General features: G+C 66.1%; 53 protein-coding genes and 3 tRNA genes. 16 read left to right on the forward strand and 40 right to left on the reverse strand.

Annotation, left to right across the window (positions count from 1 at the left end):
- Positions 1–50: 50 nt before the first annotated feature.
- Entirely contained in the window at positions 51–926 is an 876-nt protein-coding gene (rpsB, locus tag AC1DES_RS07700; RefSeq protein ID WP_476895112.1) for a 30S ribosomal protein S2, read from the reverse strand.
- A gap of 486 nt (positions 927–1412) precedes the next feature.
- Here rpsB and AC1DES_RS07705 point away from each other — a divergent pair, with 486 nt between their 5' ends.
- Positions 1413–1982, forward strand: a complete 570-nt coding sequence (locus AC1DES_RS07705; RefSeq protein ID WP_476895113.1) for a M23 family metallopeptidase — start codon at positions 1413–1415, stop codon at positions 1980–1982.
- A 54-nt stretch (positions 1983–2036) separates the two neighbouring features.
- On the opposite strand, the gene AC1DES_RS07710 is transcribed toward AC1DES_RS07705, so the two are convergent.
- The 3 genes from AC1DES_RS07710 to AC1DES_RS07720 form a co-directional block, all read right to left on the reverse strand.
- A complete protein-coding gene (locus AC1DES_RS07710; protein WP_476895114.1) occupies positions 2037–3227 on the reverse strand; it encodes an acyl-CoA dehydrogenase family protein in 1191 nt (396 codons plus the stop codon).
- A 530-nt stretch (positions 3228–3757) separates the two neighbouring features.
- Positions 3758–7075: a phage tail tape measure protein gene (locus AC1DES_RS07715; protein WP_476895115.1), complete on the reverse strand. Its 3318-nt coding sequence runs from the start codon at positions 7073–7075 to the stop codon at positions 3758–3760.
- Entirely contained in the window at positions 7072–7449 is a 378-nt protein-coding gene (locus tag AC1DES_RS07720) for an HK97-gp10 family putative phage morphogenesis protein (RefSeq protein WP_476895116.1), read from the reverse strand. The genes AC1DES_RS07715 and AC1DES_RS07720 overlap by 4 nt, the downstream gene beginning before the upstream one ends.
- Before the next feature lie 99 nt (positions 7450–7548).
- Between AC1DES_RS07720 and AC1DES_RS07725 the strand changes: the two genes are divergently transcribed.
- Positions 7549–7932, forward strand: coding sequence for a hypothetical protein (locus AC1DES_RS07725; protein ID WP_476895117.1), 384 nt, complete (start codon positions 7549–7551; stop codon positions 7930–7932).
- Between the two features lie 471 nt (positions 7933–8403).
- Here the strand turns inward: AC1DES_RS07725 and AC1DES_RS07730 are convergent, their stop codons facing one another.
- The 14 genes from AC1DES_RS07730 to AC1DES_RS07795 all read right to left on the reverse strand — a co-directional run bounded on the left by AC1DES_RS07730 (position 8404) and on the right by AC1DES_RS07795 (position 17076).
- Positions 8404–10773 carry a hyaluronate lyase N-terminal domain-containing protein gene (locus AC1DES_RS07730; RefSeq protein WP_476895118.1) on the reverse strand — a complete coding sequence of 790 codons (2370 nt, stop codon included), beginning with the start codon at positions 10771–10773 and terminating at the stop codon, positions 8404–8406.
- Positions 10773–11117: a hypothetical protein gene (locus AC1DES_RS07735; protein WP_476895119.1), complete on the reverse strand. Its 345-nt coding sequence runs from the start codon at positions 11115–11117 to the stop codon at positions 10773–10775. Before AC1DES_RS07735 ends, AC1DES_RS07730 begins: the two co-directional genes overlap by 1 nt.
- A gap of 3 nt (positions 11118–11120) precedes the next feature.
- Positions 11121–11789 (reverse strand): hypothetical protein, encoded by a 669-nt coding sequence (locus AC1DES_RS07740; RefSeq protein WP_476895120.1) that lies wholly within the window; start codon positions 11787–11789, stop codon positions 11121–11123.
- A 30-nt stretch (positions 11790–11819) separates the two neighbouring features.
- Entirely contained in the window at positions 11820–12413 is a 594-nt protein-coding gene (locus AC1DES_RS07745) for a hypothetical protein (protein ID WP_476895121.1), read from the reverse strand.
- Positions 12414–12742: 329 nt separating this feature from the next.
- Positions 12743–13192, reverse strand: coding sequence for a hypothetical protein (locus tag AC1DES_RS07750; RefSeq protein ID WP_476895122.1), 450 nt, complete (start codon positions 13190–13192; stop codon positions 12743–12745).
- 1 nt (position 13193) lies between these two features.
- Positions 13194–13646 carry a hypothetical protein gene (locus AC1DES_RS07755; RefSeq protein WP_476895123.1) on the reverse strand — a complete coding sequence of 151 codons (453 nt, stop codon included), beginning with the start codon at positions 13644–13646 and terminating at the stop codon, positions 13194–13196.
- A 127-nt stretch (positions 13647–13773) separates the two neighbouring features.
- Positions 13774–13953 (reverse strand): hypothetical protein, encoded by a 180-nt coding sequence (locus tag AC1DES_RS07760; RefSeq protein ID WP_476895124.1) that lies wholly within the window; start codon positions 13951–13953, stop codon positions 13774–13776.
- Entirely contained in the window at positions 13953–14306 is a 354-nt protein-coding gene (locus AC1DES_RS07765; RefSeq protein WP_476895125.1) for a hypothetical protein, read from the reverse strand. Before AC1DES_RS07765 ends, AC1DES_RS07760 begins: the two co-directional genes overlap by 1 nt.
- The gene (locus AC1DES_RS07770; protein WP_476895126.1) at positions 14303–14434 is read right to left on the reverse strand and encodes a hypothetical protein; all 132 of its coding nucleotides are present in this window, start codon (positions 14432–14434) and stop codon (positions 14303–14305) included. Before AC1DES_RS07770 ends, AC1DES_RS07765 begins: the two co-directional genes overlap by 4 nt.
- Positions 14431–15528 carry a hypothetical protein gene (locus tag AC1DES_RS07775; protein ID WP_476895127.1) on the reverse strand — a complete coding sequence of 366 codons (1098 nt, stop codon included), beginning with the start codon at positions 15526–15528 and terminating at the stop codon, positions 14431–14433. Before AC1DES_RS07775 ends, AC1DES_RS07770 begins: the two co-directional genes overlap by 4 nt.
- An 18-nt stretch (positions 15529–15546) precedes the next feature.
- A complete protein-coding gene (locus AC1DES_RS07780; protein WP_476895128.1) occupies positions 15547–15744 on the reverse strand; it encodes a hypothetical protein in 198 nt (65 codons plus the stop codon).
- Positions 15734–16492, reverse strand: coding sequence for a phage antirepressor (locus AC1DES_RS07785; RefSeq protein ID WP_476895129.1), 759 nt, complete (start codon positions 16490–16492; stop codon positions 15734–15736). The genes AC1DES_RS07780 and AC1DES_RS07785 overlap by 11 nt, the downstream gene beginning before the upstream one ends.
- Positions 16489–16755 carry a hypothetical protein gene (locus AC1DES_RS07790; protein WP_476895130.1) on the reverse strand — a complete coding sequence of 89 codons (267 nt, stop codon included), beginning with the start codon at positions 16753–16755 and terminating at the stop codon, positions 16489–16491. The genes AC1DES_RS07785 and AC1DES_RS07790 overlap by 4 nt, the downstream gene beginning before the upstream one ends.
- 99 nt (positions 16756–16854) lie before the next feature.
- Positions 16855–17076 (reverse strand): helix-turn-helix domain-containing protein, encoded by a 222-nt coding sequence (locus AC1DES_RS07795; protein WP_476895131.1) that lies wholly within the window; start codon positions 17074–17076, stop codon positions 16855–16857.
- A gap of 140 nt (positions 17077–17216) precedes the next feature.
- On the opposite strand from AC1DES_RS07795, the gene AC1DES_RS07800 reads away from it, so the two are divergent.
- Entirely contained in the window at positions 17217–17702 is a 486-nt protein-coding gene (locus AC1DES_RS07800; protein WP_476895132.1) for a helix-turn-helix transcriptional regulator, read from the forward strand.
- Entirely contained in the window at positions 17695–18894 is a 1200-nt protein-coding gene (locus tag AC1DES_RS07805; RefSeq protein WP_476895133.1) for a tyrosine-type recombinase/integrase, read from the forward strand. Before AC1DES_RS07800 ends, AC1DES_RS07805 begins: the two co-directional genes overlap by 8 nt.
- 110 nt (positions 18895–19004) lie before the next feature.
- Here AC1DES_RS07805 and AC1DES_RS07810 read toward each other — a convergent pair.
- From AC1DES_RS07810 to AC1DES_RS07830, 5 genes are all read right to left on the reverse strand, one after another.
- Positions 19005–19078: transfer RNA gene (locus AC1DES_RS07810), tRNA-Ile, on the reverse strand.
- A 112-nt stretch (positions 19079–19190) separates the two neighbouring features.
- Positions 19191–20381 (reverse strand): glycosyltransferase, encoded by a 1191-nt coding sequence (locus AC1DES_RS07815; protein ID WP_476895182.1) that lies wholly within the window; start codon positions 20379–20381, stop codon positions 19191–19193.
- Positions 20382–20492: 111 nt separating this feature from the next.
- The gene (locus AC1DES_RS07820) at positions 20493–21395 is read right to left on the reverse strand and encodes a DMT family transporter (protein WP_476895134.1); all 903 of its coding nucleotides are present in this window, start codon (positions 21393–21395) and stop codon (positions 20493–20495) included.
- The gene (locus AC1DES_RS07825; RefSeq protein WP_476895135.1) at positions 21395–22018 is read right to left on the reverse strand and encodes a CDP-alcohol phosphatidyltransferase family protein; all 624 of its coding nucleotides are present in this window, start codon (positions 22016–22018) and stop codon (positions 21395–21397) included. The genes AC1DES_RS07820 and AC1DES_RS07825 overlap by 1 nt, the downstream gene beginning before the upstream one ends.
- A 55-nt stretch (positions 22019–22073) precedes the next feature.
- Positions 22074–22955, reverse strand: coding sequence for a phage holin family protein (locus AC1DES_RS07830; protein ID WP_476895136.1), 882 nt, complete (start codon positions 22953–22955; stop codon positions 22074–22076).
- Between the two features lie 184 nt (positions 22956–23139).
- Here AC1DES_RS07830 and AC1DES_RS07835 point away from each other — a divergent pair, with 184 nt between their 5' ends.
- Both AC1DES_RS07835 and AC1DES_RS07840 read left to right on the forward strand, forming a co-directional pair.
- Entirely contained in the window at positions 23140–24363 is a 1224-nt protein-coding gene (locus tag AC1DES_RS07835; protein ID WP_476895137.1) for a multidrug effflux MFS transporter, read from the forward strand.
- 482 nt (positions 24364–24845) lie between these two features.
- Complete coding sequence (locus tag AC1DES_RS07840; protein WP_476895138.1) at positions 24846–25253, forward strand: hypothetical protein; 408 nt, start codon at positions 24846–24848, stop codon at positions 25251–25253.
- Positions 25254–25356: 103 nt separating this feature from the next.
- Here AC1DES_RS07840 and AC1DES_RS07845 read toward each other — a convergent pair.
- The 6 genes from AC1DES_RS07845 to AC1DES_RS07870 all read right to left on the reverse strand — a co-directional run bounded on the left by AC1DES_RS07845 (position 25357) and on the right by AC1DES_RS07870 (position 30555).
- Positions 25357–25429, reverse strand: a tRNA-Asn gene (locus AC1DES_RS07845).
- Between the two features lie 136 nt (positions 25430–25565).
- Positions 25566–25638: transfer RNA gene (locus AC1DES_RS07850), tRNA-Asn, on the reverse strand.
- 53 nt (positions 25639–25691) lie between these two features.
- A complete protein-coding gene (gene dnaG, locus AC1DES_RS07855; protein WP_476895139.1) occupies positions 25692–27641 on the reverse strand; it encodes a DNA primase in 1950 nt (649 codons plus the stop codon).
- A gap of 64 nt (positions 27642–27705) precedes the next feature.
- On the reverse strand, positions 27706–28995 hold the full coding sequence (locus AC1DES_RS07860; protein ID WP_476895140.1) for a deoxyguanosinetriphosphate triphosphohydrolase: 1290 nt from the start codon (positions 28993–28995) through the stop codon (positions 27706–27708).
- Positions 28988–30166 carry a tRNA dihydrouridine synthase DusB gene (gene dusB, locus AC1DES_RS07865; protein ID WP_476895141.1) on the reverse strand — a complete coding sequence of 393 codons (1179 nt, stop codon included), beginning with the start codon at positions 30164–30166 and terminating at the stop codon, positions 28988–28990. The genes AC1DES_RS07860 and dusB overlap by 8 nt, the downstream gene beginning before the upstream one ends.
- 65 nt (positions 30167–30231) lie before the next feature.
- Entirely contained in the window at positions 30232–30555 is a 324-nt protein-coding gene (locus AC1DES_RS07870; protein WP_476895142.1) for an FAD-binding protein, read from the reverse strand.
- Positions 30556–30936: 381 nt separating this feature from the next.
- Between AC1DES_RS07870 and AC1DES_RS07875 the strand changes: the two genes are divergently transcribed.
- The 3 genes from AC1DES_RS07875 to AC1DES_RS07885 all read left to right on the forward strand — a co-directional run bounded on the left by AC1DES_RS07875 (position 30937) and on the right by AC1DES_RS07885 (position 33416).
- Entirely contained in the window at positions 30937–31704 is a 768-nt protein-coding gene (locus tag AC1DES_RS07875; RefSeq protein WP_476895183.1) for an alpha/beta hydrolase, read from the forward strand.
- Positions 31705–31771: 67 nt separating this feature from the next.
- On the forward strand, positions 31772–32584 hold the full coding sequence (locus tag AC1DES_RS07880; protein ID WP_476895143.1) for a DUF1295 domain-containing protein: 813 nt from the start codon (positions 31772–31774) through the stop codon (positions 32582–32584).
- Between the two features lies 1 nt (position 32585).
- Positions 32586–33416, forward strand: a complete 831-nt coding sequence (locus AC1DES_RS07885; protein ID WP_476895144.1) for a lysophospholipid acyltransferase family protein — start codon at positions 32586–32588, stop codon at positions 33414–33416.
- A gap of 144 nt (positions 33417–33560) precedes the next feature.
- Here AC1DES_RS07885 and AC1DES_RS07890 read toward each other — a convergent pair whose 3' ends face one another.
- The 3 genes from AC1DES_RS07890 to AC1DES_RS07900 form a co-directional block, all read right to left on the reverse strand.
- Complete coding sequence (locus AC1DES_RS07890; protein ID WP_476895145.1) at positions 33561–34562, reverse strand: GNAT family N-acetyltransferase; 1002 nt, start codon at positions 34560–34562, stop codon at positions 33561–33563.
- A gap of 2 nt (positions 34563–34564) precedes the next feature.
- Positions 34565–35950: a glycine--tRNA ligase gene (locus tag AC1DES_RS07895; protein WP_476895146.1), complete on the reverse strand. Its 1386-nt coding sequence runs from the start codon at positions 35948–35950 to the stop codon at positions 34565–34567.
- Positions 35951–36072: 122 nt separating this feature from the next.
- Entirely contained in the window at positions 36073–37056 is a 984-nt protein-coding gene (locus tag AC1DES_RS07900) for a DMT family transporter (protein WP_476895147.1), read from the reverse strand.
- Between the two features lie 33 nt (positions 37057–37089).
- Between AC1DES_RS07900 and AC1DES_RS07905 the strand changes: the two genes are divergently transcribed.
- Positions 37090–37326, forward strand: a complete 237-nt coding sequence (locus tag AC1DES_RS07905) for an RNA-binding S4 domain-containing protein (protein WP_476895148.1) — start codon at positions 37090–37092, stop codon at positions 37324–37326.
- Between the two features lie 36 nt (positions 37327–37362).
- Here AC1DES_RS07905 and AC1DES_RS07910 read toward each other — a convergent pair whose 3' ends face one another.
- Complete coding sequence (locus AC1DES_RS07910) at positions 37363–38019, reverse strand: alpha/beta hydrolase (RefSeq protein ID WP_476895149.1); 657 nt, start codon at positions 38017–38019, stop codon at positions 37363–37365.
- Positions 38020–38089: 70 nt separating this feature from the next.
- Here AC1DES_RS07910 and AC1DES_RS07915 point away from each other — a divergent pair, with 70 nt between their 5' ends.
- Positions 38090–38965: an SGNH/GDSL hydrolase family protein gene (locus AC1DES_RS07915; RefSeq protein WP_476895150.1), complete on the forward strand. Its 876-nt coding sequence runs from the start codon at positions 38090–38092 to the stop codon at positions 38963–38965.
- A gap of 49 nt (positions 38966–39014) precedes the next feature.
- Positions 39015–39470: an SHOCT domain-containing protein gene (locus tag AC1DES_RS07920; RefSeq protein ID WP_476895151.1), complete on the forward strand. Its 456-nt coding sequence runs from the start codon at positions 39015–39017 to the stop codon at positions 39468–39470.
- A gap of 104 nt (positions 39471–39574) precedes the next feature.
- On the opposite strand, the gene AC1DES_RS07925 is transcribed toward AC1DES_RS07920, so the two are convergent.
- Together AC1DES_RS07925 and mmsB are read right to left on the reverse strand one after the other, a co-directional pair.
- Complete coding sequence (locus AC1DES_RS07925) at positions 39575–41059, reverse strand: CoA-acylating methylmalonate-semialdehyde dehydrogenase (RefSeq protein WP_476895152.1); 1485 nt, start codon at positions 41057–41059, stop codon at positions 39575–39577.
- Positions 41060–41090: 31 nt separating this feature from the next.
- Positions 41091–41993 carry a 3-hydroxyisobutyrate dehydrogenase gene (gene mmsB / locus AC1DES_RS07930; RefSeq protein WP_476895153.1) on the reverse strand — a complete coding sequence of 301 codons (903 nt, stop codon included), beginning with the start codon at positions 41991–41993 and terminating at the stop codon, positions 41091–41093.
- A gap of 178 nt (positions 41994–42171) precedes the next feature.
- Here mmsB and AC1DES_RS07935 point away from each other — a divergent pair, with 178 nt between their 5' ends.
- On the forward strand, positions 42172–43071 hold the full coding sequence (locus AC1DES_RS07935) for a LysR family transcriptional regulator (RefSeq protein ID WP_476895184.1): 900 nt from the start codon (positions 42172–42174) through the stop codon (positions 43069–43071).
- 74 nt (positions 43072–43145) lie between these two features.
- Here AC1DES_RS07935 and AC1DES_RS07940 read toward each other — a convergent pair whose 3' ends face one another.
- From AC1DES_RS07940 to AC1DES_RS07950, 3 genes are all read right to left on the reverse strand, one after another.
- A complete protein-coding gene (locus tag AC1DES_RS07940) occupies positions 43146–44528 on the reverse strand; it encodes an MFS transporter (protein WP_476895154.1) in 1383 nt (460 codons plus the stop codon).
- 210 nt (positions 44529–44738) lie between these two features.
- Entirely contained in the window at positions 44739–45701 is a 963-nt protein-coding gene (locus AC1DES_RS07945) for an IS481 family transposase (protein WP_476895155.1), read from the reverse strand.
- A gap of 192 nt (positions 45702–45893) precedes the next feature.
- A complete protein-coding gene (locus AC1DES_RS07950) occupies positions 45894–47264 on the reverse strand; it encodes an MFS transporter (protein WP_476895156.1) in 1371 nt (456 codons plus the stop codon).
- Between the two features lie 137 nt (positions 47265–47401).
- Here AC1DES_RS07950 and AC1DES_RS07955 point away from each other — a divergent pair, with 137 nt between their 5' ends.
- Positions 47402–48256 (forward strand): LysR substrate-binding domain-containing protein, encoded by an 855-nt coding sequence (locus AC1DES_RS07955; protein WP_476895157.1) that lies wholly within the window; start codon positions 47402–47404, stop codon positions 48254–48256.
- Between the two features lie 227 nt (positions 48257–48483).
- On the forward strand, positions 48484–48864 hold the full coding sequence (locus tag AC1DES_RS07960) for a hypothetical protein (protein ID WP_476895158.1): 381 nt from the start codon (positions 48484–48486) through the stop codon (positions 48862–48864).
- A gap of 115 nt (positions 48865–48979) precedes the next feature.
- Here AC1DES_RS07960 and AC1DES_RS07965 read toward each other — a convergent pair whose 3' ends face one another.
- Entirely contained in the window at positions 48980–52522 is a 3543-nt protein-coding gene (locus tag AC1DES_RS07965; RefSeq protein ID WP_476895159.1) for a bifunctional proline dehydrogenase/L-glutamate gamma-semialdehyde dehydrogenase, read from the reverse strand.
- A 357-nt stretch (positions 52523–52879) separates the two neighbouring features.
- Positions 52880–54343: an amino acid permease gene (locus tag AC1DES_RS07970; RefSeq protein ID WP_476895185.1), complete on the reverse strand. Its 1464-nt coding sequence runs from the start codon at positions 54341–54343 to the stop codon at positions 52880–52882.
- Between the two features lie 142 nt (positions 54344–54485).
- Here AC1DES_RS07970 and AC1DES_RS07975 point away from each other — a divergent pair, with 142 nt between their 5' ends.
- The gene (locus AC1DES_RS07975) at positions 54486–55409 is read left to right on the forward strand and encodes a LysR family transcriptional regulator (protein WP_476895160.1); all 924 of its coding nucleotides are present in this window, start codon (positions 54486–54488) and stop codon (positions 55407–55409) included.
- The last annotated feature ends 157 nt before the right edge of the window (positions 55410–55566 follow it).

Raw genomic sequence — 55566 nt, forward strand, 5'->3', positions numbered from 1 at the left:
CCCCCTACGCTGCGGGCAGCATGTGGGGAGATCCAGATTTATTTGTCTGACTACTTGGCTTCGTCGGCGGCCGGAGCAGCTTCAGCGGCGGGAGCCTCTTCAGCAGCCGGAGCAGCCTCAGCGGCGGGAGCCTCTTCAGCGGCCGGAGCAGCCTCGGTCTTGCTGCCTTCGAGGAGCTCGCGCTCCCACTCGGCCAGCGGCTCTTCCGGAGCTTCCGTGGTGCCGGTAGCGCGCTGGTTGCGGGCGATGAGGCCTTCGGCAACGGCGTCGGCAACAACGCGGGTCAGCAGGTTGACGGAGCGGATGGCGTCGTCGTTGCCCGGGATCGGGAAGTCAACTTCGTCGGGATCGCAGTTGGTGTCCAGGATGGCCACAACCGGGATGTTCAGCTTCTTGGCCTCGTCGACAGCAAGGTGTTCCTTCTTGGTGTCAACGATCCACAGCGCGGACGGCGCCTTGGTCAGGTTGCGGATACCACCGAGGTTGGTTTCCAGCTTGGTGAGTTCGCGGCGAAGGAGCAGCAGTTCCTTCTTCGTGTAAGCGGAACCGGCGACGTCGTCGAAGTCGATCTCTTCCAGTTCCTTCATGCGCTGGATGCGCTTGGAGACGGTCTGGAAGTTGGTCAGCATACCGCCGAGCCAACGCTGGTTGACGTACGGCTGGCCGACGCGGGTAGCCTGCTCGGCGATGGATTCCTGCGCCTGCTTCTTGGTGCCGACGAAGAGGACGGTGCCGCCGTGTGCAACGGTGGCCTTGACGAACTCGTAGGCGCGGTCGATGTAGGACAGCGACTGCTGCAGGTCAATGATGTAGATGCCGTTGCGCTCCGTGAAGATGAATCGCTTCATCTTCGGGTTCCAACGGCGGGTCTGGTGTCCAAAGTGGACGCCGCTGTCAAGCAGCTGGCGCATAGTTACGACGGGCATGCCGGCGCTCCTTCCGGCAGGTCATTCATGAGAGAGCCCTGAGGCTGTCTTACCCTGCCAATAGTTGACGGTTTGTTAGCTCACACCCAGGCGGGTGCTGCTCCTGGCATCCACTGCACATCCCATCCGTGCCATAAAGGACGGACCGCAGGACGCGCAGTCCTCCGCCGTTGAAGAGTTGAAGCTTCGAATGAGGAGGGCTGGATACGCGTAGTCAGCCGCTGGTCCCCCGCACTCCTGAATGAGGCGTGCCGGCTTGAATAAGCATGAGGGCACAGCAAACTGCTCCACCTAGTGTACTACAGGGGTCCTGCCTGGACGGACCGTTTCCGGCGCCGGCGGGGGCCTGTTTGGAGGCCCGTTTGGGGGCCTGTTTGGGTTTACGTCGAGGGGCGCGGCTGGCGGTGCATTCTCCGCCGGCCCGGTTTGTCCACATAGCCGGAGAACGCAGTTCCGCCCGGCCCCGCTCCGCGGCAAACTGGGCGCATGAATACCCCGGCGGTCCTTGTGGCGATGCTTATGGCGCTTGGTCCCGCAACGGCGGGTGCGGGCGCCGTGGCGGCGGCCGGAGCGGAGTCCACCCCGCCAGGCCGCCAACCATCCGCGGCGCCACGGACCGCACCGGCCGGCACCGCCTGGAGGTGGCCGCTGGAGCCCCGACCAGCAGTGCTGCGCCCTTTCGTGCCTCCGGCCAAGCCCTGGCTGAGCGGACACCGCGGCGTGGACCTCGGGGCGGCGTACGACGGCGCGCCGGTGCTCTCGCCGGCGTCCGGCACCGTCACGTTCGTCGGTGTCGTGGTGGGCCGGCCGGTCATCACCATCGACCACGGAGACGGCCTCAGAAGTAGCTTCGAGCCCGTGGAAAGTATCCTGGCGCCCGGGACTGCCGTGGCGAAGGGAGACGTTTTGGGGCACTCCCTGCCCGGCCACTGCGGGACTCTGCCCTGCATCCACTGGGGCGTCCGGCGCGGCGAGGAGTACGTCAATCCGCTGGGCTTCGTGTCAGACCTGCGGCCCTCGATCCTGCTTCCTCCGGTGGATCCCGCCCCGGGATAGAGGGTTTGGGCAGGGGACGAGCCGGATGAAGGACCGCTGCGTCGTTAGGCAGGCCTAGACGATTGCGGAGATACCCGTGATGGCCCGGCCGGTGACGAGCGTGTTGATCTCGTGCGTGCCCTCGTAGGAGTAGATGGCTTCGGCGTCGGCAAATACCTTGGCCATCTCGTAGTCGGTCACAATCCCGTTGCCGCCAAGGATGCTGCGGCCCATCGCGACACTCTCGCGCATGCGCGCCGTTGTGAACGCCTTGGCCAGCGCGGACTGCTCGTCCTTGGCCTCGCCCGCGTCCTCCAGCTGGGAGAGGCGGACCATCATGCCCATGGAGCTGACGGCGTTGCCGAGAATCTGGACCAGCTGGTGCTGGACCAACTGGAAGGAGGCGATGGGGCGTCCGAACTGGCTGCGCTCCACAGCGTAGCGGCGCGCGACGTCGAAAGCTGCCAGCTGCTGACCGACGGCCTGCCAGGCGACCGAGAGACGGGTGACCTTGAGGACCTTATTTGTGTCGCGGAAGCTGTTGGCGTGCGCGAGCTTGAAGAAGTCGGGCACCACGACGTTTTCGAGCGTGATATCGGCATTCTGCACGGTACGGAGGGAGATCTTGTTCTCAATCTTTGTGGCGCCATAACCCTCCGTCTTGGTGTCCACCAGGAAGCCCTTGACCTGGTTGTCGGCAACGTCCCGCGCAAAGATGACTACCCAGTCGGAGAAGGTCGCATTGCCGATCCAGCGCTTGGCACCGTTGAGAATCCAGTTGCCGCCTTCGCGCCGCGCTGTGGTCCGGGTGCCGCCGGCGACGTCGGAGCCGCCAAGGGGTTCGGTGAGGCCGAAGGCGCCGATCTTCTTGAGCGAGTAGATATCCGGCAGCCAGGCGTCCTGCTGTTCCTGTGAGGCGAGGGCCTCGATCGAGCCCGTGAAAAGTCCGTCGTGGACGCCCATGAACGTGGCGATGGACGTGTCTGCCCGGGTGGCTTCGGCGTGCAGGATTCCGGCGAAGAGGTTCGAGTAGCCCTGCCTCTTGACCGGGCTGACCAGATCTATTTCGGCAAGCTTGGGGATCAGCTCCATCGGGAATTCCCCGCGGTTCCAGCAGTCGACGGCGATCGGCTTGACCTCGCGGGCAAGGAACTCCCGCACTTCCGCCAGCCGGTCCTGTTCCTTGCCGCTGAGCAGCTGCTCGAACGCAAAGAAGTCGCCATCGGCGTAGGGGAGATTGTTGATGTCGACTGCAGCTTTGGACATGAGGTTCCTTCACGTGTGATCAGCGGCGACCAAAAGACGCGGACGTTGCGCCGAGCTTATGTTACTCATGAGTAACATATCGCAGGCCAGCCGTGCCCGCAAGTGAATTCCGCGACTGCACGCGCGGGCAAGACCGGGCTGGATGGAGGGGAGGCGGCCGGCCGAGCACGGCGGACACGGGCGTCCGGCCGACCGCAGAAGAGGGCGGACAAGCCTGCGCCAAGAGATCGGGGCTGTGGGAAGGAGCCTGGCAATGAAAAGGAGCCGGGCCGACGTCGAACGCCGGCCCGGCTTCCGTGGCTGCGGATCCGGCCCCGGGGCCTCCGCGAATGTAGGGCTACTCGGACTTGAACCGAGGACCTTAGGATTAGCAGATGCCGTTTTTCGTCAGTATTCGGTGGGTCTCATCAATGCCTAGATTCCGGGGCAGAATGGCTCACTGACCTGATCCCCTATTGCACCAATAGTCACGATTTGTCAGGGTTTCCGGTGGGTAAGCGGTGGGGCAAACCTGCCATACCGACCAGGCATCACCTTCCTGCACGACGGTACTGCGACTGGCTGTCTGCCGCGGCGACGCGCCCATCGGCAACCGACGCTGCACGGGCCAACAGATACTCACCTGTGAAGGGGTTCTGTACGTACACAGCTGGCGCCGGGGCTGCAGCGGCTGCCATGCCTGCCTGTCCGCCGAAACCGCTGAAGGACTGGTTCTGCCCGTACCCGCCCGCCATGGACTTCGACGGGGCCGTGTAGCCCTGGGAGCCGAAGACGTTGTCCAGGTTCAGCCCGTCGTTGATGGCGCGCAGCCACTTGTCGTTCGCCTTGGACTGCGGCTCGTTGATGATCCACTCACCGGACCGGATCGAGTACGGCCGCCCGGACTGGGTCTGGGCCCGGATGTTGTCGATGAACTGGCTGGCCGGGGGTGTGCCGGGCACTTTGCCGCCGCCGGCGAACCCGACGATGCCTCCGGTGTACTCGGTGGTGCCGCCGGAGCCGCCGGGACCGTTCGAGACGTGGTTCGGGCCTTCGATGGAGTTGCTGTACCGGGTCGCCCAAGTCTTCTCGAAGATTTCGACCGTGATGGGCGTGTATTTCGGGATGTTCTGGATGCCCTGCTTTACCGCTTCAGCCTTGGCCATAGTGTCCGCGAAGTTCTGGATCGACGTTTCGATGGGCACGTCCTTGGGGATGCCGAGGACGTTCCGTGCCATGTCATCCGCAGCCTTGCCAGTGATATGGAACTTGCCCTCTGCAGCGATCAGCGCATCGTAGGAGCCCTTCAAGTTGCCCTGGAGGTCCGCCTGGGACGCGCCGTTGGTGGCCATTGCCTTGGCGTTGTTGATGCCGGCCTGGGCCATCCCATCGAGGGCCCGCTGGTTGGCTTTGCCGCCCTCCGTTGTGATGTCCAGTGTCAGCCCGTACTTGGCAATGGACGCGTCCAGTCCCTCGAGGGATTCCTGCCACTTGATGCCCGCCTCGTTCACGGACAGCTGCGCGAGGCCTGATGCGAACATGGCATCGAGCAGCTTGCCGAGAGACAGGACCGTGCCGTCGGCGGCGATACCCATCTTGTCGAGGGCCTTGGCCGCTTCCTCGGTGAGCTTGGCCTGCTGCTCGGTAGCCTTCGCGGCGCCTTCGGAAGCCGTCTGGGCGGCGGCCAGCCGGGTGGGGATCTTGCCCTGTGCCAGGTCCAGCAACTCCTCAGGCTCCAGTGCGATCCCGGCGGCCTGCCCTACCTTCAGGAGGGCGTCACGGTAGCCCGGCATTTTGTCGAGCGCGTCCTGGGCGCCTTTACCGTTATTCTCAAACTCCGTGGTGAGCAGGTTGAAGGACTTCGCCGCCGAAGCGGCACCGCCGTTGGACGTGATGTCCCCGAGGGTTTCTCCGAGACCCTTCAGCCGATCGTCAAGTTGGCCGAGATCGCTCTTCACCCCGAACATGCCAGTGAAGCCGTCGAAGAACTGGTTCACGTCCTTTTCCCAGCTGTGGTTTGTGAGTCGACCGATCGCATCAGCCATGCCGTTCACCTTGTCGACGCTGCTGCTCCCGAACGCGTTGTCGAAGCCTTGAAATACTGAATCGAGATCCGAGGCCTTGGCGGTGTGCCCCGCCGCGGAGACCTTCATGATCGCGTTTGCGTATTCCTCGGCGGTTTTGGTCTTCTTCTCCGTGAAAATGGCACCGATGACGCTGAGCGCTGTCATGGCGATTGCGGCGACACCGGCGGCCTTCCCGACCTTCCCGAGCCCGGAAGCAAGTCCGGAATTGGTGGATTGCAGTGTCCGGAACGCTTCCCGGGCCGCCATAACCTTGGGGAGCATGGTCAAGAACCCGCCGGCCAGCAAGGCGACCCCGCCGACCATGCCGGCCATTCCGACGCCGGTGGAGAGGATCTCCGGCTTGACTGAACCGAGGGCGTTGATCAGGTCCGTTGCGCCCTGGGTGAGCCCGCGCAGCGCGGTAGCGGCCCCGCCGCCGCCTTGGATCAGGACCGTATCGAAGGACCCGCCGAGCTTCTCGATGTCCCCGGCAAGGTTGTCCTGCTTGATGGAGGCCGTCGCGGCGGCGTAGCCGGTGTCGTTGACCGCGTCGGTCCACTTCTGGATCCCGTCCGCGCCCTGATCGTAGAGGACGGTTGCGGCACGGACGGCGTCGGAGCCGAAGATGATCTTCTCACTCGCGGAGCGCTGTTCGTCGGTGAGGCCCTTCATGGAGGTCTGCAGGATTCCGGCGAACTTGGACAGGCCAACGAACTTGCCCTGGCTGTCGTAGGCGGAGATGCCCAGCTTGTCCATTTCGTTCTTCGCGGCCACAGAGTTCGGCGTGAGGGCCTGCAGCATGGTCTTGAAGGACGTGCCCGCATCCGCACCGATGAGCCCTGCGGAGGCGAACGCGGCGAGGCCGCCGGTGGTCTCCTCGATGGAGAGCCCGGTGGAGGCGGCGACGAGGCCGCCCTGCTTCAGGGCCATGCCGAGGTCCTCAACGGAGCCCTGTGCTTTGCCCGCACCGGCGGAGAGCAGGTCAGCGACGTGGGGGATCTGGTCGCCGGAGAGTTTGAACTGGGTCATGGCGGTCGCGGCGAGTTCCGCGGCGTCGGCGACCTCGAGGGACCCGGCAGCGGCCAGGGACAGGGCGCCGGACAGCCCGCCGGCGAGGATGTCCTTGGTCGAGACGCCGGCCTTGGACAGTTCACTGATTGCGTTGGCCGCTTCGGTGGCCGAGTAGGAGGTGTCCGCGCCGGCCTTGATCGCGGCTTCGCGCAGGAGGTCCATGTTCCCGGCGGTCTCGTGGGTGGCGGCCTTGACCTCGGACATGGCCTTGTCGAACTCGGCGTACTTGGCGATCGACAGCCCGACCCCGGCGACGACGGCCGCGCCGAAGCCCAGCAGGGTCGTCCCGGCGGTGGACCACGCTTCACTGTGGTCCCGTGCCGAGGCGGCGAGGCGGCCCATGTTCGTGGTCGCTTCAGCCGAAACGGCGGCGGCGTGGGTCTGCTGGGCGGCGAACTCCCGGGTCGCATCCGATGCGGTCACAAGTCCCAGCTCCGCCGCGTGAGCCTCGGTGACCATGTTCCCGAACTCGTCGGTCAGCTGCCCGGCGGAGTTGTAGGAAAGCCCGAAGCCCTTGGCGGCGTCCTGCGCGGCCTTCCCGGCATCGTTCAGGGCAGCCCGTGCTGCGGCGGCCGAAGCCTGCGTCTGCGTCATCGCCGTGGACGTTGTCTGCCCTGCGGTGCGCGCCGCCTGGCCCAGTGCCGTTGTGGCTGTCTCCGCTTGGGCCATTTGCCTTTGGAAGTCGGCGATTTCCGCCTTGATACGGACGGTGATGTCTCGTGTGAGGCTCATGCCTGCGTGGCCCTTTCAACGATTTGTTCCATGGCCGCAACGAAGGCCGGGCCGTTCCTATCCAGCGCGGGCCCCATGAACGCTTGCGGGGCCTGCGTTGAAGTCCCCAGCTCTACGAACACCCCATAATTTGCCGTCGGCCCGACTTCGGCCTGGAGGGTGCCGGAGGTGCCGACGCGTCGAAGGTCGGAATGCCCGATGCTGGACTTGAGGTTGCCGGTATCTACCGGCACGAAGGCCTTGGCGTCGTGTTCGATGTCGAGCGCGGTCTTACGGATAACGGCTTGGGCGAGATTGCCGATTTCTTTGGCGCCGTTGCCGAAGGTAGTGGCGAGTTCGCGCACTCCCACGATGTCTATGGCTGAGCTGGTCATGGGGCCGTCCTTGGTGTGGAGGTTCTTCATTCCACTTTGCCCGTCCGCTCGAGGATCCGGTTTCCGCGCTTCCGGGGGCGGAAACGGTAGGCTCCGGGGATGGATTGGATTTGGGAAGTCGGAAAGCTGTTGCTTGCCGCGGGACTTGGTTTCGGAGGAGGCCAGGGCGCCGTGCTGCTCGATAGAAGGCGGAAGGCCGCCGATGCTGAGGCGTCCAAAGCCGCAGAATTTGAGGTCCGATGGGAATCCGGTGACATGTGGTCCATCAAGAACGTTGGAAACGCCCCGGCCAGGGACCTCGAGATCGAGCTGGAAGCATTCCAGCTGGCTCAGTCCGCACTCCCGACATCACTCGACGTCGGGGAAACCGAAACGTTCATGGGGATCCGCCGAGGCTCCCCGCAGCTACTTATATCGTGGACGTCGCACCGCGGAGAGCCATGCGGGCCTGTCCGGAGATTTGTCCCGCCGAAGGGAAATTAGCCTCCCGCGGGAGGCTCTGCTAACTGTCCATTCTGAGGTCGGCAGGCGGGCACTCCCCTGATTCGATGGGCCCGGCGTTGCCTGTCAGTAAGCGAGTGGTTAGCCCGGGGAAAACCGGTAGTCACCACTCGTGTGACGCTTCCTCCTAGGTCGTATTCTCGGCCGATGGAACGAACAGGCAATGACAGGCGGCGGTCCAGAGGGCCACAGCCAACTGAACGCGAGATCCAGGAGCTCATAGCCCTGGCGGATGCAGCGGAACGGGCTCCGCAAATCACGATTGTTGAATACGCTTCCGTCTTGGCCACTATTCGGACGTCCCTGCGAAAGCGCTTGGGTGCGCGTTCCGCGATCCTTCACAACGATCCCACCACGACTTAGCCACCGGTTCCCGGCACCGGACGATACGCCCCGCCCTCCGAAGAGGACGGGGCGTTTCAGTTGGGGAACTTAACCGGTCGAAAGAAGCCCTTATCCGTTGGTGAGGATCGGCGCGGAACCGTGAACTGCCGAGACTTCGTACACCTTGGACCCGGAGACCGTGAGGTACGCCGATCCGGTCCCGGTGCGGGCGATGAGCACGGTCACCACTACCGGCTCATTACCTGCCGATGTGTAACCAAAGTTCCATTGCGTACCGGCAGTATCAGCCAGCATCGGTGTCCCGTTGACGGAGAGCATCTGAATCGGGGACTGTGCCCGAAATGATATGGCTCCCGAGGCGCGGATGGTGAATGCGCTGGGGGTTCCGTCCGCGAGTCCGAAAATATCCGCGTATATGTTGTTATTGCTCCACGCCTGGTACGGGCCGTACTGGTCCGATGTGGCGGACGCGTCGATAGCGTCTTGGGCCGATTTTGCCCCGTTCGCAATCGTTGGGTCCCGGAAGTATGCGGTCACGATCCCGTTGGTACCTGCCCCGTAGTTCTGGAGCGTACCGCCTGCCGGCGCGCTGTACCGTCTCGTCATGTGACCCCAGATCGGGCCGCCTGATGTGACGTTGCTGGGTAGCGTGAGTAGAGCTCCACCGGGCGTCGTGGAGAGTGTGAACTGGTTTATCGCGGGGACGGACTGCACATAGAAGAGGGTTGCTCCCGTGAGCGCCGGTGTCGTTGGTACGTTGGAGGGGAAGCTGATTGCATCCCCAACTTTGAGGAAGTGCGCGGCCGCCGTGGTGGTGATAGTGCTGGTAGACGATGCAATCGTGTAGCCGTCAGTCACGCGCCGAGCCGTTTTCGTGAGGACCAGCGGATTGGCAGGGAACAGCGGGCGTCGGCGGATGCGGTCCGAAATCAGCACAGCCACGTCGCTGAATAGCGGCACCGGCACGCCCAGTTTCTTCGCTGCAAGGTTGATGCCTGGGGGGAAGCCGGGCGTGTTCGTCGGGTGGATGAAGCCTGTACCCCCTGTGTCGCTGAACGCACCCGTCGCCTGGTTTGTGATGGTCACGCCGGGGTAGTAGCGGGCGGCGTAGGCGTTGATGTCGCTCATTGCCGTGGCACCATGCCAGTCGATGTGGGTGACGTGGTTGTTCTGGGCGGCGAGCTGCATGTAGTAGGTTCTGATCGCCGCGTACTGTGCATAGTTGGCGGTTTCGGCGGGGTTGGCGTAGTGCCCGGCCATAGCTGACTGCAACACGACGGGGATGCCTCGTGTGCGGCCGTAGGTGACCGCTTGGTCGATGACGGTCTTGAATGGTGCAGGCCACATACCGGAACCTGCGTCATTCACGTCCTGGCCGACGAAGATCAGGTCTAGGTCGTCACGGTCGAAGTGCGAAGCGATGCCATTGTTGCCGCTGATCGGGATGCCGGCGACCTGCGCCCCGGTTGGGGCGACGAGGTTCACCATGTCAACGAGCTTGCTGCCGCCGTAGGTGTAGTTGAAGAACTGCACTCCGGGGCGGGTGGAGTCGCTTATTTCGATTTCCTCGAAGTACGCGTATCCCGAGGCGGGTGCGGCAATTTCAACCTTGTGGTGCCCCGCCGTGACGGTGAACGTCTGGCGCTGCCGGTATGCCTGTGATCCTGCCGCGGGGGTCGTGCCAACCACGACTCCGTCGATACTGATGTTCGCGGCCGCGGCGTCAGCCTCCACCGAGAAGTAGAGCCTTACAGTGTCACCGTAGCCAAAGAATGTCAGCGTCGTGCTGGTGCTCTTGCCGCGTGCGCGGACGTAGGACGGGCCGCCGAACGGCTGCTTCTCCCATCCGTTGAGTGCGGCGGTGAAACTGCCGCCAAGCCCGCCGCCGAGTTGCCGGTACTCTCCGACTTCGCCGTACAGGGTTTTCAAGTGTTCGGGAAGTACCAAGAGTAGGGAGCCGACAAAGCTTGAGATGGACATGCCGTAGGAGCCGATACGGAACTGCCCCGCCGTCGCCTTGTAGAGACGGGCGAGCGGTGAGAGTTTGTGGCTGTCCGCGTCGTAAGTGGTTGAGATGTTCCAGTTGGCAGGGGTGTGAGTAGCGCCGGAGGTGTGTGCTGCGATGGCGGTGACGACATCGCCAGTCGGATTGAGGACAGCCTGCCCTGCCGCGTAGGCCGTGTTCGGCTTCCACTGCGGTACATAAGTGGCATTAAGTGCCGTCGCGGTTTGGCTGCCCGGGGTCGTGACGAGGGTCTTCACGGAGGCGTCATCGGCTACCCCCGCGGCGCCAGCTGCTCCGGCTGGACCCTGCGGCCCGGCCGAGGCGTACGGCAGGGACGCCCACGCGGTCGTCCCGTTGCCGAACTTCTGCTTGCCGGTGTCCGACTCAATGCCCGGCTCGCCCTGGGCGAGCACCGGGTTGAATGATGCCCAATTCGCGGCCGTGCCGCGGCGGAGCTGGATCCTGTTGGCCATTACGGCTTACCTCCATCGATTGTCAGTCCTGTTGTGAATAGAGCGGTCGGTGAGCCGCCGTCAAATGCCATGATTTCTGCGACTGCTAAGCCGAGATTCTCGGGTTCATCCGTCGTCGTTCCTTGATCCCTATGGCATGTGGGTTCGGCGGTGCTGCTGTGAGCTTCCTCATCCACCGAAAACCCACCGGATTCGTGCTCCGATGGCAGCTTCCATGCACGAATTGCGCCTGCGATGAGGGCCCGCTTGAATGGGCTCGCGTGCTCTTCGCCGGCATCAATTTTGCGGAGGTCTTCCTCGAGCGCCACAGCTGCCGCGTGGAAGGCCTCGTCAAGGGAGGTCATGTTCTACGCCTCCTGGAAGGTCAGGCCGGCGTCCCGGGCGGCGTAGATGCTGGCCGGCAAGGCCATCTCGGAGAGGTTCTGGCCGAACGTTGGGAAACCGGTTCCCAGTTCGTTGTTCAGCTCGACGTAGTCGGTGGGGACCTGGCCGGTTGCGCAGAAATAGCGGATGGCAGCGGCGCGCACCTCGTGGGCATGCACCTCCGAATACATTGCCCCGGACCGGGTCGGTTGCCGCATGCTGGAATCCATGCCGGTTACCGAGTTCGTCAGGCTTTCGGGCACGTAGTCGGCGCCATTCAGGTCCTTGAGCTGGCGGAGCAGCGCCTTGACCTTCGTCTCGTGCGCATCCAGGCGGCGGCGCGCTGCCGCCGCCTGCTTGTCTTCGTCCCGAGCTTCCGCTTCGAGGGCATCACGCTGCGCGGTTTTGAGCTTGCGCAGAGCTTCGGCCGTGGCCTGATCGTAGGCGCGGGCCTTGCGCTCCAGCGTCTGGACGCTGAGCGAGATCCGTTCGGCAGCCGCTTCATCGGCGAGGATCATGGCTCCTGACTCGGCGTCCAAGCGGGCGGCTTCGGCACGGGCCGCACTCGCCTTCGCCTGCCACTCCTCAACGACGGCGTGGGCCTTGGTGACGGCCGCTGCGGCCTGGTCGACTGACGTGGTGAAAATGGGCATGCTGGGTTCTCCTTGGAAAGGTGGGGGTCGCTAGTTGATGACGCGGATGCTGTGTGTGGCCACTTCTCGGAGCTCCACACGCATCCGCTGGCCGGAAGATTCACGCTGCTCCTGGGCCGCAGCGGGTCGTCGCTGCGGGGCTGGTTTGACGGCCTTCTGTGCCCGATGCTCGGCTGAGCGGCTGAACTGCTCGGTGAGTTTTGTGGCGAGGCGGGCGATGGTCTCTTGGCGTTCCACTTCGTAGGGGCTGCGTTTGGCCGCCTCGGTGTACGCTTCTTCGGCGATTTGCGCGGCTTCGGCCTCGGCGGCGTAGATGCCCTTGCTGGCGTCTGCACGCATCAATGCCTGGGCCAGTGCCCGGGTGGCTGTCGCTGCGGCTTCCGTGGCAACCCAGATGGACACGGCGTCGAAGTCACGCTTCTGGATGGGCAACTCGCCCTCGGCGACGTGGCGCTTGGGTTCGCGGCCGAAGGCCCGGGCCACCGATTCGCTGGCGAGGCGCTCGAGGTCGCCCTGTCCGGTCTGGGCGCCGCGTTCGCTTTCACCGCGAAAGGCGCGCCGGACGGATTCGCGGGCGGTCTGTTCGGCCTGGCTGAGGCTGCTGGTCGCTTTGTTGCTGGTCATGTTCTATGCCTCCTGGCTGGTGTGGTTCCTGTGGGCCGCCGGCCGGGAAGGGTAGTCGACCGGCGGCCCTGTGAGTGATCTGATGCTGCGCCTCCCCGTTTCGGAGCGGCGCCAATCCGGCTCAGATCACTCGTTTCAGGAGATCCACAGTGGGACATTCCAAGTTTCACAAGGACGGCCGCCTGACGGTTTCCGCGCTTCCGGGGGCGGAAATGCTGGGGATAATGGTGGGTAAACGGTGGATGAGCGAGCGGCAGCAGGCTCCGGAGAGCCCTCGATAGGCCTCCTGTAGCGGATGTGCGCGGCGGCGGCCTGCGAATGTTCTCTTATCAGGCAGCTTGGAAGGCCATCAATCGTCGGATGCCGTAGTCGCCGACGCTGTCCTCCGTGACCATCCACCGGTCATGAACCTTGACGCCCTCAAGCTCCCCGGATCTGAGCATCTGCCTTACTCGACTCTCGGTGCGGCCGATGACAATTGCCACCATGCTCACTGGCCATAGCACCGGGTCCGTTGCTTCCCCCACACGGTCCGCGACGGCCCGCGACGGCAAGCTATCCACCTTCGCCACGGTCTGGTGCTCCTCGCAGCGCTCACGGTAGAGCCGGGCAGCTTCTGCCATCGCGTCCCAGTCGTCCAGGAGTTTCGTCCGCACCGCTGCAGGCAGACCGACTGAGCGCCGCTCGACCTCGGCCCGCTTCAACATCGACGTTAGGATCTGGGCACTGGGTCCGCTGATGTGCGCACCGAGTAGCGGCCGGCGCGGGTTGTAGCTCATATCAGGATCCCCCGCTCATCTCGTCTTCCTTAGAAGCCTTCAAGAGCTCCGCATGGAGAACCGAGTCAGCTTTCTTCCGCTGATCCGGAGACAACTCGAGAGCGTCCAGGGTGGCCTTAACAATGTCGACCAACTGCATAGCCTGAAGCTGGGTGATGCGAACGCGGCGCTCGTCCAAACCGAGCTTGCCTAGGATCTCCAGCGTCTTCACCAACCGGTCATGCCACTGACCCCACAGGGCCACCTCTGAGCGCAGCTGCTCAGTTCCCATCACTGATGTGTAGCTCAGCCTGTCCAAGGCGTTCACACGGGCAGCCAGCGCCCGTTCGGTGGCGGAGAGTCGGGCAGCGAGACCGGCCAAGACAAGCACCGGATCCCCCAACGGCTCCACGTCCTCGACTGCCAGGATGGCCCGGGCATCAGCGGTGACCGACTGGAGGGCCTGCCGTTGCAAGGCCTTCGCCTTCACCGCTGGGGCAGCTCCGCCGTGCACCCGGCAGACCGTCCCTCCAGCAATCGGCGAGCGCCGGCACCGCTCCCCCGTGCCCTTCGCCTTCGCAATGCACTGGCTCTTCATGAGGTCACGCCCCTTCGCCGGGCTTCATGAGGGCAGCTTGGCGGTGGTCGAGGATTGCGCTTGTTGCGAGGCCTCGGTCGACGAGGTCGCGGGCCATGTTTTCGTAGCTGAGGGCTGGGGTCTCGGGTGCTGGCTGCGGCTGCCGTGTTTGGGTGCGGGTGGCGGGGTGGGTGCGGCGGGGCATTAGTCCTCCTTGGGGGTGTTGGCGGTTTCCGGGCCTGATGCGCGGCCGATGGCTTCGCGGTAGTCGAGTCCGGGGCTGAGTTCTTCGACGATGTCGACGGCGGGGTTGAAGATTTCGACGGCGAAGATGGCCAGGGCTGCGGCCAGTGTTCCGATGATGTGTTCGGGATCGACTCCTGTGGCTGCGAGGGTGACTGTGCTGGCCCAGATGGTGGCTTTCATGGTCTCGACGTCGTTGGAGGTGGCGGCGACGGCGGCGGCGAGGAGCCCGGCGTATTCGTAGGACGGGTCGGTTGCGTCTTGGGGTGCGTGGTCTGTGCCGATCGCGGTGAAGTAGTGGGGTGCCATGGTCATTTGGTGGTCTCCTGTTGGTTGGGGCAGTTGATGTGGTGGGTTGTTTCGATGGTCCAGCTGAGTCCGGCCATGTTGGTGAGGATCTCGTTGGGGAGGCAGCATGGCTCTGTTGGCGGTTCGGTGGTCATGCTGTCTGCTCCTCTTCTGGGGCTTCGAGTTCGCCGGGCGGGTTGCACCACTGGTATTGGCGCGGGACGATGGCGCGGGCGTCGTGCTGGGCCTGCAAGCGTTGACCGGCAGCGAGGGTGTTGGCCATCTTCTGCGACGTCGTCAGGCGGCCGTTCTGGTGGAAGTCTTTGGACCATGGCCCAAGGGAGGCAGCAGGGGCTGTTTCGTCGGTCCAGCATTCTTGGTTGAGCCAGGTTGCCGGGGCCTTGGTGAACTTCGGATCTTCGCCCTTGCGGCGCTCCGTGTAGCTCTTTGCGCCTGCGATGAGTTCTTGCGCGGAAGCTTTCTTGCGCGCCCGTGTGTAGGCGTTGACTGCCGCTCCCCTGCCCTCACGCTTGGGATAGATGGCGTACCAGGCGTTGAAGTCTTCGCCGAGCTGCTTGGCAAGGACAGCTTTGGACAACGGCGGAGCTTCCGAAGGGAGATCAATTTCTATCTCTCCCTGCTTCTGTTCTCGCGCTTGCGCGTTAGCTTGGGCGACGGAGAGTGATTGATGTTCTTTGATGTGGTCTTTGTTGTGGTGTTCATGTTGTGTTGGGCGCTCATGGGTGACCGGTTCTTTTGCCCATATGACCGGTAGTTCTTCACTGGTGACCGGTAGTTCTGCTGATATGACCGGTAGTTCCGCTGAAGCAGGTGTCACCGGTGCACGGTTGTTCCCGGAAGCACCGGTCACGGGTGCCACGTAGTTCTGTTCATCCGGATCAAGCATGGGGACACGTTCCAGCAGGTCGGACGGGACGGTCAGCCGGTACTCGCTGGCGAAGGCACCCGCGTGGCCGCGGCCGAAGGATCGGCCCTTGGCCACCATTTCCAGCATCCCCATGTCCTCGAGCTCCGACTGCCCTCGACGCACGGTGCTGATGCTGGCCCCCATGACCGCTGCGAGGCGGCTCTGACCTGGACGCACCCGGCCGCCGTCGGCCGCGGCGTAGCTGGCCATCGTGAACCCGAGAAGCTTCACGCTCGGCGCGCTGACCTGAATCCGGCGCAGGATGCGTTCCCACTCAAAACGCCCGATGGGCTCGCGGGTGAATTCGCGGTCCTGGTCCAAGGGGTGCACTTCCTTTCGTTAGCTCTGGTCGTCAGCGCAGGTGCCATGCGACTTATCAGTTTCGAGGGCAGCCCTGCCGGCCTTCACCGGCGTGATGCCTTGGACCACGTAGGGATTCTTGGCGGCAACCGCGGCGTCATTCAGCGGGCCCTCGTGTCTGGTCCCGTGCCAGTAACCAGATGCCCACGCGGCGGCAAGGTCGGCTTCAGTGATCATCAGTGGGGCCTCCGCTCCGGACCAGGCTGCCAGCGGGCACTGCTGCCTCTTCCGCCGCCTGGGAGAGCTTCCGGCGGAGGAAGTCCAGCCCAGCCGGCCGGACCATCGTCGTTGCCGTAGGGACCGTCTCACCGGCCCGGTTTTTGTAGCTGCCGAGCTTGACCTCGAAGTGATGCATGTAGCGCTGGTACGGGAGGTTGTTGCCCTGCAGGATGCCCAGCCGGCGCAGATCCCGGAAGAGGACGTTCTGCCCGTACCCGAGGGCCTTGGCGGCGGCCTGCATGGAATAGAGGCCGCTGGCGTCCATCAGCGCGTCATAGGCTTCGGCCTTGGGTGCTACGGCTTCGAGCTGCTCGAAGGTATCCGCGAGCTGGCGGAGGGCGTCGGCGAAGCTGGTGGGCAGGGCCGGAGCCTCGGTGGGTGCGGAGTGGAACGATCCTGTTTTGCGGATGGTTGGCAGGACAGTGCCGGTCACCCAGCGTCGGAACGGCTTGGCGCCTTCGGAGTTGCTGCGGAAGATCGAGTCATAGAGGCCGGCTTCGGAGATGACGACGAGGTCCTGATCTCCACCGGGGGTACGCACTTTCGCGTACCCCTTATCGTCAGCGTCCAGGCGCCGCGTCATGTCGGACGCCATGCGGTAGTCGAGGATCCCGGCGACGTCGGCCGCGATGAACCATGGCTCACCGTCCAGTTCGATGGTCCGGACTTCCTGGGCGTCGTAGGTGAACTGCTGGACGGTACTCACAGTTCGATCTTTCCGGCGGCCGCGTGGTGGATGACTCCGACGCCCTTGTAGCGGGGATCCTTGGCTACGGCGATGGCGTGGATGGCCAGGCTGTGGAAGGGCAGGAGCTCCTTGCTGTTCCACAGCTGTTCGGCGACAGCGTCGGGCGCCCACGGGGCGTCTGGGCGGGTGCGGCCGCGGGCCAGGGAGACGATGGCGCCGAGGCGGTGGAAGTCGCGAACGGTGGGGCGGGTGGGGAGGGTGTCTGTTATCGTGGTGCTCATAATCTGTACTTCCTTCGTGGTGTCGGTGGTGTTGATTTCTGGGAGCCAGTTACCGCTGGCTCCCTTTTTTGTTTCTGCCGGCTACTGCTGCCGGCACGGTCAGGCCGCATCCCTTGGGTCTGCCAGTGTGTTCAGCCACTCGGCGATGTCGGTACGTGAGTAGCGGACGTGGCTGCCGATCTTGTGGCCGCGAGGCCCTTTATGCCGAGACCTCCACACATAGATGGTGGCGAGCGGGATGCGCAGTTCCTGTGCCAGCTCAGCGGGGGACAGCCATTCTTGTGCCGAGGCCTGCCGGTCAGCGCTTACTGTCAATTTCACGAATCCTCCTTGTAGTTCCACAGCTTGAATTTGGCTTCCAATCAAGTCATGGCTTTAGCTTGCCCATTTATTCACCGGTTGTCAAGCTCCATCTTTTCCGACATACTGACTAAAGCCACAGACCTACATCAAGGAGAGCAATGGCCAAGCCAATCGAGCAAGTCATCGGAGACAACGTAAAGAGGCTCAGGGAGGGCCTGGGCATCTCCCAAGCAGAGTTGGGCGAAGAGGTCGGCGTGAGGCTTGGAACGAAGTGGATACCTCAAACCGTGTCGGCTGCCGAGCGCGGAAAACGCCAATTCATCGCCGCCGAAATCGTGGTCCTTGCCCACGTTCTGAAATGCCGGATCCAGTACCTTTTCGAGAGCCCCGATTCGGAGCCGATCATGATCAGCGATGCGTTCATTTCCACTCCGGACTTCACAAGCACACTCGACGCCAGCGGGATCAACGACGAGCAGCTGCGCCGGATGTACTCAAAGCTCCGCACCAACCTTCAGGCCATGCCGGCCATTGCGGGTGCTTTGAAAGAGGACCTCAAGAAGATTGAGGACATTGCCGCCAACACCACTCGGCTCCTGCGTTTGGAACAAGGCGCCGATGAGGATGAGTCGGCCGATGCCTAGGCCGCCGCTGCAGATCGGCACCTGGGGGAAGATCAGCCGGGATGAGGTCACCCCCGGGGTTTGGCGTGCGATGGCCCGGTTCCGGGACTTCGACGGCATCACCCGGAAGGTGGAGGCCCGGGCCGTGGCGACGTCCAAAGCTGACAAGGGTGGGAAGGCCGAGCGGCTCCTGATCGCAGCGCTGACGGACCGTGCCATGCCCGCCGGCGAAGACATCACTGGCGACATGCGCATCATAAAGCTGGCCGTCATCTGGTGGGCTGAGTTCGAGGACACCGGCCGGGCGCTGAACACCCGCCGCCGGTATAAGGACATCCTGGACAACTACGTCTCCCCCGGCGTGGGCGGCCTCCGGATCCGGGAAGCCACCGTGTCCACCCTGGACCGCTTCCTGAAGACCATGAGGACCAAGCACGGCAACGCCACGGCCAAGCTCTGCAAGACGGTCCTGTCCGGCATGCTGGGCCTCGCAGCCAGGCACGGCGCCCTCGACGGGAACCCGCTCCGCGACGTCGCCACGATCCCGACCAACCACAAGGAGGTCCGGGCCCTGACCGTGTCCGAGGTCGGCGCGCTGCGTGCAGGGCTCCGGCAGTGGGAGAAGAACAAAAAGCAGGCCGGCCGCTACCCAACTGTGGACATGCTCGACGTCGTCGACATCATGCTCGCTACCGGTGCGCGCATCGGCGAGGCCCTGGCCATCCGATGGAAGGACATCGACCTGAAGTCCGAGCGCCCGACGGTCACCGTCAACGGGACGATCGTCTACATGGGGCAGGGCCATGGGCTGACCATTCAGGACCACCCTAAGAGCGCCCATTCACGGCAAAGGTACTTCCTGCCACCCTTCGCCGTGGAAATGCTCCTGAGGCGGCAGGTAGGCCAGCTGGCGGCCAATCCGTGGGACGTCGTGTTCCCGTCCGCCGTCGGCTCGCTGCGGGATCCGAACAACTTCCGCAAGCAATGGCGCTCAGCGCGGGACGAGCTCGGCTTCCAGTGGGTCACACCACACACGTTCCGGAAGACCGTGGGGACCCTGCTGGAAGCCTCCTCGGGTATGGCCGTCGCCTCCGCCCAGCTCGGCCACTCCAGCGAGAACGTCACCGCGAAGCATTACGTCCAGAGGACCCACGAGGCTCCTGACAACACCGTGCTGCTCGAGGCGTTCGGCGCCAATGTGTCGGAGCCGTGACCGCCGCCCGGAAAGTGATTACGGTGGGTTTCCGGTGGATGCCTACCTGAGAACTTCAAAAGCGAAGAGCCCCTGATCCGCGTTTCCGCAGGTCAGGGGCTCTTTTCGTGTAGGGCTACTCGGACTTGAACCGAGGACCTTAGGATTATGAGTCCCGCGCTCTAACCAGCTGAGCTATAGCCCCCCGCGCCCGGAATCCGGATCGGCCCGCAGGGGCCGGACTGGTTCCGGGCAAAATCACTCTAGCAATAGTAGTCGTCCGCGCCGTGCACACGGCCATGCAGAGCGCGGCGCGGCTAGACGACCAGGTCGTCGTAGCTGGCGCCGCGGTAAATGTCCTCGAACGTCTGGAGGGTGCGTTCGATGCTGTGGTTCTCCACCATGCCCCGGCTGGTCTTCCCCATGGCCGCAAGCTCGTCGGCCGGAAGCGTGAGCACCCGGACCAGCTTGGCTGCCAGGTCGTCACTGTCGTTAGGGGTGAACAGGAAGCCATTCTCGCCGTCGCGCACGAGGTGCGGCAGGGCCATGGCGTCTGCCAGCAGCACGGGCGTGGACGCGGACATCGCCTCCAGTGTCACGAGCGACTGGAGCTCTGCCGTGCCGGGCATGCAGAACACGTCGGCAGCGATGTAGGCCCTACGGAGTTCGGCGTCGCTCGCCAGGCCAAGGAACTTGACCCGGTCCTGCAGCCCGAGCCGGGCAACTTGGGCCTCGAGGGACCGCCGGACTTCCCCGCCACCAACGATCTCCAGGTGAATATCCAGCTCTGCGGGAGTCTTGGCAACGGCGTCGATCAGCACGTCGATGTGCTTTTCCTCGGCGAGCCGGCCCACAAAGAGGACCGTGGGGCTGCCATGCCGCTCCACCGTCTCTCCCGGCTCGGGCTCGTAGGCGGCGGCGTCGATGCCGTTGGAGAGCGGCAGGACCTTGCGCAGGAAGGCGTGGTCGTGCATGGCTTTGGCCGCCAGCGGCGTGGGCGTCGTCACGACGTCGGCCTGGCCCATGACCTTGCCCATGTCCTTCCAGGAAATGCGCCCCACGATGTCCTTGAACCACTGCGGGAAGGGCAGGAACGGGTTCAGGTTCTCCGGCATGAAGTGGTTGGTGGCCACGACCCGGATGCCGCGCTTCACGGCCTCGTACAGCACGTGCTCGCCGATCATGTAGTGGCTCTGAATGTGGACCACGTCAGGCTGGATCTTGTCGAACAGCAGGCTGATTTCCTTTTTGATCTCCCAGGGAAAAGTGATCCGGAAGTATTCGTGGGTCGGCACTGAGTGTGAGCGGATCCGGTGGACGGTGCCTTCGTCGCTGAAGTCGCTGAAGCTGGGGCCCTTGCCCGGGCGGCAGGCGAGGACATGCACGTTGTGTCCGCGGGCAGTCATGCCCTTGGCGAGGCGGTATCCGAACATGGCAGCGCCGTTGACGTTGGGCGGGTACGTTTCCGCGGCAATCAAGATGGTCAGCGGATGCTTGCTATCGGGCATGGTCACGTGGAGGGCTCCTGGTGGTCACGGTGCGGGCAGCTGGGTCTGTGGTGGCCGGCTGGCCGTCGGCGCAGGCGTGCCGGGCCTACTGCTGAGGTCTTAACTGACGCCCTAGGACCTGCCCGCGGCCTTCCGCGCGTCTTTCTTGCGCTTGGTGACCTCGGGGTGGTGCCTGGAGAGGGCGATCACTCCCACGATAGCAAGGGATGCGGCCGTCCCCATGGCAATTGCCATCACGGCGTGCACATCGGGCCGCAGCTCGCCGAGGATCGCAATCCCGATTGCGATGCCCACGATCGGGTCGACGACGGTCAATCCCGCGATTACCAGGTCCGGCGGCCCGTTGGAGTAGGCGTTCTGGACAAACCATGATCCCAGTCCGCCCGCGGCCGCAATCGCGACGACGGAGTACCACTGGACATTCAGCAGGAACAGTCCGTTAGGGTCCAGCAGGTGTTTGCCGATGATGCGGGTCAGAACGGCCACGAAGCCAAAGAGCACGCCGGCGCCGAGGATGAAGATGAAGGCGCTCATGCGGTGTTTGAACAACAGGGCGAGCGTCCCGAAGAGACCCACGGCCAGGGCCAGCAGGAGAACAATGGTCAGCTCGTCCGTGGAACTGACGTGGTGGTTCTCCTGCGTCACGTTGACGGCCAGCACAACAAACAGGGCGGAACCGGTGACGCACGCCGAGATCGCCACCACTGTCGCCCGGTTCATGCTCAGGCCCTGGTCTTTGGTGTTGACCACCGTGGTGATCACGAGGGCGATCGCCCCGATCGGCTGGACCACGGTGAGCGGGGCCGTGACAAGGGCGATCGCATTCATCGCCATGCCGACGCACAGCAGCAGCAGCCCGAAGACCCAGCGGGGTGTCCGAAGCAGGCGCAGGAACCCATGGGTGCTGAGCGCCAGCCCGCCGGTATCGGCCTTGACCGCGCTCCCCTGGCGCTGGGCGCCGAAGGCCAGGAAGAAGGCGCCGGCCACTGCCAGCAGGACCGCGAGCCAGACCATCAGCGCGGGCCGCCGTCGTGCGCTTTGCCCGTCTTGCCCTTGCGGATGATCGCCCAGAAGTAGTTGTAGGCCGCGATCCAGTGCCCCGCCAGTCCCAGGCCCAGGAAGATCCACGCGACGGTGGCGTAAACGTCCGCAGCGGGGACTGGCATTTTGGAAAGCACCAGCAGCGGAGTTCCGACGAGCAGCAGCCCGGTCCGGATCTTCCCGATGCGGCTCACCGGCAGGTCAGGGTGGCTGCCGAAGTAGAACAGGGTCACCGTGAGCAAGACCGCGTCAGGGAGCAGGAGTGCGGCCAGATACCACCATTGGACGATGCCGGCGATGGCAAGCGTGACCGCTACGGCAATCAGGGAAAGCCGGTCGGCAATGGGGTCCATGACCCGGCCAAGGTTGGACATCTGGTTGAAGCGTCGCGCAATGTAGCCGTCCACCCAGTCGGTGCTGGCCATGACGGCCAGCACCAGCGCCCCGAAGCCGTATTGCTGCTGCGCGAGGACAAGCCAGATGAAGAGGGGGACGCCGAGGAACCGCACCACGGTCAGGAGGTTGGGGATCGTGAAGACCGCATCCTGGTGGAATTGGGGTTGCCCCGGCCGGGCTCCAGCGCCGATGAACTTCAACGGTGCCCCCTTTGCGTGGCCGGCAATGAATCTGCGTGGGAGAACAGGGGGCTGCCTAGCCCTTGATCAATTTGCGGAGCAGGAAAACGAGCGCAGCTGCGGACGCGGTGAGGGCGGCCAGCGGCTTCCAGCGCTGGCTAAGCAGGCCGGCTAGGCCCCGATCGTCCGAGGCCCCAGGGGAGGTCCTTGCCGAGCTCCCGGCCGGGGACCGGAAGCCTGCGACCTTGCCGCGGAGCTGCACCTTGCCCGCATTGAGCCGGACCTGGGTGGCGGCCAGAAGAGCCTGGGCCTGAGTCTTGACGTCGAGTTCCTGGCCGAGGTCGTCGCGCACCCCAGTGAGGTGGGTGCGGCGCTGGAGGAGCCGACGCCGGAGTTCGGCTTCGGTGGGCGGCGGGCCGAAGTCTGGCTCGGCGGCTTTCTTGGCGTCCTTTTCGGCCTTCGCCTTGGCGGCTGCTTCAGCCTTGGCGGCCTTCGCTGCCTTGGCCTGCTCGGAGGACGGATCCAGGACTGCCGGATCGAAGCCTGAGCCTTCCTTGGCGATCCCGAGATCGTACTTGAGGCCGCGAAGGGTCCCTTCGGGGACCAGCGGCATGGCCTTTTTGAACTTCCCGACGCCGACCAGAGCCACGATCAGGGCAATCAGCAGGAAGACACCGCAGACCAGGAGGGCTGCGAGCCACGCGGGCATGATCGTGGCCAGCCCCATGATCGCGGCAACGATGAGCCCGATCACCAGGAAGGCAACGAAAGCCAGGGCGACGGCGAGGAAGGCGGCGGCGATGCCGAGCTCGATGCCCTTGCGCTTGATCTCGATCTTGGCCAGGGCAATCTCGTCGTTGAGTTGGCGGGGCGCCAGTTTGAAGATCAGTCTTAGGGTCTTGGGCAGCGCGGAAATGCGCAGCCCTCCGCCTGTCCCGCCGCTGTGACGTCCGCTCATCGGTCCCGCCTAACTGGTGCCATCTGTGGTTCCGCTCGCGCGGGTTTGCCGAATCTGCACAGCTTCGCACAGACCCCGGTGTCAAAACTACCATTCAGCCCCCGGTCAGGGCCTTGACGGCAAGGCGTGGCGCGCCCGTGGAGACGCCGGCCCCGGCCACCTCCGGGCCCTAGGATGGACCTCTGTGACGACACCCACGAATCCCGGCGATGCCCTGAGCCGACGCCGCAAGCTCCTGTACATTCTGATGCTCGGGGCCCTGACCGCTCTCGGACCGTTCACCGTGGACCTGTACCTGCCGGCGTTTCCTGCCCTCGAAGCGAGCCTGGGCGTCTCCCAGGCCGCAGTTCAGCTGACACTTACCGGAACGACGGTCGGGTTCGCCCTGGGCCAGCTGGTGGTGGGACCGCTGAGCGACAAGTTCGGGCGGCGCCTGCCCCTCATTCTGGCGACGGCGGTGCACATCACCGCGTCCCTCGGCGCCGCCCTTTCCACGGACATCGCCGCGCTGGGTTTCTTCAGGATCCTGATGGGCGTCGGGGCCGCGGGAGGCGGGGTCGTGGCCATGGCCATGGTCCGGGACCTGTTCAGCGGCTACGCCATGGTGCGGATGTTTTCACGGATGGCCCTCGTCAACGGCCTGGCCCCGATCCTCGCCCCCGTCATCGGATCGCAGCTGCTGCTGCTGATGCCGTGGCCGGGCATCTTTTTCTTCCTGGCCAGTTACGGGACCCTCGTGATCATCGCGGCGCTGTTCGTGGTGCGTGAGACGCTGCCACCGGAGCTGCGGGGGAAGACCGGGCTCACAGCCCGTCAACGGTACAAAGTGCTTTTCGCGGACCGGATCTTCGTCGGCCTGCTGATGGTGGGCGGCATGAACTTCGCGGGCCTGTTCACGTACCTCTCCGCGTCGCCGTTCCTGTTCCAGGGCATTTACGGCTTCACGCCCCAGCAGTATGGACTGCTCTTCGGCATCAACTCGCTTGGCATCGTCTCCGGAGTGCAGACCAGCTCCCGGCTGATCAAACGCGTCCCGCCGCAGTGGATCCTGGCCTGTTCCACCGCCTGGATGTTCCTGATGGCCGTTCTGATTGTCGTTTTCGATCGTCTGGGCTTCGGACTCTGGGGTGTCATGGTGCCGCTGTGGTTCTACATCCTCGGCGCCGGCTTCACGTTTCCGACCGTCCAGGTGCTGGCCCTGGCCAAGCACGGCGCCCAGGCCGGGACCGCGGCCTCCTTGCTTGGCGCGGCCACGTTCATGATGGCCGGCCTCATCTCTCCGGTGGTCGGCTGGCTCGGCGGACAGTCGGCCACGCCGATGGGCGCCGTCCAGGCTGTGTGCATCTTCCTGGCCGCCGCGGCCCTGTGGCTGGTCGTCAGGCCCCGCACCGTCCCCTCGATCCACTAGGGGACCCGCCGGGCCCGCCGTTTCCCCACGGGACATGCTCATTCTTGGTGCCGCTGCCCCGGAGGACATGCCCATTCCTCGCACCCGGGACTGGGCATCACGGGATCATGTCCACGCGCCAACCCCAGCACCGGACATGTCCCGTGGAGGGCTGCCCGCCTGCCCGCACGGAACACCTGCCCCGGAGGACATGCCCATTCCTCGCACCCAGGACTGGGCATCACAGGATCATGTCCACGCGCCAACCCCAGCACCGGACATGTCCCGTGGAGGGCTGCCCGCCTGCCCGCACGGAACACCTCCCCCTGGGAGGACATGCCCAGTCCTCGCACCCAGGACTGGGCATCACGGGATCATGTCCACGCGCCAACCCCAGCACCGGACATGTCCCGTGGAGGGCTGCCCGTCCCTCTGTGCCTCTGTGCCTGTGCCCGTGCCGGAGTGCCCTATTCGGCGTCCCCGGCGGGCGATAAAGTTGATGTATGCCCGACTGGCAGGATCCTCCGCCCCTACCGGCCACGTGGCAACGGGTCGATGCCGGGATCCTGCCGCTGTGGTGGGATCGGTTGTGCGGCCAGACCAGCACCCAGTCGGCAGCCCTCTTCGCCGCCGGGCTGTTCACGGAGGATCGCCGGCGCCCGATCGCCCAGTGGTACAACCCGGCCTACGATTCCGCCCTCCTGGTCGCCCCCGAGACCTCCCCCGAATGGCCTGTGCAGCGCTTCGGGATCTTCTACGCCCCGCCGGGCTCCGGCTTCACCCAGGTGCATTCGGCCCCGCATGAGTGGCACCCGCGCGAGCCCCGGAAGTCCCCCACCGAGAACGAGGCATTCCAGGCCGCCGTGGCCGAGGCCGAGCGCTTCCTCCAGGTCGAGATGTACTTCGTCTGAGAACAGCACTCCCACGGCACCGCGGCACCCCGGAATCCGGGAACATAAAAGGGCACAAAAAAGGTCCCGCAGCCGGTTGTTCACCGGCCGCGGGACCTGTCCGCTCCTCCTGCTGGACTTGAACCAGCAACCCTTCGATTAACAGTCGAATGCTCTGCCAATTGAGCTAAGGAGGAATGAAGCAGGTACGACATTAGCAAAGGTTTCGCCGCTTTGGAAATCGGACGGGGCCGCCTTGGCACTGACCCCGCAGATACCCCCAGCGGGTATGAAAAAGTCCCCGCTCCGGTGACCCGGAACGGGGACTGCGCGCTCCTCCTGCTGGACTTGAACCAGCAACCCTTCGATTAACAGTCGAATGCTCTGCCAATTGAGCTAAGGAGGAATGAAGCGGCTATAAGCCTAGCAAACACCGGGCCGGGAAACGAAATCGGCGCCTCAGGCGTCGGACCGCAGCGACCGCCGCTGCATCTCAAGCTGCATGAGCTCGCGGTTCAGCCGGTGGAACTCCTCAGGGTCGGCCGAGGCGTCGAGCCTCTGCAGCTGTCCCATTTTGTCCGCCTTGACCCGGGTGATCTGCAGCTCGAACAATCTGGCGAGGATGTCCTTGCAGTACCGCAGCACTCCGTCGGCGGTGCTGGCTGGCAGCGGCACAACGGCGAGCTCAGACACGAGCGGCCGGAGCGGCTCGGGGACCTCCTGCAGCAACTGCTCCACCCAGCGCATCGGATCCCCTGCGAAGCCCAGCCCGGTGGCCCGGATGGCTTCGTGGATGGCACCGTACGCCGGTGTCGAGAAGCGGGCCTCCGTGAAGCGCTGCCAGGTCTCGCCTTCGAGCATCCCGGGTTCCTGCAGCGCCACCACGAGGGCCTGGCGCTCCATGGCCGCCACCGGGTCGCGGGGGTCCGGCCGGTTGAAGGACGGAAGAACGGCCGACGGCGGCAGGGGCGCCACGCCGGGCGCTGACCGCCCCGGTGCGCCTCCGCCGGGACTCTGGCCGTAGCCGGATCCGTGGCCTTGTCCGGGGCCTCCGGACGGCTGCTGGGCGGCGCGCTTGGTGGCCCCGCCGACGGCCCGGCTGACTTCCTCGACAGGCATTCCCAGCCAGCCTGCGAGTTCGCGCGCGTAAGCGGGACGGATGCCGGCGTCGCGGATTTGGGCCACGACCGGCGCGGATTCACGCAGTGCCGCGATGCGGCCCTCGACCGTGTCCAGGTTGTGCCGCTTGAGGGAGGCGCGGATGGCGAATTCGAACAGCGGGCGGCGGGTGCCGATCAGGTCCCGGACGGCGGAGTCTCCCTTGGACTGGCGCAGCTCGCAGGGATCCGCCCCGGTGGGTTCCACGGCGACGTAGGTCTGCGCCACGAACCGCTGGTCCTCTTCAAAGGCGCGAAGTGCCGCCTTCTGGCCGGCGGCGTCGCCGTCGAACGTGAAGATGACTTCCCCGCCGCTGCCGTCGTCGGAGAGGAGCCGGCGCGCGATCTTGATGTGCTCGGTACCGAAGGCAGTGCCGCAGGTGGCCACCGCCGTCGTGATCCCGGCGAGATGGCAGGCCATGACGTCGGTGTATCCCTCCACCACCACAAGCTGGCGCTCCTTGGCGATGTTCCGCTTGGCGAGGTCGATTCCATACAGGACCTGGGACTTCTTGTAGAGCGCGGTCTCGGGGGTGTTGAGGTACTTGGGGCCCTGGTCGTCCTCGTAGAGCTTGCGGGCGCCGAACCCGATCGTGTCCCCGGCGATGTCCCGGATGGGCCAGATCAGCCGGCCGCGGAAACGGTCGTAGATTCTCTGCTGGTTTCCGGGTCCCCCGGCGGAGAACATGCCCGTGAGCTTGAGTTCCGCGTCTGTGTAGCCGCGGCCGCGGAGGTGCTTGAGCAGGGCATCCCAACCCTGCGGGGCGTAGCCGACGCCGAAGAGCTCGGCGGCCGCGCGGTCGAAACCGCGGCCGTGCAGGAAGTTCCGGCCTTCCGTGGCGCCCGGGGTCAGCAGCTGGGCGCGGAAGAACTCGTCGGCCACCTTGTGGGCGTCCAGCAGGCGCTGGCGGCGGCCGATGTCCTCGCGGTTGGGGCCGGAGCCGCCGTCCTCATAGTGGAGCTCAAAGCCGATCCGGTGCGCCAGCTTTTCCACGGCCTCGTGGAAGGAGATGTGGTCCAGTTTTTGGACGAAGGAGATGACGTCGCCGTCCTCGCCGCAACCGAAGCAGTGGTAGCGGCCCGCCTGCGGGCGGACGGTGAAGGAGGGCGAGCGCTCATCGTGGAAGGGGCACAGGCCCTTGAATGACCCCAGCCCGGCGCCCTTGAGGGTCACATAGCCGTCAACGACTTCCTTGATGTCGGTCCGCTGGCGTACTTCGTCGATATCTTCACGTTTGATCAGGCCAGCCACAGTGCCATCCTAGTACCGGGCGCGACGCCGGCGGGGCGGCCATGGCGCCCGTCACCACCGCACGTCACCACAACGACGGCAGGCTGCCGACCAGCCGCTCGTACATGGCCAGCGCTGAGCCGTCCGTCAGCGATGCGACCTGGTCGATCACGACGCGCAACCGCGCGCCGTCGTCCTCGGCATCGCGCCAGTCCGCGGCAAACATCGGCTCGAGATGGCGGTCTTCGGTGGCGCTCAGGGCGGTGACGAGGGCGTGCAGGACCTCGCGCTGGCGTTCGTAGATGGGCTGCCGGTGCTCGGTGGTCATCACGAAGGTGGTGGCCAGGCCCTTCATCACGGCGATTTCCATCACGGTCTCGTCCGGGACGATCAATTCCGCGTTGTAGCGGGTCAGGTTCTCCGGCCCGTAGACGGCGCGGGTGGCTTCCAGTGCGCTCTGGCAGAACCGGCCGATGAGCTGGCTGGTCATGTCCTTCAATGCGGCCATGGATTTGCGGCTGCCGTCGGCCTCCCGCACCCAGACGCTCGTGGCTTCAAGCCGGCCGAGGGCGGCGTCGATCGCGGCGGGGTCGTTGTACGGCAGGTACCACTGCTTGGCGTAGCCCACCACACGGGCGCGGTGGTCCGGGTTGTCCATCCAGCGCAGCTGGAAGTGGCCGGCCACGATCGCGTCCTCGACGTCGTGCACGGAGTAGGAGATATCGTCGGCGAGGTCCATGACCTGGGCTTCGAGGCAGGACCGGCGCCCGGGGGCGTCCTCGCGGATCCAGTCGAAGATGGGCAGGTCGTCCTCGTAGGCGCCGAACTTGCTGGTCCGCTGCCCGTGGATGACGGGGGCGTTCTCGGCCGACCAGGGGTACTTGGCGGCGGCGTCGAGGCTGGCACGGGTCAGGTTGAGCCCCGCGGGCCGGCCGTCCGCCGCCAGGACCTTGGGCTCCAGCCGTGTCAGCAGTCGCAGGGTCTGGGCGTTGCCTTCGAACCCGCCGATGGCGTGCGCGACCTCGTTCAGTGCCGATTCGCCGTTGTGGCCGAACGGCGGGTGGCCGAGGTCATGGCTGAGGCAGGCCGTGTCGACGACGTCGGGATCGCAGCCCAGGGCGCGGCCCAGTTCCCGGCCCACCTGGGCCACTTCGAGGCTGTGGGTCAGCCGGGTGCGGACGAAGTCGTCGGTGTCCGGTGCCACGACCTGGGTCTTGGCACCGAGCCGTCGCAGTGCCGAAGAGTGCAGGACCCGGGCGCGGTCGCGCTCGAAGTCAGAGCGGTAGGTGCTCTTGGGCGGTTCCTCGACCCAGCGGGCGCAGTCGCGCGCCACGTAGCCGTCAAGTACCGGGGCGGTTGTCCTGGTTTCAGCCACCGGAGACGTCCAGTTCCGCGAAGGAGATGTCCCTCGACTGTGCGGCGTCCATGGTCCGGTCCAGCAGCCAGTCCTTGGGCAGGGCCGGCTTCTTGGGCGAGCCGGCCCTGCCGCGGGGGCCCTCGGCGTCGCCCCCGGGGTACGGCGAATCGAGGTCCAGCTGGTCCAGGGTCTCTCGCAGCACCTCAAGGCTCGTCACCAGCGCCAGCCTGGTCCGCAATTCGCTGCCGACCACGTAGCCCTTGAAGTACCAGGCGATGTGCTTGCGGATCTCGCGCAGGGCCTTCCCTTCGTCCCCGAAGGTTTCGACCATCAGTTCGGCGTGGCGGTAGACGCTCGCCGCGACCTGGCGCAGGTCCGGTCTGTGGCGCTGGTCGCTGCCCTCAAAGGCGGCCATGAGGTCGCCGAAGAGCCACGGGCGGCCCTGGCAGCCGCGGCCCACCACGACGCCGTCGACGCCGGTCTCGCGGACCATGCGGATGGCATCCTCGGCGGACCAGATGTCGCCGTTGCCGAGCACCGGGATGTCCGGCAGGGCCTCGCGCAGCCGGGCAATCGCGGACCAGTCGGCCTGCCCGGAGTAGAACTGTGCTGCGGTGCGGCCGTGGAGGGCGACGGCGGCCACGCCGGAATCGCGGGCGATCCGGCCCGCGTCGAGGTAGGTGAGGTGGTCATCGTCGATGCCTTTGCGCATCTTGATGGTCAGCGGAACGTTGCCCTTGGAGGCTTCCTTCACGGCAGTCTGCACGATCGAGGTGAAGAGGTCCGTCTTCCAGGGCAGCGCGGAGCCGCCGCCGCGCCGCGTCACCTTGGGGACCGGGCAGCCGAAGTTGAGGTCGATGTGGTCCGCGCGGTCTTCCTCAACCAGCATGCGGACGGCCTGTCCGACAGTCACCGGGTCCACGCCGTAGAGCTGGACGGAGCGGACCTTCTCGTCGTCGTCGTGCGAAATGATGCGCAGCGATTCGGGCGTGCGCTCCACGAGGGCACGCGACGTGACCATCTCGGCGACATACAGTCCTCCGCCGTACTCACGGCAGAGCCTGCGGAAAGCGGAGTTGGTGATTCCCGCCATGGGAGCCAGGATCACGGGGGTGTCTACCGTGATGGGACCCAGCTTCAGGGGCGGGAGTTCCAGCTTGGGGGCGGGAGGCGTTGCTACGACAGTCACCCGTCCATTGTCTCAAAGCCGGGCAAATCGGGCGGATCCGGACCGGCTATGTGGATATCCGGGCCTCAGTACCGGACGGCAACCCTGGCCGCGGGATCCACCCGCACCCCTGTGGTGCTGGCGAAGTCGATCACGAGCGCGCCATCCCAGGTGCCGAAGCCGGGAGCACTGTGGCCTCCTCCCCGAAGGGCGAGCTCGATGGAGTTGTCCCGGGCGAAGTTGACGCAGGCGATGGCATCGGCCGCCTGGGATACCCGGACCACCGCCGCCGGCCGCTTGTCGATCATGCCGTTGTAGACGGCCCGTGCCGCCCCATAGTCCGCGTCGCCGGGCAAGGCGACCTGGCCGCGCACCTGTTCGCGCAGGGCAGCCAAAGCTGTTCCGTTCATTTTCTGTACCGCCGATTTCGTCGTGAGACCCGAGCCGGACGGTGGCCTGCACTCCCAGCCGGCATGGCGCCCGGAGGATTACCAGCTCAGGCCTACTCCTCGGGTCCCGTTGCGTCGAGAGGCAGCACCCTGCCGGGGAAGGCGCCTCACAGCCGATAACGCCGCAGCAGCAATCGCCAGGGTGGGTGGCTCCGAATGCAGGGTAGGCGCTTCCCGTCGAACCGGGGAATGTCGGGCGCCCGGCGGGGGTTCAATATCCCGCAGTGACCGGTGCATTGACCGATGTATTGACTCATGTACTGACCGACACATTGACGTGCCGGTGCCGCATCTTATGGTTGGTAATTGACGAACAAAAACGGGGAGGACACCAGCGTGGCGATGCGCAAACTCGACGACCGTGGAACCGGGTCTTCAGGCCCGGGGCCCACGGCCAGGGCCGTCCTGACGATTGCCGAAGCGGCCGGAGAGACCCGCGGCATCGCCCTGGTCCTGCACGGCGGACGGGCCGACAGCTACGATCCGGTCCGCGGCCGTCACCTGAGCCCGGCCCGGATGTTGCCCTTCGCCCAGGCCCTGCGGACCCAAGGCGGCCCGCACGGCCTGGCGGTCTGGACCCTCCGGAACCGTTACCGCGGATGGAACGGGGAGGACATGTCCCCCGTGCAGGATGCCCGCTGGGCACTCTCCCACATCAGCCGGGAACATCCGGGGGTTCCGGTGTATCTCCTGGGCCACTCGATGGGCGGGCTCACCGCCCTGTGCGTCGCAGATGACCCCCAGGTGGACTCCGTCGTCGCACTGGCTCCCTGGCTCAGCGCGGCAACGCCGGTGGTGCCCGTGGCCGGCCGCCGCGTCCTGATCGTCCATGGCAGCGAGGACCGCTGGACCAGCCCGGGCAACTCCCTGGCATACGCCCGGCGGGCCTACGGCGTCGCCGGGTCGGTCGACTATGTTGCCCTCAAGGGTGCGGGGCACTTCATGTTCCGCCGGGTGGCTTTGTGGAATTCTCTGGCTACCGGCTTCATCCTGGATGCCTTCGGATCGGACGCCGGAGCCGACCTGCAGACGAGCAACCTCCAGAAAAGCAGAGAGTCGCTCCGCAGGATCCTGCCCGAGACCGGCACCGCCCTGCCGCTGGTGTTGTGATGCCCCGGCGCTGTCACAGGTCCGACCCCTCCGGGCCCTTCCCTCCGTCCCGTGATTGGACTCCCTGATGCCGCAGTTCCCGCTTGATGCATTTCTTTCCAGCCTGCCGTGGGTGGCCGCGGCCCTGGTGGCGCTGCTGGCTGGAACCTTCTGGATCGCCGTGCGCCAGAGCCGCCATTCGGTCATCGACACCGTCTGGGGCCTGGGCTTTGTGGTGGTGGCCGCCGTCTCCTGGCTGCTCTCCGCAGGCCACGGCGACGCCGCCCGCCGCCTGCTGCTCCTGGCGCTCGTCGCGGTGTGGGGCATCAGGCTGGCCGCCCACATCGGCGTCCGGGCCCGCGGCGGCCACGAAGACCCCCGGTACGTGGACATGTTGTCCCCGGCGCCCGGCTCACGGAACGTTTACGCGCTGCGGCGGGTGTACCTCCCCCAGGGCGTCGTCATGTTCTTCGTTTCGCTCACCATCCAGGTGGGCATGTTCAGTACGGGAGGCCTCGGATGGCTGGCGCTGCCCGGAGTCCTCCTCTGGATCCTGGGCTTCGTGTTCGAAACGGTCGGCGACTGGCAGCTGGCACGGTTCAAGGCCGATCCGGCCAAGCGCGGGACCGTCCTGGACACCGGTCTGTGGCGGTATACCCGGCACCCGAACTACTTCGGTGATGCTGCCGTGTGGGCGGGACTCTTCCTCGTGGCCGCCGACTCCTGGCCTGGGGTGCTGACCGTCCTCTCCCCCGCCCTGATGATCTGGACGCTCGCGGGAAAGACCGGCAAGCCCCTGACGGAAAAGGCCATGTCAGCCCGGCCCGGCTACAAGGAATACGTGGAGTCGACCTCGGGGTTCATCCCGCTGCCTCCGCGGCACCGGACCGGCGGGCGCTGACATGCCTTGGCGGCCACAGCCCAGCGACCGCTTTTACCGCTTCATCATCCGCACCGGGCTGGCGCTGCACCGGCTGTTCCGGATCCGCGTCGGCATCACGGGCCAGGAGCACCTTCCGCCGCCCGAACCCCTCAACGGCTCGTCCCGGCGTGTGACGCCCGGCAGCGGGGCCGTCGTCGCCATCACCCACTTCGGCTACCTCGACTTTGCGTTTGCCGAACTGCTGCTGTGGTGGAACAGCCGCGCCCAGATGCGCTACCTGATCACACAGGGCGCGGCCGACCACTGGTTCGCCGGGCCCGCCGTCAGCGCCGCGGGCCACGTGGTGGTGCCCTACGGTTCCGGCAGCGGGGCCTACGATACGGCCGTCGCCAAGCTCCGTGAAGGCGAGTACATCGCGATCCTGCCGGAAGCCGGCGTCAGCCGCAGCTTCCGGGTCCGCGAATGCAAGACCGGTGCCGTGCGCATGGCCGCCGAGGCCGGGGTGCCGATCATCCCGGTCTCCATCTGGGGCGCCCACCGGCTGATGACCCGGCACCACGGATTTTCCCCGCGCCGCGCCTGGCGCGCGCCGGTCCGCATCCATGTGGGCCAGCCGATACCTCCGCACGCCTTGCCCGGCCCCGCCCAGGACGCCCAGCCAGCCACCGACAAACTGCGCGAAGTGCTGCAGGCCGGCATCGATGCCGCCATCGCGGACTTTCCGCTGGCGCCCCCGCCCGGCGCCTGGTGGATGCCGGCTGACCTCGGCGGCGGCGCGCCCACCGAAGAGGAGCGGCAGAGGCTGGACGCGGCGGAAGGACCCCGGCGCGCCGGCGGCCGGCGTCGATAAGCCCGCTTCCCGCCGTCGTCTTGGCTAAGCTCCATCGGACATCGGCAGCGGCGGAGGGTTCGCCGTCGTGATTGCCCTCCTCAGCCCAGTTGACCCGCAGTAGTCCACTACTGCGGGTCAACTGGGCTGAGGGACCTGGTGGGTTCAGGCTTGGGCCGGGTCCGAGACGACCTGGGTTTCCGCGCCAAGGATGCGGGCCCTGCCGCTGTCCAGGAGCGGCTCGATGACGGAGCGCAGGGCCGTCATGGAGTCGTCCAGTTCCAGCAGGACGGGGTGCTGGAAGGCAATCAGGGCCAGGAGGTCGCGGATGGCGGCCTCGGCCTCCTTCGCCCCCAGCTTCGGCTCGTGGCCCAGGAACACATCAGTGGGTTCGGCGGACGCACCCTCCCCTGCCTTGTCCTGGCCGGCACCCTGCGCATAGCTGATCGCGAAGGCCTCCAGCCGGCCCTTCCTGCTGGCCAGGACGCCGTGACCGAAGGCGCTGGCCTTGGGAGCCCGCAACACGATGGCGCCGTGTGCTCCGCTGAGGTCATCCAGGAACAGGCGCTGCACGGTGGCGATGCTGAGTTCCCCGGGGCTGTCCCAGCTGTGTACGGCTGTGTAGTAGCGCCCCACGACGTCGCTCAGTTCGACCGAGCCCGTGGCCAGGTCTTCCACCTGGTCGGAGGCTGCGGACTCCGACCCGTCACCGAAGACGGGCAGCTTGAGCGCCGCCGGCTCCACGACCACGAGGCGGGAGCGCTGGATCGGAGCCAGGCCGGCCGCCTCGGCGAATGCCGCGCCGGGAGTGCCCGGTTCCACTTTGCAGCGGAGCCGGGAGATTCCCGACGGCGACTGTGCGGCCTCGTGCCGGAGCATGGTCAGGAGGGTGGAGCCGACGCCGGCGCGGCGATGGTCCCGGGCGACCTCGATGTAGGCCCAGAGCCGTTCCGGATGCAGCGAAGCCTCGTGGACGACCCCGGCGGCGACCGGGATGCCCACGCCGTCGACGACGTCCTCGGCCACGATGCACCGGCGCCACGGGGCGTTGCCCGAGGGCGCCAGCGTGCCGCGGAACTGGCCGGCCTGCACCGTCTCCGGGCCACCCCAGATTTCCAGCAGCGCGTGGTCGTCGCCCTCACGCCATTCGCGGTATTCGATCGCCATAATCAGGCGCCGATCAGGCGTGCGGCCAGGTAGCCCTCCACCTTGTCCAGGGAGACGCGGTCCTGGCTCATGGTGTCGCGTTCACGGATCGTGACGGCCTGGTCCTCGAGGGTGTCGAAGTCCACGGTGATGCAGAACGGGGTGCCGATCTCGTCCTGGCGGCGGTAGCGGCGGCCGATGGCGCCGGCGTCGTCGAACTCGATGTTCCAGCTCTTGCGCAGCTGGGCGGCGAGGTCCTTGGCCTTCGGGGACAGGTCCTCGTTGCGGCTGAGCGGCAGCACGGCGGCCTTGACCGGCGCCAGGCGCGGATCGAGCTTAAGCACGGTGCGGATGTCGACGCCTCCCTTGGCGTTGGGGGCCTCGTCCTCGGTGTAGGCGTCGATCATGAAGGCCATGAAGGAGCGGGTCAGGCCGGCGGCGGGTTCGATCACGTACGGCGTGTAGCGCTCGTTCGTGGCCTGGTTGAAGTAGCTCAGGTCCGCGCCGGAAGCCTTGGCGTGCGTGGTGAGGTCGAAGTCCGTGCGGTTGGCGATGCCCTCGAGCTCGCCCCACTCGGAGCCCTGGAAGCCGAAACGGTACTCGATGTCCGTGGTGCCCTTGGAGTAGTGGCTGAGCTTTTCCAGCGGGTGCTCGAAGAAGCGCAGGTTCTCCTCACGGATCCCCAAACCCGTGTACCAGGACATGCGTTCCTTCATCCAGTACTGGTGCCACTGCTCGTCCGTGCCGGGCTCGACGAAGAATTCCATCTCCATCTGCTCGAACTCGCGCGTGCGGAAGATGAAGTTGCCCGGCGTGATCTCGTTGCGGAAGGACTTGCCGATCTGGCCGATGCCGAAGGGCGGCTTCTTGCGGGACGTGGTGAGGACGTTGCTGAAGTTGACGAAGATACCCTGGGCCGTTTCCGGGCGCAGATAGTGCAGGCCTTCCTCGCTGGCTACCGGGCCCAGGTACGTCTTGAGCAGGCCCGAGAACTCGTGGGGCTCGGTCCACTGGCCGCGGGTGCCACAGTTGGCGCAGGCAATGTCTTTGAGCCCGTTCTCGGCGGGTCGGCCCTTCTTCTCCTCGTATTCCTCCTCGAGGTGGTCCGCACGGTAGCGCTTGTGGCACGACAGGCACTCCACGAGGGGGTCGGAGAAGACGTCGACGTGGCCGGACGCTTCCCAGACCTGGCGGGGCAGGATGACGGAGGAGTCCAGGCCGACCACGTCCTCACGGCCGCGCACCACGGACTGCCACCACTGGCGCTTGATGTTTTCCTTGAGCTCGGCACCGAGGGGCCCGTAGTCCCAGGCGGAGCGTGAGCCACCATAGATTTCACCGGCCTGGAAAACGAACCCCCGGCGCTTGGCGAGGGAAATGATCTGGTCGAGGACGGATTTTGCTGCCATGGTGACTCCAATTTCTACAGGGCCGCTGGGTGCGGTCCGTGGTTTCAGCCCCGGACTCCCGGCTGGTTGCCGGACGGGGCGCTGCGAAAGGGTGTTATGCGAACTCCCAGCCTACCGGCCTGCTACCTCTTCAGGGCTCCCCTGGGCCAGGGCAGGGTGGCGAGGACAATGGCGAGGAGGGTCAGGAGGGTGCCGAGGACCGTGGGCACAGCCACCACGGTGCCGGGCACAGGGAATGCCAGGTCCAGCCCCAGGGAACCCAGCAGCTGTCCGGCGATCATGCCCAGGCCCGTGACCAGCACCCCCAGGCTGCGGACGAGGAGCGCGCCGACGCCGATGAAGACGGCGCCCATCGGACCACCGAGGTAGTACCACCACTGGTCGGGGAGCGGGTTTCCGGCACCGGCGACGGCCAGCTTGATGAGCCACGCGATCCACAGCAGGACTGTGCCGGCGATGAAATTCACGAGTGTCGCGGCAATGGGGGTGCCGTAGTGGACGGTGGCCGTCCCGTTCATGGCCTGCTGGAAGCTCATCAGGAAGCCGGCCAGCACCGGGAGGAGGACAGCCAGGAGCACCGGCCCGACGCCGGAGTGCCCGCCCATGGCCGCTGAACCAGCAAGGCGCGGGGACACTGCCCAGGCGACGGCCGCAATGGTCAGGACGGAACCGATGACCCGGATGCCGGTGACCGGCTTCTTGCCGCCGGGTCCCATGCCCATCCGGTCCACAAGGAGGCCGCTGAGCGTCTGTCCGGTCACCGCCGCGACGGTGAACAACGCCACGCCCAGCAGTCCCACGGTGAAGGACTGTGCGAAGACGAAGAACGCCCCGATGCAGCCGGCCAGCACGTAATAAGGCGGAAACTGGCGTTCCCGGACGGCCGGCATGATCCGCGCCAGACCGGCCCGGCCCTGCGGCAGGGCCAGGGAAACGGCGATCATCAGGACCAGCCCGGTGGTGAAGCTGACGACGGCGGCGGCGATTCCGTCCGCCAGGGCGGCGCCAAGAGCGCCGTTGATCCTTCCCTGGACTGGGATGAACAGCCCGGCCGCCACCGCCAGGGCAAGGCCGGCGATGAGCGGGAGCCGGGGTGTGTGGGTCATGGCTGTCACCTTACGTCAGGCATCATTGCTTATATGAGCATCCCGGAAATTGAAGACATCCCCATCCGCGACGACATGATCCGGCTCGGCCAGCTGCTGAAGCTGGCGAACCTGGTTGAGGACGGCGTGGAGGCTGCGGAACTGATCAAAAACGGCCTCGTCCAGGTCAACGGCGAGATCGACGACCGGCGCGGGCGCCAGCTCCACCACGGCGATACCGTCACCGTGAACGGGCAGACCGTGCGGATCAGCACGCCCGCCGGTTCCTAGCGGCCCCGGTCGTTCCTGACGGCGCGGCCGCAGCGGCTATTTTCTGCCGTTGAGCACCACGTGGGTGAGGAACTCCGAGACGTGGCCGATTTCCTGCTGGTTGATGCCGTGCCACATGCCGGCGTACAGCACCTTGGTGAGTTTCACGTGCTTGCGCACCCAGCCCATGGTGTACTCGATCTTGTCCGGGGTAATCACCGGATCCTGCTGGTCCCTGCCCCAGAACAGCGGCACGGTTCCGTCCAGTTCGGCGTCGCGGAAGCTCGGATCCGAACCCGCGTCCACAACAAAGCCTGAGAGCCCGACGACGGCGGCGAAGTCCTCCGGGCGCTGCCTCAGCAGTGTCGTGGCCATAGCCATGCCCATGGAGAAGCCCAGCAGCGTCACCGACGGGTGGTTGCCCTTCACGGAGTCGATCCAGTCCTGCGCGTACGCAGCGGCGTCCTTGACGGCGTCGAGCGTGTAGTCGATGGAAGCCGTCAGCGGGAACCACGTGTAGCCCGGGCCGGAGACAATCGGGGCCCGGACCGAGGCGACTGCGAAGTCTTCCGGAAGCATGTCCGCCAGGCTGAGCAGATCCTGCTCGTTGGCCCCGTAGCCGTGGAGCAGGACCAGGAGCGGCTTGCCGGCCCGGGCTTCCTCGGGCTTGGACCACAGGACAACGGGGGCAGGGAAGGCATCGGCGTGAGTCATGGGTCCATTCTTACAGTTACCAATCAGTAACAAATTCCGATGGCGTAGCTTTACACGAACAGTGCAGGATATGAGGGTGAGCGAAACCGAAGCCATGGAGAACGCAGAAGAACGCGTCGTTATCCACCCGTGGACCCGCTACGTGGCCATGGGTGACTCCTTCACGGAAGGGATCGGCGATCCCGAACCGGCAAGCCCGGGCGGCCACCGGGGCTGGGCGGACCGGGTCGCCGAGGAACTGAGCCGCGGCCACAACGACTTCGCCTATGCCAACCTGGCGGTACGGGGCCGGCTCCTGCAGCAGGTCGTTGACCAGCAGATGGCGCACTGCCTCTCGCTCAAGCCGGACCTGATCACGCTCTCGGCCGGCGGCAACGACCTCATCCGTCCCGGCGGCGATCCCGACGTGCTGGCGGAGAAACTGGACGCTTTTGTGCAGATCCTGAGCCTGGCCGGTGCGACGCTGGTCCTGTTCAACGGCCCGGACATCGGCTCCACCGTGCTCGGCCGGATCCGCAGCAAGGTGGCGATTTACAACGAGAACCTGCGCACCATCGCGGCCCGCCACGACGCCGTCATTGCAGATATGTGGTCCCTGCGGCAGCTCACCGATCCGCAGATGTGGGATGTTGACCGTCTGCATTTCTCGCCGCTGGGCCACCACACGATCGCCGCCATGGTGCTGGATTCGCTGAACGTCCAGCACACCTTGGAGCCACTCTCCCCCAAGCCCCTTCCGCAGCGCGGCTGGCGCGAGGCCCGTACCGGCGACCTCGTGTGGGCGAGGGAGTACTTTGTGCCCTGGGTGGTCCGCCGGCTCCGGCACCGTTCCTCCGGGGACGGCATCACGGCTAAGCGCCCGTTGCCGGGTCCGGTGTTCGGTCCCGGCGTCCCGCTGGGTTCCGGCGAGGGGCCGCCGGGCGCCGGGGAACCCGTGCGGTCATGAGCCGGTCCAGGCATAAGCTGGAGGAACACTTTGTGAAAGGGGCGGCACCGTGAGCAGTCTGTTCTTTTGGATCATCGTCCTGACATTCCTGGTTCCGACGGCCCGTCGCCTGTACCGGAGGTCCGTCAACGGCCGCAACCGCCGCCAAGGCCTGCCCGGCGGGTTCCCGGACCAGCCCGGCCAGTACCCCGGCCAGTTTCCTCCCCCGCAGAACAACCAGCCGCGGGACGGTTACTCGCAGCAGGACTACTTTGGCGGCGGCTTCCGGCAGCCGGCACAGCCGACGTGGCAGGAGCCGGCCGCCCAGCCGAGTGCGCAGCAGCCGAACCAGACGACGTGGCAGCAGCCGGCGGCCCAACCCGCCGGACCCGGGGTGCCCCCGCCGCCGCCGGCCCCGCAGGGCTTCCGCGCCCGCCGGCTCGCGGAACTGGACCAGCGCTACAGCAACGGCGAACTCTCCATGGAGGACTACATGGCCCAGCGCGCGGAGATCATGAACGGCTAACCCCACTCCCGGCAACGCGGGGTCACTTGCGGCCCATGATCCGATCGTGGATGGGCCGCAGGTGACCCCGCGTGGCTTTGGCGGAGGGGGTTCAGCGGAGGGGCTTAGTCGACCTGGGGGAAGCCGAGGTCGATTACCGAGGTGGACGGGTCCGGCCAGCGGGTCGTGACGACCTTGCCGCGGGTGTAGAAGCGGATGCTTTCCGGGCCGTACATGTGCGTGTCGCCGAACAGCGAATTCTTCCACCCGCCGAACGAGAACGTTCCCACCGGCACCGGGATGGGCACGTTGACGCCCACCATGCCGGCCTCGACGTCGAACTCGAACTGGCGGGCCGCGCCGCCGTCGCGGGTGAAGATCGCCACGCCGTTGCCGAATTCGTTGTCATTCACGAGCTTGACGGCGTCGGCGTAGGTCTCGACGCGGACCACCGAGAGCACGGGGCCGAAGATCTCGTCGTCGTAGACCTTCATGCCCGGCTTGACGTGGTCGATCAGGCTCACGCCAAGGAAGAAGCCCTTGGAATCGAATTCCTGTTCCCGGCCGTCCACCACCACGGTGGCACCTTCATTCGCGGCGCCGGCGACATAGGAGGCCACCTTGTCGCGGTGCTCGGCCGTGATGAGCGGGCCCATCTGGGAGGCGGGGTCGGTGCCGGGGCCGATCTTCAGCGTGGCCATCCGGCTGGTGATGGCGTCCACGAGCCCGTCCGCGATGCTGCCGACCGCGACGAGGACGCTGACGGCCATGCAGCGCTCCCCGGCGGAGCCGTAGGCGGCGGAGACTGCGGCGTCGGCGGCCATGTTCAGGTCCGCGTCCGGCAGGACCACCATGTGGTTCTTGGCACCGCCGAGGGCCTGCACGCGCTTGCCGTGGTCCGCGGCGCGCTTGTAGATGGACTGGGCAATCGGCGTGGAGCCGACGAAGCTGACGGCCTTGACGGCCGGGTGGTCGAGCAGCACGTCGACGGCTTCCTTGTCGCCGTGGACGACGTTGAGGACGCCGGCGGGCAGTCCGGCCTCGGCGAAGACCTGTGCGATGAAGACCGCGGAGGACGGGTCCTTCTCGCTGGGCTTGAGCAGCACGGTGTTGCCGCAGGCCAGCGCGCTGCCGATCATCCACAGCGGAACCATCGCTGGGAAGTTGAAGGGCGTGATGCAGGCGACGACGCCCACTGGCTGCCGCACCGAGTGGACATCGACGCCGCCGGAGACCTGTTCGGAGCGCTCCCCTTTGAGCATGTGGGAGAGCCCGGTGGCGAATTCGATGTTCTCCAGGCCCCGGGTGATCTCGCCTTCGGCGTCGGAGAGGACCTTGCCGTGCTCGCTCGTCAGGAGGGCGGCCAGTTCCGGCCTGCGCTGCAGGAGCAGTTCGCGGACCTTGAAGAAGATGGCGGTGCGCTTGGCCAGGCTCGTGGCGCGCCAGCCGGGCAGGGCGGCGCGGGCGGCCTCGATGGCCTCCTCGACGCGGGCGGCGGAGGCCAGGGCGACCTCTTTTTCCTGCTCGCCGGTGGCGGGGTTGAAGACGGGGCCGTAGCGGTCGGCGTCGCTGACAAGGGCGCCGTTGATGAAGTGCGGGATGCGTTCCATGGGGAGGATCTCTTTCTAAAAAGTGTGGGGGTTACTTGGCGGACTCGAACGAGCCGTCGACGAGCTTGACGATCGCGGAGCAGTCCGTGCCGGACTGGCCTGCGTCGATGAGCCGCTGGAAGAGCTGCTGGACGTGCTCGCCGATTTCGAGCGGCGTGCCGGTGTCCTTGGCGGCGCTGATGGCCAGGCCGATGTCCTTGTTGGCGAGTTCTGCGGTGAACGTCGGTGCGAAGTTGTTGTTCGAGGCGGCGGTGGGCACGACGCCGGCCACCGGGTACCAGGTGCGCAGCGCCCAGCTGTCGCCGGAGGAGACGGAGGCGATGTCCCAGAAGACCTGCTTGTCCAGTCCCAGGCGGTCTGCGAGGACGGCGCCCTCGGCCGTGGAGGCGAGGTTGATGAACAGCATCAGGTTGTTGCAGATCTTGGCGGCCTGCCCGGTGGTGGCGCCGCCGGTGGGGATGATGTTGGCGGCCATGGGGCGGATGTATTCGGTGGCGTCGGCCACGGCGCCGGCCTCGCCGCCGACCATGAACGTCAGCGTGGCAGCCTTCGCCCCGCTCATGCCGCCCGAGACGGGCGCGTCGACGAAGCGGAAGCCGGCGGCAGCGGCGGCGTCGTGCAGGGCCTGCGCGGAGGCGATGTCGATGGTGGAGGAGTCCACCAGCAGGGTCCGGGTGTCTGCGTGGGCCAGGACGCCGTCCTCGCCGAGGTAGACGGCCCGGGCGTGCTCGCCCTTGGGGAGCATCGTGAAGACGACGTCGGCGCCCTTGACGGCCTCGGCGATGCTGCCGGCGGCCTTCACGCCGCCGGCCTCAGCGGCGGAAACAGCCTCGGCATTGAGGTCGAAGCCGCGGACCTCGTTTCCGGCGTTCACCAGGTTCACCGACATGGATCCGCCCATGTTCCCCAGTCCGATCCAGGCGATAACTGCCATGGCATAAGCTCCTTTGCTTTGTGTCCCTACGATCCGGCTAACGCCGGAACGTCCAGTGTCAAGAATCACATCCTGATAGAGTGCAATCAAGGAGAAAAATCACAGATAGCATGTTCAAAAATGCACATGACCGTGCACGGGACGATGGAGTCGTCCGGAGAGGTGGACCATCGTGGACCTGCGGCGCCTGCCCAGCCCTGACGATCTGCTGATCCTCCTGACAGTTGCCCGGCTGGGCCGGTTCAATGCCGTGGCGGAGACGCTCGGCACCACCCACACGACCATCTCCCGCCGGATCCTGGCCCTGGACAAGCAGCTCGGCGGGCGGACCCTTGAGCGCAGCCCGCAGGGCTGGGAACTGACCGAACTTGGCGGCCAGGCTGTCGCCGCGGCCGAGGCCATCGAAGACACCCTCGGGTCGCTGTCCGGCCGCATCGCCAAGTCCGGGGATGTGGTGTCCGGCCTGGTCCGGATCAGCACGCCGGACGGCTTCGGCGCGGAGTTCCTGGCTCCGGCGCTCGTCCGGCTGCAGCACGAAAACCCGCGGCTCAACGTGGAGCTGCTCAGTGCCACGCGCAAGGCCAGCCAGAACCGCTCGGGCGTGGACCTCGAGGTGGTGGTGGGCAACATGGACGTCAGCAACGCCCATGCCATCTTCCTCAGCAACTACTTCCTGCGGCTCTACGCCAGCCCCCGCTATGCGCAGGAGCGCGGGCTTCCGGCAACCCTCGATGACGTCCGCCAGCACGGCTTTGTCTCCTATGTGGAGTCGGCGCTGCAGGTGGCCGAGCTGGGCCACCGCTCCACCCAGCTTCCGCTGCCGAGGTCAAGCTTCCAGGCCACCAGTATTTTCGCCCAGCTTGAAGCCGTCCGGCGGGGCGCCGGGATCGGGCTTCTGCCCAACTTCCTGGTGTGCGGAAAACCAGGATTCCTTCCCGTACTGCCGGACGACTTCCAGCGGCAGCTCCCCATCTGGGCCGTGGCGCGGCCCGAATCGCTGCGCTCGGCGCCGGTACGGGCCGTCCTTGAGGCGGTCCGGACCGAAGTCCGGGAGCGGCAGGATGTGCTCGCCGGCTGAGGCAGGGTTAACCGGACGCTGCCCGCGCCCGCACACAGTGCGGACGCGGGCAGCGTGGCTACCGGCGGGCGGGGCTACCGCTTGCCGGCTGCGAGGAGGTCTGCCGTGCCCTGGGCGTCGGCTGCGTCGACGTCGTGGAGCGAGATGCCGCGGGTCTCCTTGAGGAAGAGCACCGCGACGGCCGTAATGGCGCAGGCAATGAGCAGGTAGATGGCCACCGGGACAGAGGACTTGTACTGCGACAGCAGTGCAACGGCGATGATCGGGGCCAGCGAGCCGGCGACGATCGAGGTTACCTGGTAGCCCAGCGAGACACCGGAGTAGCGCATCCGGGTCGGGAACATCTCGGCCATGATGGCCGGCTGGCCCGCGTACATGAGTGCGTGGAAGAGCAGGCCGATGATGACTGAGGCGAGGATGATGAGGTCATTCCCGGTGTCCATCATGGGGAACGCGAAGAAGCCCCAGGTGGCACCAAGGACGGCGCCGGCCATGTAGACGGGCTTGCGGCCCAACCGGTCAGAGAGCTTGCCGACCATCGGCACCACGGAGAAGTGGATGAAGTGCGCCACAAGCAGGAGCAGCAGGATCCGGCTCGTGTCGGCGTGGACGACGGTCTTGAGGTAAGTGATCGAGAACGTGACGACGAGGTAGTACAGGACGTTTTCCGCAAAGCGCAGGCCCATGGCGGTGAACACGCCGCGGGGGTAGCGGCGGAAGACTTCGGCGACGCCGTAGCCCTTCTTTTCCAGAACCACTTCCTTCTGCGCCTCGAGGAAGATGGGAGCATCGCTGACTTTGGTGCGGATGTAGTAGCCAACCGCGACGATCACGGCGGACAGCCAGAAGGCGACGCGCCAGCCCCAGCCGAGGAAATCGGCAGAGGACAGCGTGGAGGACAGGATGAAGAGCACGGCGGTGGCGAAGAGGTTGCCCAGGGGAACGGCAGACTGCGGCCAGCTGGCCCAGAATCCGCGGGACTTGCTGGGGCTGTGCTCGGCAACGAGGAGGACGGCGCCGCCCCACTCCCCGCCGACGGCGAAGCCCTGGGCGAAGCGCAGGAACACCAGCAGGGCCGGGGCCCAGTAGCCGATCTCCTTGAAGCCGGGCAGGCAGCCCATCAGGAAGGTGGAGACACCGACGAGGATGATGCTCAGCTGCAGGAGCTTCTTGCGGCCGAACTTGTCGCCGAAGTGGCCAAAGACGATGCCGCCGATGGGGCGGGCGATGAAGCCGACCGCGTAGGTGAGGAACGCGGCAAGGATGCCGTCCAGTTCCGTGTTGGAGTTGGGGAAGAACATCTTGCCGAACACCAGCGTTGCCGCGGAGGCGTAGAGGAAGAATTCGTACCACTCGACGACGGTGCCGGCCATGGAGGCCGCAACCACCTTCTTCAGTCCCGACGTATTGACGTCAGGCTCTGCTGTGCGCCTTGCGGCGGCCTTTTCCATACTCATTGGAACTCCTTCGGCGTCGCCATCGACACCCTGTGGACCATTGGACTGAGGACGCGTGTGACGTAGGGCACGGCGCGTCATTCCTCACGAGTATGGACTCTCCCGCCCCTGGCCTCAACGGCCATTAGTGCAAGGCCTATCTGCAAAAACGCACACCGCGCGTCCTGCACCAGGGCATGGCGGACCTGCCGGTCCAGCCGCTAGGTGTACTCAGCCAGCAGGTTGGTTACATCTGCTGATGGGTGGTCGTCCTCCGAGGGCGCTGTGGTTGCGGCGGTGGTTGTAGAAGTCTAGCCAGCCGGTGAGGGTCTGGGTGCGGTGGTCGCTGGAGTCGTAGGCGTTTTTGTAGGCCCAGCCTTCCTGCAGGGTGCGGTTGAACCGTTCGGCCTTGCCGTTTTGCCAAGGGCTCCGCGGCTTCGTGCGCCGGTGCTTGGCCCCCAGATYTGTCATGGCCTGGGTGAAGGCAGCCGAGCGGATGTAGGCCAGGGCGTTGTCGGTCATGACTTCGCGCACGGGTGCCCCGCTCGCGGCCATGAACGCCGCGGCGTTGGCCAGGAACCGGGCGCAGGTGGGGCCTTTCTCGTCCGGCAGGACCTCGACGTAGGCCAGGCGGGAGTGGTCATCGAGGGCGACATGGACGTAGTCGTAACCGATGCCGCGGCCCTTGACGGCTTCGCTGCGGCCGTGGACCCGCCAGCCGCCGCCCTTAGGGATTTTCCCCAGCTTCTTCACGTCAATGTGCAGCAACTCCCCGGCGGTGTCGCGTTCGTAGCGGTGGTCGGTGGCACGGCCGGCCCGGATGCGTTCGCCGCTGATGGGGTCCAGTTCCCAGAGCCGGGGCAGGCCGGCCCGGGCGATGATCCGGGAGACCGTGCGGGCCGGGACGTGACAGCGTTCGGCCAGCTCGACCGGGCCTTCCCGGTGCTTCTCCCGCGCCGCGAGGACCTCGTCGATCTTCGCCGCGGGGGTCGCGTGCGGGCATGAGAGCGGACGGGAGGAACGATCCTCCATGCCGTCCCAGCCGTGCTCCAGGTAGCGCCGGAACCACCGGTGCGCACAGGTACGGGAAACACCCATTTCCTTGGCCACGTGGGCAACGGGCCGGCCCTGAAGGACGCGCTGGACAAGGATGCCTCTACCGGCCGGAGTCAGACGGGCATTACGGTGGACCATGAAGACCTCTTAGTCGTTAGGTGTGTGTGGTAACCACCAACCTAAGAGGTCTTCACCCTTTCACCGTGCAACCAACTTCCTGGCCGAGTACAACTAGCAGCCCGGGTATTCACGGGCACTCGTTTTCCGCTACGGAAATGGACAGCCGCTGCGTGGATCCACGCAGCGGCTGTCCGAAAACGGTGCGGAAAGCTAGGGTGTGGCTACTGACCGCCGACCCGGGTGCTTCACGATCCGCAGCAGGCGACGCCGGTCCTTCAGGTCGACCCTGAGCATCAGCTGGCCCCGCCGTGCCAGGACGACGGCGACCGCCACTGCCGCCAGCACCGGCACCCCGCCGGCGATGAGGACGGCGGTGTGCGGGTTTACGTGCTCGGCGAGCCAGCCCATCATCGGGCCGCCAATCGCCTGGCCGCCGATCAGGACCATGATGTACAGGCTCATGACCCGTCCGCGGATGGCCAGGTTGGAGCTGATCTGGACCAGCTGGTTCGCGGCGGTCAGAAACATCAGGCACCAAAAGCCGGACAGCACCATGGCCGCGCCAAACCACGCCATGGACGGCGCCATGGACGCGAGGCAGAGCATCAGTCCGTACATCCCTGCCCCCAGGACCACGGACCGCAGCCGGAGCTGGCGGCGTCTCGCCGAGGTGATGGCGCCAGCCAGCGCGCCCAGTGCCACCAGCGCGTTCAGCAGTCCGTAGCCGGCCGCCCCGGCGTCGTACACGTGGTCCGCAAAGGCAGCCAACAGCACGGGGAGACTCATCGCGAACACCGCTACGAAGCCGGCCATGAGCCACGGCCAGTAGATGGTGGGTTTGCTCAGCGCGTAGTCGAGCCCCTCCTTCAGCATGCCTTTGCGCTTCGGGACCGGGGCGCTGACATGCAGCTGGTCCTTGCGGAGGATCAGGAGCATGCCCACCGTGGAACAGCAGGCCAGGGCGTTGGCGGCAAAAGCCCAGCCGGCGCCAACAGCCGTAAGCAGCAGGCCAGCGAGCGCCGGGCCGATCAGGCCCCCGAGCTGGAAGGTCGTGGAATTCACGCTGATGGCGTTCCGCAGGTACGCGGGTCCGACCAGCTCATTGACGAAAACCTGCCGCGACGGCTGGTCCAGCACGGTGACCAGGCCCAGGACCAGGGCAATCGAGTAGACGTGCCAGACTTCGATCTGCTGGCTCAGGGCCAGCACCGCGAGCACTGCCGCGAGCACTGCAGCCACCGACTGGCACAGCATCAGGATCTTGCGCTTTGCGAAGCGGTCCGCCATCATCCCTGCCCACGGCCCGAGGAACAGAGAGGGCATGAACTGCAGCGCAACGGTGATCCCGACGGCAGTGACGGATCCGGAGAGCTGGAGCACGAGCCAGTCCTGGGCGATCCTCTGCATCCACAGGGCGATGACGGCCACGAAGTGGCCCACTGCGAAGATCCGAAAGTTGCGGATCTTCAGCGAAATGAAAGTGTGGCGCCACGGAAGGCGCTCGTTGACGACGGCGATCGGTTGGGTGACGGTATCCGGAAGGTGGGTGTCGGAAGCCTGCAACGGCGGAGGGGGTGCCACGGAAAGTCCTCAAGGGAGCGGGTGAGTGGGATGGACTTAACGCTAGGCTGGCCCCAGGAGATTGCGGAAGCCTATTCCCCGCATAACTAGCATTACAAAACGCAATGCACCGTCCGCGACACCAATCCGGAGACCTCATGTTTGAACCCGCCCAGCTCCGGTCCTTCCTGGCCGTGGCCGAAACCCTGAGCTTCACGAAGGCGGCGGAGCGCCTCGGCCTGGCACAGCCCACGGTCAGCCAGCACGTCCGAAAGCTCGAGGCAGCCGCAAAGCGGGTCCTGATCGCCCGTGACACCCGTGATGTGCGCCTCACGGACAACGGCGACGCCATGGCCGGCTTCGCCCGCAGCATCCTCTCCGCACACGACGCCGCCTCGCGCTACTTCTCCGGCTCGGCCATGCGCGGGCGCCTGCGCTTCGGCACGGCCGACGACCTCGCCATCACCGGCCTCCCCCGAATCCTGCGTGAGTTCCGCCAGATCTATCCCCAGATCAACCTGGAACTGACGGTGGGCCAGAGCGACCAGCTCTACAAACGGCTCAACGCCGGCCAACTGGACCTGGTCTTCGTCAAGTGGGTGGCAGGGGCCAAAGACGGCACCGTGGTCCAGCAGGATTCCTTCGCGTGGGTCGGCCTGGAACAGACCTCGCTGGACCCGGGACACCCGGTTCCTCTCATTGCCTACCCCTCCCCCAGCCTGAGCCGGAAGCTGGCCATCGATGCACTCGAGTCCACGGGCCGGACCTGGCGGATCACCTGCACGACACGGCAGATCAGCGGCGTGCTGGCAGCCGTCCGGGCAGGCATCGGGGTGGCCGTGATGCCCTCCTCGCTAGTGCCGGAGGACCTGAAGATCATCACGCGGCGCTTCGATCTCCCGCCTGTGGGCGAGGTCGATTTCACCCTGATCCGCAACCCGCTGGCCAATACCGAGGTGATCGATGCACTCACCCAGGCGATCGTGGGGCGGACCCTAAAGCGCTCCGCCTGACGCCGGGAGGGAACCGCCGGGCGAGTAGGACCCTGCGCGGAGTACCTGCGGGCCGTGCTACTTACTTGTGGACCGTACTTACTGGCCCATTGAACGGCGCCCGCGCTTCATCTATCCTGACAGTGTTAACGGTCAAGCAGAGGCCGATGACAACGATTCGAAAACGAACGCTGTCTATCGCTCATGCCGTGCGGCTGGAGCGCCGGAGCGTTCGGGATAGGCCGACGATGATGCCAGCCACAAACAGCCCCCATCTTCCCGCCGCCCAGGCGGTGCACGCGCTGAAACCTGCGCGGCCGGCGCCTCCGATGGCGCATGCCGGATCTCCCACTCTTCATCGCGGTGCTCCCGCGCAGCACCCGAGCCGGGGCCGGGCCGATGCCCACCGCGCCACGCTGGGGGATGCCGACTATGTCAGCAACCCGTACTGCGAGCGCTGCGGCACCGATGAATTCATTTATCTGGAGACCTTTGTCCCTGCCACGCACCGGCGGGACGGTTCCATTGCCAAGCTGGGAGAGGTCACGTACTTCTGCTCCGGCTGCGACGACTTCTCTGCCCACGCGGTTCCGGCTTCCTGGGTGCCGCCGGGCTGGTACTTCGGCTAAGGCACAGCGCCCCCAGCCCTAACGAGATCGCCGCCGTGCGTGCACCCGAGGGTGCGCACACGGCGGCGATATCCGTTGCCGGCAGCGCCTGGAAGGGGCAGCGCCTGGAAGGGACCTAGATGAGGCTGTCCGAGATGTGGTTCGGCGTGCCGAAGCGGTGGGCCGTGATGCTGATGGCCTGCTCATGCAGGAATGGCAGCAGTTCAACGCGACCTGCTTCCGTGACCGGGTGGAAGTAGACCGCGAGATCCGGCCGTCCACCGGTGGTCTCGGCAAGGGCCTTCGCGTCTCCGCCGATGAGCCGGATGCGGGCGCCGGAGAGTTTGCCGGCGTCGGCGAGCCTGCCGGCGGAGGCGAGCCAGTCGGCGTCGTCCTCCACGGTGGAGACGATGCCGAGGCCGGACAGCACGGCGCGCAGCTGGGCGGGCAGCTCAACGGCGCTGGAGACAGTCAAGGCCGAGCCTGCGAGGACGCCGGCCGCGATGGTCCGGACGAGGTCGGCGAGCGGAGCGCCCGCGGAAAGGCGCACTGTGACGGGCAGGGCCCGGTAGCGGAAGATGTTGCGCTCGGCGCTCAGTCCGGAGACGTCCTTGGCGGTGCCGAATTCGTTGGCCCAGGCGAGCGCGTCGGAGGCCAGTGCCCGCTGCAGAGGCGCCAGTTCGTCGGCGGTCAGGAAGCCCTTGGCAGCGTCCTCGATCCGGCGCATGCCGGAGTGTGCCGGCGCAGAGTCCGGCGTGCCGGCGGCGGTGCTGGCTTTGGTGGTCCATTCGCCGAGTCCGACGAGGTAGTTCGGACCCCCGGCCTTGGTGCCCGCACCAACGGCCGACTTCTTCCAGCCACCGAAGGGCTGGCGCTGGACAATGGCGCCGGTGATGCCGCGGTTGACGTAGAGGTTTCCGGCCTGGATGGTGTCGAGCCAGAGCCCGAGCTCGTCGGTGTTCAGTGAGTGCAGGCCGGCCGTGAGGCCGTAGTCGATCTGGTTCTGGATGGAGATGGCCTCTTCCAGGGTGTCCGCGGTCATGACGCCGAGCACTGGGCCGAAGAACTCGGTGAGGTGGAAGTACGAGCCGCGCCGGACGCCGGACCGCACGCCCGGGCTCCAAAGCTTGCCGGTCTCATCCAGCTTCCGCGGCTCCACGGCCCAGCTTTCCCCTTCGCCAAGGGTGGTGAGGGCGTTGAGGAGCTTGCCGTTGGCGGGCTCGATGATCGGGCCCATCTGGCTGGCCGGGTCCTCGGGGTAGCCGACCTTCAGCGAGGTGACGGCGTCGACCAGCTGGTTGTGGAAGCGCTTGGACTTAGCCACCGATCCGACGAGGATCACGAGCGACGCGGCGGAGCACTTCTGGCCCGCGTGGCCGAAGGCGGAGTAGGCCACGTCCTTGGCCGCGAGGTCCAGGTCCGCGCTCGGGGTAACGATGATGGCGTTCTTGCCGCTGGTTTCGGCCAGGAGCGGAAGGTCCTTGCGGAAGGAACGGAACAGCTCGGCGGTCTCGTAGCCGCCGGTCAGGATGACGCGGTCCACGGCCGGGTGGGAAATCAGCTGCTGGCCCAGTTCCCGCTCGCCCAGCTGGACCATGGTGAGGACGTCGCGGGGCACGCCGGCCTCCCAGAGGGCCTCGATCATGACGGCACCGCTGCGGCGGGCCTGCTTGGCGGGCTTGATGACGACGGCGGAGCCGGCGGCGAGGGCCGCCAGGGTGGAACCGGCCGGGATGGCGACCGGGAAGTTCCAGGGCGGGGTCACGACGGTGAGCTTGGCCGGGACGAACGTGGCGCCGTCGACGTCGTCGAGCTTGCGGGCCGATTCGGCGTAGTAGTGCGCGAAGTCAACGGCCTCGCTGACCTCGGGGTCGCCCTGGTCGATCGTCTTGCCGGTCTCACTGGCCATGACCTCGAGGAGGTCCGCACGGCGGGCCTCGAGGACGTCGCCGGCGCGGTGCAGGATTGCGGCGCGCTCGGCGCCTGAGAGTGCACCCCAGGCCTTGCCCTCTTCCACGGCCCTGTCGATCACGGAGTTGAGGGTTTCGGCGTCGTTGATGGTGGCGGCCTCAACAGCGGCGTTGCCGAGCGTGGAGGCCGCCACGCGGCCCAGGATGGCGCGGCCCCAGTCGCGGTTCGCCGGCAGCGACGGATCGGTGTCCGGGGTGTTCTCGAAGCTGTCGTGCGGCATCGGCGCGGCCGGGAGTGCGCGGTTCTGCCGGCGGTTCGGGGCGGGGACCTCATCGTCGAGCTTGGCGAGGGAGGCGAGGAAGCGCTGCTTCTCGCGCTCGAAGAGGATTTCGTTTTCGCTGAGCTCGAAGACGGCGGACATGAAGTTGTCCTGGCTGGCGCCCTCTTCGAGGCGGCGGATCAGGTAGGCGATCGCGACGTCGAACTCGGCGGGGTGGACCACCGGTGTGTAGAGCAGGAGCGAGCCGACGTCTTTTTTGACGGCTTCAGCCTGGCCCTGGGCCATGCCGAGCAGCATTTCGAATTCGATACCGGATTCAACGCCGCGCTGCTTGGCCAGGAGCCAGGCGAAGGCGATGTCGAAGAGGTTGTGGCCGGCGACGCCAATCCGGATGTTGCGGATGCGGTCCGGGTGCAGCGAGTAGTTGATGACGCGCTTGTAATTGGTGTCCGAGTCCTGCTTGGTGCCCCAGGTGGCAAGCGGCCAGTCGTGCAGCGAGGCTTCGACCTGCTCCATGGGCAGGTTGGCGCCCTTGACGACACGGACCTTGATCGCGGCGCCGCCCCCGGCGCGGCGGGCCGCGGCCCAGTCCTGCAGGCGGATCATGGCGGACAACGCATCCGGGAGGTACGCCTGGAGCACGATGCCGGCCTCGAGGTCCTTGAATTCGGGCTTGTCCAGGATCCGGGTGAAGACCGCGATGGTCATGTCCAGGTCCTTGTATTCCTCCATGTCCAGGTTGATGAACTTGGCCCTCTGTCCGCCGCCGGCAAAGGAGGCGGCGCGGGCGAAGAGCGGGGTGAGCTTCTCGACGACGTGCTCCACGGCCTCGTCGAACGCCCACGCGGAGTGCGGTGCCACGGTGGAGGAGACCTTGATGGAGACGTAGTCGACGTCCGGGCGGGAGAGCAGGGTGTGGGTGCCCTCGAGCCGGCGGGAGGCCTCGTGCTCGCCGAGGACTGCCTCGCCGAGGAGGTTGACGTTAAGCTTGATGCCGTCCTTGCGGATCTTCGCGATGGCCGGGCCCAGCTTGGCGTCGGTGGCGTCGACAATCAGGTGGCCGACCATCTCGCGGAGGACACGGCGGGCGACCGGGATGACCACCTGCGGCAGGACCGGGGCCATGGTGCCGCCGAGGCGGACGGCGCTGCGCATGTACCAGGGCAGGAACGCCGGAACCTTGGGGGCCAGGGCAGCCAGGTTGCGCGCTGCGACCTGCAGGTCCTCGGGGCGGACGACGCCGTCGACGAACCCAACCGTGAAGTCCAGCCCGTTGGGGTCCTTCAGGACACCGGCGAGCTGCTCGGCGGAGGCGTCGACGGGGACCTTCGAGGCTTCCGTGAGCCAGTGGCGCACCAGCGCGGTGGTTTCCTCGGCGAGGGCCGCGGCTTCAAGGACCGGGGAGCCTTCGGAAACGGCGGCGTGCGCGGCTTCATTGCCTGCGCCGCTGCCGGTGGACACGCCGGACTCCGTGGAGATGTTGGTCATGGCTGGTTCTCGTGCTTTCTCAAGATGTGGACCTCTTATGAATCAGTATGGGACGGGATTTTCATAAGATAAAGCGATGTTTTCTGAGCAATACTGGTTAGAAAAAGCGAACGTACCCGCCTCCCCCAGGCGACCCTCCCTCAGCTCCTGCAGGACAACAGGCCACCCTCCCTCACTTTTGGCCGAAAACGGCAAACCCCCTCCCACTTAGGTGAGAGAGGGTTTGTCGGTATTGGACCGTACCTGAGGGAGCGTCACCGGGAAAGCCGCCGGACCTGAGGGAGCGTCACCGGGAAAGCCGCCGGACCTGAGGGAGCGTCCCCGGGAAATCCGCCGGACCTGCGGGAGCGTTGGCGGTTAGCCGACGTGGCGGTGCATCTCCACGGCTTCCTCATGCCGCGGGCTGTCCGGGTTCATCAGCGAGTGCTTGCGGCCGTAACTGAAGTAGATGGCAAGCCCGATGATGAGCCAGACCACGAAGCGGACCCAGGTTTCCCACGGCAGCTGGAGCATGAGCAGGCCCGAGGCCAGCACGCCGAACGCGGGAACCACCGGCATGAAAGGCAGCCGGAACGTCCGCGGCGCATCCGGTTTCTTGTACCGGAAGATGATGACCGACAGGCACACGACGACGAACGCCGCGAGGATGCCGATGTTCGTGAGGTCGGCCACGGCCTTGATCGGGAACACGCCTGCCAGCAGGGCCGAGGCGACGCCGGCGATCCAGGTCACCCGCTGAGGGGTGCCGTGGCGGTCGGTCTTGGCGAACCAGCCCGGCAGCAGGCCGTCGCGGCTCATGGAGAACCACACACGGGTGACGCCGAGCAGGAAGGTCAGCATCACCGTGAGGATGGACAGGACCGCGAACACCGAGATGATCGTGGCAATGACCGGCAGCCCCACGCCGTTGAAGGCGGAGGCGAAGCCGGCCTTGGGGTCGATGTCCTTGTAGTTCTGCATGCCGGTAAGCACCAGGGTCGCGGCGACGTACAGGAGCATGGCGATGATGAGCGAAATGACGATGGCCTTCGGCATGTGCTTCTTGCCGTCCTTGGCTTCTTCCGCCGCGGTGCTCATGGCGTCGTAGCCGAAGACCGCGAAGAACACGGTGGCGGAGCCTGCAAGCACGGGGCCGAACCCGCTGGGCATGAACGGGTTGTAGTTGTCCGCCTTGATGTAGAACATGCCCAGTCCAATGATGAACAGGATCAGCACCACCTTGATGGCTACCGCAGCCAGTTCAAACCGGCCAAAGGCTTTGGTGCCGCGGCTGAGGATCCAGGTGACGAGCAGGCAGACCAGGATGGCCGGAACATTGATGATTCCGCCCTTTCCCTCGTCAAACGTCGAGGTCATCCAGGTGGGCATGTGGATGCCAATGCCGGAAAGGAACGCGTCGAAGTAGCCGGAGATGCCGATGGCCACCACCGCAACGATGGCAATGTATTCGAGCAGCAGGTCCCAGCCGATGAACCATCCGATCACTTCGCCCAGGGCCACGTACCCGTAGGTGTACGCCGAACCGGCGCGCGGGATCATGCCGGCAAACTCCGCGTAGCTCAGCGCCGCTGCCGCCGATGCCAGGCCGGCAATAAGGAAGGAGAACAGCACTGCCGGCCCCACCCCCGGGGAACTCTCGCTTCCGTGGGCCACGAGGCCAGCCAGCGAGAAGATGCCGACGCCGATAATGCCGCCGACGCCGATGGCCGTCAGCTGCCACAGCCCCAGGCTCTTGAACAATCCGCTGTGTTTGTTTTCTTCTTCGATGTCATCAATGGGCTTACGCCGCATGATCGACTGGGTAGGGTCTTTTGCGTTCATCAGGGCCTCCTGCTTAGGTGTGGTGCCCATCAATCCACCCTGTGATGGGGGTTACCGAGTCACAACAGTATGCAAGGCTGATTGCATTAGATAAAGTGAATTCTCCTAATCAATAACCATTAGAATTCACAAAGGAATAACGATGCTCGACGTCCGGCGTTTGCGCCTTCTGCGCGAACTGAAAATCCGGGGCACACTGGCGGAGGTCGCAGAAGCACTCCAGTACAGCCCCTCGTCGGTCTCGCAGCAGCTCGCCCTGCTGGAGAAGGAGGCGGGGGTCGAGTTGCTCCGGAAGACCGGACGCCGCGTGCAGCTCACGCCCCAGGCCGAAGTCCTCGTGATCCATACGGCCCAGCTGCTGGAGACCCTGGAACAGGCGGAAGCGGATCTGGCGGCGTCCTTGACCACAGTGACGGGCACGGTCCGGATCGCCGTCTTCCAATCCGCAGCGCTGGCCCTCATGCCGGACGCCCTGACCCGGATGTCCTTGAGCTACCCGGAGGTCAGGGTGGAAATGACGCAGCGGGAACCGGAGACCGCCCTCCATGAGACGTGGGCGCGGGACTTCGATCTGGTGATCGCCGAGCAATACCCGGGCCATGCCGCTCCCCGCTATGCCGAGCTGGACCGCATCGCACTGACCACCGACGCCATCCGGCTCGCCGTTCCGCCGGCGTCTCCGGAGCGGGCCGCCATCACCACGCTGGCGGACACGGCCGCCCTGCCCTGGGTGATGGAGCCCCGCGGCGCGGCATCGAGGCACTGGGCCGAACAGGCCTGCCGGAGCGCCGGCTTCGAGCCCGACGTCCGCTTTGAAACGGCGGACCTGCAGGCGCAGATCCGGCTGATCGAGTCGGGCAATGCCGTCGCCCTGATGCCGGACCTGGTCTGGACTGGCCGGGGAACCACAGCACAGCTGCTCGACCTGCCGGGGGATCCGCACCGGACAGTCTTCACCTCAGTGCGGCGCTCCAGCACGAAGCGGCCTGCCATCCTCGCGGCCCGGGAGATCCTGGCTGCGACGGCAGCCTCTATCGCCCCGGCGGCGAGGACCCTGCCCGCCTGAGCAGCGGCGTCACGCGGCGGCCCGACGTCGGGCGGAAGTCAGGCAGGCGGTTACCGCCTGAGCAGCGGCGGCGAACACGCCGGCGTCGGCCCTGCGGACGCCAGTCCCCGTGTGCTGTGGGCCACAGCGCGAGTCCCGGCCCCGCGTTAGACTGGTG

It is taken from the genome of Arthrobacter sp. 05T442, from assembly GCF_056395945.1.

What these genes read in the sequence shown, in the direction of transcription:
- AC1DES_RS07840 (WP_476895138.1), top strand. Translation starts at nt 24,846, where the DNA reads ATGCCCGACTGGCAGGATCCTCCGCCCCTACCGGCCACGTGGCAACGG.
- AC1DES_RS07715 (WP_476895115.1), bottom strand. Translation starts at nt 7,075, where the DNA reads ATGAGCCTCACACGAGACATCACCGTCCGTATCAAGGCGGAAATCGCC.
- AC1DES_RS07880 (WP_476895143.1), top strand. Translation starts at nt 31,772, where the DNA reads ATGCCGCAGTTCCCGCTTGATGCATTTCTTTCCAGCCTGCCGTGGGTG.
- AC1DES_RS07730 (WP_476895118.1), bottom strand. Translation starts at nt 10,773, where the DNA reads ATGGCCAACAGGATCCAGCTCCGCCGCGGCACGGCCGCGAATTGGGCA.
- AC1DES_RS07770 (WP_476895126.1), bottom strand. Translation starts at nt 14,434, where the DNA reads ATGACCACCGAACCGCCAACAGAGCCATGCTGCCTCCCCAACGAGATC.
- AC1DES_RS07875 (WP_476895183.1), top strand. Translation starts at nt 30,937, where the DNA reads ATGCGCAAACTCGACGACCGTGGAACCGGGTCTTCAGGCCCGGGGCCC.
- mmsB (WP_476895153.1), bottom strand. Translation starts at nt 41,993, where the DNA reads ATGGCAGTTATCGCCTGGATCGGACTGGGGAACATGGGCGGATCCATG.
- AC1DES_RS07805 (WP_476895133.1), top strand. Translation starts at nt 17,695, where the DNA reads ATGCCTAGGCCGCCGCTGCAGATCGGCACCTGGGGGAAGATCAGCCGG.
- AC1DES_RS07725 (WP_476895117.1), top strand. Translation starts at nt 7,549, where the DNA reads ATGGATTGGATTTGGGAAGTCGGAAAGCTGTTGCTTGCCGCGGGACTT.
- AC1DES_RS07750 (WP_476895122.1), bottom strand. Translation starts at nt 13,192, where the DNA reads ATGAGCTACAACCCGCGCCGGCCGCTACTCGGTGCGCACATCAGCGGA.
- AC1DES_RS07905 (WP_476895148.1), top strand. Translation starts at nt 37,090, where the DNA reads ATGAGCATCCCGGAAATTGAAGACATCCCCATCCGCGACGACATGATC.
- AC1DES_RS07720 (WP_476895116.1), bottom strand. Translation starts at nt 7,449, where the DNA reads ATGACCAGCTCAGCCATAGACATCGTGGGAGTGCGCGAACTCGCCACT.
- AC1DES_RS07815 (WP_476895182.1), bottom strand. Translation starts at nt 20,381, where the DNA reads ATGCCCGATAGCAAGCATCCGCTGACCATCTTGATTGCCGCGGAAACG.
- AC1DES_RS07885 (WP_476895144.1), top strand. Translation starts at nt 32,586, where the DNA reads ATGCCTTGGCGGCCACAGCCCAGCGACCGCTTTTACCGCTTCATCATC.
- AC1DES_RS07970 (WP_476895185.1), bottom strand. Translation starts at nt 54,343, where the DNA reads ATGAACGCAAAAGACCCTACCCAGTCGATCATGCGGCGTAAGCCCATT.
- AC1DES_RS07830 (WP_476895136.1), bottom strand. Translation starts at nt 22,955, where the DNA reads ATGAGCGGACGTCACAGCGGCGGGACAGGCGGAGGGCTGCGCATTTCC.
- AC1DES_RS07820 (WP_476895134.1), bottom strand. Translation starts at nt 21,395, where the DNA reads ATGGTCTGGCTCGCGGTCCTGCTGGCAGTGGCCGGCGCCTTCTTCCTG.
- rpsB (WP_476895112.1), bottom strand. Translation starts at nt 926, where the DNA reads ATGCCCGTCGTAACTATGCGCCAGCTGCTTGACAGCGGCGTCCACTTT.
- AC1DES_RS07965 (WP_476895159.1), bottom strand. Translation starts at nt 52,522, where the DNA reads ATGACCAACATCTCCACGGAGTCCGGCGTGTCCACCGGCAGCGGCGCA.
- AC1DES_RS07710 (WP_476895114.1), bottom strand. Translation starts at nt 3,227, where the DNA reads ATGTCCAAAGCTGCAGTCGACATCAACAATCTCCCCTACGCCGATGGC.
- AC1DES_RS07745 (WP_476895121.1), bottom strand. Translation starts at nt 12,413, where the DNA reads ATGACCAGCAACAAAGCGACCAGCAGCCTCAGCCAGGCCGAACAGACC.
- AC1DES_RS07960 (WP_476895158.1), top strand. Translation starts at nt 48,484, where the DNA reads ATGATGCCAGCCACAAACAGCCCCCATCTTCCCGCCGCCCAGGCGGTG.
- AC1DES_RS07765 (WP_476895125.1), bottom strand. Translation starts at nt 14,306, where the DNA reads ATGACCATGGCACCCCACTACTTCACCGCGATCGGCACAGACCACGCA.
- AC1DES_RS07975 (WP_476895160.1), top strand. Translation starts at nt 54,486, where the DNA reads ATGCTCGACGTCCGGCGTTTGCGCCTTCTGCGCGAACTGAAAATCCGG.
- AC1DES_RS07955 (WP_476895157.1), top strand. Translation starts at nt 47,402, where the DNA reads ATGTTTGAACCCGCCCAGCTCCGGTCCTTCCTGGCCGTGGCCGAAACC.
- AC1DES_RS07915 (WP_476895150.1), top strand. Translation starts at nt 38,090, where the DNA reads ATGAGGGTGAGCGAAACCGAAGCCATGGAGAACGCAGAAGAACGCGTC.
- AC1DES_RS07940 (WP_476895154.1), bottom strand. Translation starts at nt 44,528, where the DNA reads ATGAGTATGGAAAAGGCCGCCGCAAGGCGCACAGCAGAGCCTGACGTC.
- AC1DES_RS07925 (WP_476895152.1), bottom strand. Translation starts at nt 41,059, where the DNA reads ATGGAACGCATCCCGCACTTCATCAACGGCGCCCTTGTCAGCGACGCC.
- AC1DES_RS07760 (WP_476895124.1), bottom strand. Translation starts at nt 13,953, where the DNA reads ATGCCCCGCCGCACCCACCCCGCCACCCGCACCCAAACACGGCAGCCG.
- AC1DES_RS07900 (WP_476895147.1), bottom strand. Translation starts at nt 37,056, where the DNA reads ATGACCCACACACCCCGGCTCCCGCTCATCGCCGGCCTTGCCCTGGCG.
- AC1DES_RS07735 (WP_476895119.1), bottom strand. Translation starts at nt 11,117, where the DNA reads ATGACCTCCCTTGACGAGGCCTTCCACGCGGCAGCTGTGGCGCTCGAG.
- AC1DES_RS07780 (WP_476895128.1), bottom strand. Translation starts at nt 15,744, where the DNA reads ATGATCACTGAAGCCGACCTTGCCGCCGCGTGGGCATCTGGTTACTGG.
- AC1DES_RS07890 (WP_476895145.1), bottom strand. Translation starts at nt 34,562, where the DNA reads ATGGCGATCGAATACCGCGAATGGCGTGAGGGCGACGACCACGCGCTG.
- AC1DES_RS07895 (WP_476895146.1), bottom strand. Translation starts at nt 35,950, where the DNA reads ATGGCAGCAAAATCCGTCCTCGACCAGATCATTTCCCTCGCCAAGCGC.
- AC1DES_RS07705 (WP_476895113.1), top strand. Translation starts at nt 1,413, where the DNA reads ATGAATACCCCGGCGGTCCTTGTGGCGATGCTTATGGCGCTTGGTCCC.
- AC1DES_RS07740 (WP_476895120.1), bottom strand. Translation starts at nt 11,789, where the DNA reads ATGCCCATTTTCACCACGTCAGTCGACCAGGCCGCAGCGGCCGTCACC.
- AC1DES_RS07910 (WP_476895149.1), bottom strand. Translation starts at nt 38,019, where the DNA reads ATGACTCACGCCGATGCCTTCCCTGCCCCCGTTGTCCTGTGGTCCAAG.
- AC1DES_RS07870 (WP_476895142.1), bottom strand. Translation starts at nt 30,555, where the DNA reads ATGAACGGAACAGCTTTGGCTGCCCTGCGCGAACAGGTGCGCGGCCAG.
- AC1DES_RS07790 (WP_476895130.1), bottom strand. Translation starts at nt 16,755, where the DNA reads ATGAGCACCACGATAACAGACACCCTCCCCACCCGCCCCACCGTTCGC.
- AC1DES_RS07800 (WP_476895132.1), top strand. Translation starts at nt 17,217, where the DNA reads ATGGCCAAGCCAATCGAGCAAGTCATCGGAGACAACGTAAAGAGGCTC.